The organism is Micromonospora sp. RV43, from assembly GCF_001029515.1.
In the GTDB taxonomy this organism is placed as follows: Bacteria; Actinomycetota; Actinomycetes; order Mycobacteriales; family Micromonosporaceae; genus Micromonospora; species Micromonospora aurantiaca.
Genome location: NZ_LEKG01000035.1, coordinates 1 through 57671, shown reverse-complemented (window position 1 = coordinate 57671; position 57671 = coordinate 1). Strand labels below are relative to the sequence as shown.

Below are 57671 nucleotides of genomic sequence, written 5' to 3'. Positions count from 1 at the left end.
TTAGCGGCCCGTACCCCAAACCGACACAGGTGGTCAGGTAGAGAATACCGAGGCGATCGGGCGAACTGTGGTTAAGGAACTCGGCAAATTGCCCCCGTAACTTAGGGAGAAGGGGGGCCGGAGACGTGAAGCCCCGCGCGGGTGGAGCGTTGTATGGCCGCAGAGAGCAGGGGGAAGCGACTGTTTACTAAAAACACAGGTCCATGCGAAGAAGTAATTCGATGTATATGGACTGACGCCTGCCCGGTGCTGGAACGTTAAGGGGACCTGTTAGCTCTCACGAGCGAAGCGGAGAACTTAAGCGCCAGTAAACGGCGGTGGTAACTATAACCATCCTAAGGTAGCGAAATTCCTTGTCGGGTAAGTTCCGACCTGCACGAATGGCGTAACGACTTCCCCACTGTCTCAACCACAGGCCCGGCGAAATTGCATTACGAGTAAAGATGCTCGTTACGCGCGGCAGGACGGAAAGACCCCGGGACCTTTACTATAGCTTGACATTGGTATCTGAATTAGCTTGTGTAGGATAGGTGGGAGCCGGTGAAGTCCATACGCCAGTATGGGTGGAGGCAATCTTGAAATACCACTCTGGTTGATTTGGGTATCTAACTTCGGACCGTTATCCGGTTCAGGGACAGTGTCTGGTGGGTAGTTTAACTGGGGCGGTTGCCTCCTAAAGGGTAACGGAGGCGCCCAAAGGTTCCCTCAGCCTGGTTGGCAATCAGGTGTTGAGTGCAAGTGCACAAGGGAGCTTGACTGTGAGACTGACAGGTCGAGCAGGGACGAAAGTCGGGACTAGTGATCCGGCACTGGCATGTGGAAGCGGTGTCGCTCAACGGATAAAAGGTACCCCGGGGATAACAGGCTGATCTTCCCCAAGAGTCCATATCGACGGGATGGTTTGGCACCTCGATGTCGGCTCGTCGCATCCTGGGGCTGTAGCAGGTCCCAAGGGTTGGGCTGTTCGCCCATTAAAGCGGTACGCGAGCTGGGTTTAGAACGTCGTGAGACAGTTCGGTCCCTATCCGCCGTGCGCGTAGGATACTTGAGAAGGGCTGTCCCTAGTACGAGAGGACCGGGACGGACGAACCTCTGGTGTGCCAGTTGTCCCGCCAGGGGCACGGCTGGTTAGCTACGTTCGGAAGGGATAACCGCTGAAAGCATCTAAGCGGGAAGCTCGCTTCAAGATGAGGTATCCCACCCACATTTGTGGGGTAAGGCCCCCAGCTAGACGACTGGGTTGATAGGCCGGAAATGTAAGCCCGGTAACGGGTTCAGTTGACCGGTACTAATAGGCCGAGGACTTGACTACTAAGCTGCTACGCGTCCACTGTGCAACTCTGAACAAACCACCACCCATGTTGTTGGGTTGGTTGACATGTTCATAGAGTTACGGCGGTCATGGCGGAGGGGAAACGCCCGGTCACATTCCGAACCCGGAAGCTAAGCCCTCCAGCGCCGATGGTACTGCACTCGGGAGGGTGTGGGAGAGTAGGACACCGCCGGACAATCTTCCAATTCAGGGCCACCCCATGCGGGGTGGCCCTGAATTGCGTTGCCCCCCGGAAAACACCACGACGGACCGCCTCGGTCTCGTACCGTCGAGCCGGGACCGTCGACGCACGATCGCCCGCCGGCTCGGCGGCGCGAAACGTGACGTGTCGTACGCCGGGACCGTGATCGGGTCCGACCGCACGGGGTACAGGAGTGGGCATGGAGATCGGAATCATCGGGTCGGGGCACATCGGGGGCACCCTCACCCGTCGTCTGCGTTCACTCGGTCACGACGTCGCGGTGGCCAACTCCCGCGGGCCGCAGAGCCTGACCGACCTCGCCGCCGAGACCGGCGCCCGGGCGGTGTCGGTGGAGGAGGCCGTGCAGGGCGCCGAACTGGTGGTCATCGCGATCCCGCTGAAGGCGGTGCCGCAGCTCCCCGCGGCGCTGTTCGACGGCAAGCTTGTGGTCGACGCCGACAACTACTACCCCCAGCGGGACGGGGACATCCCCGAGCTGCTGGACCGCAGTCTCAGCTCCAGCCGCTGGACCGCCGATCACCTCAAGGGCGCCCGGGTGGTGAAGGTCTTCAACAACATCCAGGCCGCGCACCTGATGGACGAGGGCAAGCCGGCGGGTACGGCGGGCCGGATCGCGTTGCCGGTGGCCGGTGACGACGCGGACGCCAAGCGGATCGTGATGGAGCTGGTGGACGAGCTGGGCTTCGACCCGGTCGACGCGGGCACCCTGGACGAGAGCTGGCGGCAGCAGCCGGACACGCCCGTCTACGGCACCGACCGGGACGCCGACGGCGTACGCGAAGGGCTGGCCGCGGCACGGCCGTGAGAATCATGGGAAAGGCCCCGCCGGATACGTCCGGCGGGGCCTTTCTGCGTCTCATGGATCAGTCGTCGCCCGGCTTCGGGGCGCAAATGAAGCGCGGCTCGGCGTCGTAGCGCCAGCTGAACTTCTCCCGCTTGAACACCTTGCCGTCCTTCTTGATGACCCGGAACGCGTCCTGGGCGAACCCGACAGCGCCGGCGGCGGCGATGCAGGTCGGACCCGGCGTCAGGTAGACCGTCTTCGGCTGGGTGATGTTGCGGCGCGGACCGTACTCGGTCTTCACGCTGTCGTAGATCTTGGTGCTCCAGATCGAGACAGTGATCGAGCTGGACGTGTACGACGTGTCGATCAGGACGCCGTACGGCGTGTTGTTGCGGAACTTGAAGTCGAGCTGAGGCCAGTAGATGGTCGACTCGATCACCGCCGGGTATCGGCTGAAGTAGAACGAGTGCGGCTTGTGCTCGACGTCCTCCAGCCCGGCGTAGTAGGTGGCGTTGAACAGCGTGGTGGTGAACTGGGAGACACCACCGCCGACGCCCGGCACCAGCTTTCCGCCGACGATCGTCGGCGCGTCCTTGTATCCCTGGTCGTAGCCGCGTTCGCCGGTGTGCCCGTTGAGCGAGAACGTCTCGCCCGGCTTCACCAGCGCGCCGTCCACGTCCTTCGCCGCGCGGACGATGTTCTGGCTGCGCGGCGACGAGAGGCCGCCGGTGAATTGGGTGGTGAACGTCGACACCCGCTCCTTGATGCCGAGCTTCGCCAGCTCCGCCTCGGTCAGCTCGGGGGCGGCCGGCTTCAGCTCGGCGGTCACCGTACGGCCCTCGGTCTTCGGCAGCACCGCGAGCAGCGCCGGGCCGAGCGCGGCGGCGTCGACCTGGCGTCCGGGCTTGCTGGGCAGCACCTTCGGCTTGCCGCCGCTGATGGTCAGTCCGGCGTCCCGCGGCTCGACCTCGAGCTTCGTGAGCCGGTCCCCCAGTGCGGTACGCAGCCGCTTGACGTCGACCTTCGGGGTGAGCGTGCCGGCGTCGTCGGCGGAGAAGCGCAGCGACCGGGCGATGGCGGCGGGCGGGACGGTGACCGAGCCGCCGTCGGTGGTGAGCGTGACCGGTGCGGCCACCGCGGGCCGGGCCAGCTCGGCGACGAGCCGGTCCACCTCCTCGCGGGTGGTGGCCGGCCACTTCTCGACGAGCGGCACGGTGACCGGCTCGGCGGCCAGCCAGCCGGCCTTCACCACCGAGGTGGCGCCATCGGTGTCGATCGTCAGCGCCGGCTTCGGGTAGACCGGCTTCGGTGTGGTCCCGGTCCAGATGATCGCCGGCATGGTCATCTCACGCCCCTGCGCGCCCATCACCTTGCGCAGGGCCGCCCCAAGCTTGGCCTGGTCGACGGTCACCACCGGCTCGACCGCCCGGGAGCCGACGAGCCGGCTCACCGCGTGCGCGTCGGCCTCGGCAGCCGCCGCCACCGTCGCGTCCACGTCGATGGCGAGCCCCACCTCGGACGGCTTCAGCTCGGCCTTGTTCTCACCGACTGCGACCGCGAGCGGGGCGTCCAACTTGTCGGCCCGGCGTTCCAGCTCGGCGCGGAGCGCCTGGGCCGCCTCCGCGCGGCTCCGCCCGCCCAGCTCGGTGCCGAGCACCGTGGTGCCGCGGGGCACGTCACCGGCGTACGCGTAGGCGCCCAGGCCGACACCGCCGGCGAGCACGGCCGCGACGATCCCTCCGGCCAGCAGCAGCCGGGCCCGTCGCGAGCGTGTCGGCTTGGCCGCGCCGCCCCCGGGTGGTGTGGCGACCGGCTCCATCTCGACGCCGGGCCAGCTCACCGCCGCCACCTTGATGGTGGGACGGTCGTCGGCAGCCGGCATCTTCTCGCCGTACATCGTCACTGCAACCTCGATCGGAAGTACACGCGGGGACCGCTTCCCCCGCGGGAGACACCTACGGTAACCAACGCTCGGGCCCGCCGGGAGTGTCCGGTCCGGCGGTCGTGTCGGTTGACCGCCGGTGTCGCACCGATCACCCGTTTCGGGGCGGTGCCGCGGTGCGGATCGTGGCACGGTGAGCTGGTGCGGACACAGGATCGGGTGCCGGCGTACGGCGGCGGATGGCTGGACCGGGCGGCGGCGCGGCGCGCCGCCGCGGACTGGCTGGCCGAGCGGCTGACCGACCCGGCGAGCGTCGTGCTGCCGCTGTGGCGGGACCGCTGCCTGGTCGACGGGGACGGCCCGGTCCGGCTCACCGGCGAGCGGGCGTCGACCGTCCGGGCCGCGGCGGGCGAGACCGTCTTCCTCGGGGTCGACGGGGACGCCGCGGTGTTCGCCGTCGACCTCTCCGCGCTGGGCGAGCGGGCCGCCGTGGAGGCGGCCGCCGCGACACGGGCGGCCGACCTGCGGGCGCTGGCCGGCCGGCTCGACCCGGCCGGGGCGGCCGTCCAGGCGTACGCCAGGGGGTTGCTGCTGTGGCACCGGCAGCAGCGATACTGCGGCGCGTGCGGCGCGGCGGCGGTGGCCGGTGGCGGCGGACACGTCCGGACCTGCGCGGACGCGGAGTGCGGGCGGCTGCTGTTCCCCCGGATCGAGCCGGCTGTCATCGTGCTCGTCGAGGCGCCCGGCCCGCCGGGGCGCTGCCTGCTGGCACGGCACGCGGGCGCGGCCGAGGGGGCGTATTCGACGCTCGCCGGCTTCGTCGAGGTCGGTGAGAGCCTGGAGGACGCGGTCCGCCGGGAGCTGGCGGAGGAGGCGGGGGTGACAGTCACCGACGTGACCTACCAGGGGTCGCAGGCGTGGCCGTTCCCGGCCGGCCTGATGGTGGGTTTCCGGGCCGTCGCCACCTCCGAGCAGGTCCGCGTCGACGGGGTGGAGCTGCTGGAGGCGCGCTGGTTCACCCGGGCGGAGCTGCGGGAGCGGATCGCGTCCGGTCGGTCGCTGGGCCGGGTGGACTCGATCGATCACCTGTTGCTGGGTGACTGGCTGGGCGCCGAGTCGCCGGCACGGCCATCAGCAGTGTCGTGACCACGGCCGTGGCGAGGGCCGCGACGACGAGACCGCCGACGGTACGCGGACGCACGATCGCGGCAACGGTCACCAGCGCGCCGGTGCCCAGCCACAGCGGTGCGGCCGGCCACCTGACGCCTCCGGCGAGACGGTCGTTGAGCAGAACGAACGTCACCGCGTAGAGCGCGCCGACGGCGGCGAACAGCGGCGCGTACCGGCCGAGCGCCGTGTAGTCGGGTCCGCCGACGAGCCGGAAGGCCAGCCCGCCGGCAACCGCCGACGCGCCCACCAGGACCAGGCCGCAGGCACCCGTCACCGCGAGCGCGACCGTGCGGCTGCGGCGGTCCCCGCGGGCCAGGCGTGGCAGGGCGAGGACGGCGGCGACCTGCGGCGCCCAGAGCGCGCCCTTGGTCAGGACGGTCCCCACCGAGTACGCCCCGGAACCCGACGGCGGCAGCAGTTGCCGGGCCAGGAGCAGATCGGCGTAGGAGACGACGAGCATCGCCAGCGTCGCCCCGCACCCGGCGGTCACCTGGGCGACGGTCAGGCGCGGGGCGGCCGAGGGACGCCGGGGCGTACCGGTGAGCCAGGCCAGCGCCGGTGGCGCCAGCGCGGCGGTGAGCGCACCGATCGCGAGCGCGCCGGTCAGGCCCGCACCGAGCAGCAGCCCCACGATCACCCCGCCGTAGCGCGCGGCGGCCAGCAGCGCCATCGCGGCGGCGAGCCGCAGGAAGCGCTGACCGCCCTGCAACTCGCCGAGCGAACGCGACGAGAGCACCACCGAGGCGGTGGTGACCGCCAGCAGCGCGGGTACCACCGCCGGCAGGTCCAGCGCGGCGACGAGCACAGGCGTCGCCACCAGCAGTGCCCCCGCGCAGAGGGCGGCGGTCAGCACGGTGAGCCGCCGGGTGTCGGACGGGCCGTGCCGGGCGTGGTGCACGGCGACCGCGAGTTGCAGGCCGAGCCCCGGCACACCGGCCATGGCCACGAGGCCGAGGGCGGTGGCGAGCGCGCCGAGGTCGTCCGCGTCGAGCTTTCGGGCGGCGAGCACCGGCACCAGGTAGGCCAGGCCGTTGACCAGCACACCGGCGAGCGTGACGGCGACGCCCGCCGCTCCCAGCCCGGTCCTCCGGCCGTCCGCCGGCTGCGGGCCCGGCCGGCCCTCGCTCACGTGATCTCCGAGACGCGGGACGCCGGGCCGTCCTCCGGCCCCGGCGCGACGTCCGGTCCCGGCCGCCCGTCCGAGTCGGGCTCGGCGCGACCGTCCAGGTTCGTATCCGGCTCGGCCTCGCCGTCCGGCCCTCGGCCCGCGTCCCGGTCCGTGGCCGGCTCGACGTCGAGGTCCGGCCCCAGGCTCGGGCCCGGCTCGGTATCGCGGTCCGCGTCTCGGTCCGGACCCGGCTCGACGTCGAGGTCCGGCCATCGGCTCGGACCCGTGCCTGGACCGGCGAGGGCGGCGGGAGCGGCGACGGCCGCGGCGGCGAGGGCGGGGACGGGCGTCGGCTGCGCGGCCGGCTCCGGCGTCCGGAGGGCCGGCACGGCCGGGGCCGCCGCCGAGGCGGGCCTGATCCGGCGTACGGGCCGTCGGCGGGCGGTCGTGGAGAGCCAGAGCGCGCCCAGGGCAGCGACCGTCAGGAGTTGCGGCAGCACGTCGGTGTGCCGGTCGCCCGATTCCAGATAGACCCACCCGGCCAGCGCCACGAGCGCGCCGGGGAGCCACGTCTCGGCCGCCCGGGCGATCCTCCTGACCCGCCGGGGGTCACTGGTCCACGGCAGGCGACGCGGCCCGGGTACGGCGAGCATGAAGCCCGCCGCGACCAGCAGGGCGCCGAGCAGACCGCTGTGGAGCACGAGCGCGGCGGCGCCGACTGCGAGCAGCGGCAGCGAGCGGGTGAGCCGTCGCCGGGCCGCCGGTGCGACGGCGACCGCGCGATCCCCGGCGGGCCGGCGGTCCGGCAGCACCGCGAGCAGAACCACCACCGCCAGCAGGACGCCGCCGAGCAGCAGGCCCATCCGGTACGGGGTGTCCGGCGTGAAGCGCAGCACCACGTCCCCGGAGACACCGGCGGGCAGGATCCAGCCCTGCTGCCAGCCGTCCACCACGAGCGGGGTGAGCGTCGTGCCGCCGACGGTCGCCTGCCAGCCGGTGTTGGTGTTCTCCCGCACCGCGAGCACCCGGTCGACGGAGTGCTCGGACACCCGTACCCGCCGCTCGGTGGCCGACCAGGAACCCACCTCGATGTCGCCGGCGGTGGCCTCCGCGGCGGGCGTCGCGGTCCGTGGCGTCAGCGCGACGCGGGTGGCGGTGGCGAGCGTGCTCGCGGTGGTGACGAGGCGGTGCTCCCCGCTGCCCAGGTCGAGCTGCTTGGGCGTGGTACGGCCGCAGGCGGTGACCGGCATCTCGCGCAGCTCCAGCAGGTCGCGGACGGTGCCGGTGAGCGTGGTGGTGATCCGGGACGAGCCGACCTGGAGCGTCGGGCCGGACCCGCAGGCCAGCTTCAGCGGCGTCTCCGGGCGGGGTGCGACAGTGGTGCCGAGGGGCAGCACCGTCACCTCGCCGACAGCGATGGGCAGCGGCTCGGGCAGCCGCAGGCCGTACGGGTCGGTGCTGGTGGCGGACGGCTTGTCGAGGAACTGGATGGTGATCGAGTCGGTCCGCATCGGCGGGTCGAGCGTGAGCACGCCGTCGTTGGTGAGCAGGTTGCTGCGGAACCCGTCGTTGCCGACCACCCGGACGCTGCCGATCCGGGTGGCGGCGGTCCCCTCCTCGACGGTGAACCGGATCCGGCTGATGACCTGCGGTTCGAGCCAGGTGAGGCGCAGGATCGGCGCCTCGTCGTTCAGCGCCGGTGACCAGCTCGTGGCCGGGTCGCCGTCGAGGACCGCGCCGGGCCGGCCGGCCGGGTCGGGCACCGCCGTCGAGGACGCGGTGACCTGCGGCGCGAGGCGCAACGGCTGGGCGTCGGCGACCAGCTTGTCCAGAGCGGCGTTCAGCTCCGGGCCGGGGGTCGGCCGCGCCCACAGCTTCGCGTCGTACGTCCCGGCCACCGGCAGCGTGAAGGTGCGGTCGATGGTGGAGGCGTCCTCCGAGCCGCGGATCGCGTCGGTGGAGCAGCGGGGGCGGCCGTCGACGGTGAAGCAGGCGGGCGTGGACGGGGCCGCCGACACGACCACGCCTGCGGGCTGGTCGGTGGCGGGGGCGGCGGGCATCTGGAGGGTCCGGCCGGTCTGGACACCTGGGATCTTGATCTCGGTGATGCCGACCGTCTTGTCGCCGAACGGGCGCAGGTCGAACGCGGCGTCCACTGATACCTCGACCTTGCGGGTGGCGTGCACGCCGGGCAGCTCGAAGACCATGTGGTCACCGAACTGCTCGACGGTGCGGCTCTCGTACCCGGCGGTCACGGTGACTGTGGTGGGCAGGGCGTCGGCCTTCAGGTCGAACCAGACCTCCACCCGGGTGACCCGGGTCGGGTTCGCCAGGTTCACCTCGATCCACTGCCTGTCGCTGCGCGAGTGCGGCGCCGACCGCCAGGACGTGGCGGTGTTCCCGTCCATCGCCGCGTACGGCTGGTATTCGGGCCGGGTGCCGCCGGTCGCGTCGATCTGGGAGCGGGCGGTGGAGGCGCGGATCCCGCTGATGCCCTCGAAGCGGGCGACTGTCGACCACTCCGGCCCCCAGTCGGGCAGGTAGTCGTGCGCGGGCGCGGACACCGCGAAGGTGTCGTCGGCGGTGAGCGTCTGGGAGGAGTTGTCGCGCAGCCGGCCGAACGAGACGTCGCGCCTCCGCAGCCCGTCGGTCATCACGACCCGCCCGGTGGTCTCACCGGCCTTCGCATCGCCGGCCAGGATCGTGGGCGCGGCGCCGAGCTGGCCCGAGGCGGCCAGGTCGAGCAGCGACTCGGGACCGCCGACGACGGTGGTCACGTCGTCACGGTCGTACGCGACCACCGGCTGGACGGCGCGGTCCACCCGGTACACCTCAAGCGCCCGCCCGGGCACGTCCAGGCCCTGGTCGCGGAACTCGTCAGGGGCGTCGGAGCCGCCGCGCACCGGGCCGAAGGACACCACGCGGGTCAGGCCGGGCGAGCGTTCCAGCGCCTGCCGGACGACCGCGGGGCGGGCCGTGTCCGAGCGGCCGTGGTCGAGGTCGGCGCGGAACAGGACGTGGCTGATCCCGGAGCGGGCGAGCAGGTCGGCCAGGCCCGCCGAACCGGCGCCGGTGGCGAGCGTCGACTCGATCGCGTCCAGCAGCCGGATCGTGGCGGGCGGGGTGAACGGGATGGCGTTGCGGACCGCCCACCGGCTGTCCAGCAGCGGCTGGGCGATCTCGTCGGTGGTGCTGCCCCAGTCGTACGCGGGGAAGCGCGCGCCGGGGACGACGAGGACCCGCCCGCGTCCGGTGTTCGCGTCCAGCCAGTCGGTGGCCTCGTGCCAGTAGCCCGGCACGTCCTTCACCGCGCCCGGCGTGGCCAGGCCACCGGCGAGCGCCGGTGAGGCGACGCCTGCGACCGCGACCATCGCGGTGCCGGCGGTGAGCCAGGCCCGGGCCGTGGCGCGGCCACGGCGCTGCTCGGGCGCGGTCCGGGACGCGCGTACGGCGAGGCTGACCAGGTGCGCCAGGCCGAGCGCCAGCGGCAGGCGCAGCAGCACGTCGAACTTGTGGACGTTGCGCAGCGGGGCGCCGATGCCGTCGAGGAACTGCTGCTGCGGCCCGGCGAGGATGTTCGGCAGGTCGCCGGTGTGCCCGAGACCGACGAGCGCGACGCCGAGCAGCAGACCGGTGATGAGGAACCGGCGGTGCGGCATCCCGCGCCGGGACAGGCCGAGCACCCCGAGCGCGGCCACCGCCAGGGTGGCCGCCACGAGCAGCGTGTCGTTGGCCAGCCGGGCGCCGGCCGGGATGTTCGCGCCGAACGGGGACGCCAGGTACGCGACCCAGTAGGAGGCGCCGCGCAGCGTCGTCACCGCGTCGGTGACGCTGGTGGTGTTGCGGGCGGTCTCGATGTAGTCCAGGAACGGCGGGCTGTACCGGCCGAGGACCAGCAGCGGGATCAGCCACCACGCGGTGGCCAGGGCGACCGCGCCGCACCAGGCCGCGAGGGCGGTGACGCGGCGGCGCAACGGCCGGAGCGTGGCGAGCCAGAGCAGGGCGAGCGGCACCACGGCGGCGACGGCTGTGGCGTTGACGCCGCCCGCGCAGGCGACGGCGACCGCCGACCCGGCGACCGCGCGGCGCAGCCGGGCGCCCCGGGCGAGTCCCACGAGCGGGATGAGCACCCACGGCGCGACGGCGCTGGGCCAGGACTCCACCGACGACCAGCCGAGCTGGGTCAGGATGCGCGGGGACAGCGCGAACGCGACACCGGCGATCATCCGGCCGGCGGGGCTGCCGNGTGTGGTGCGGCTGCCGATGCCGAGCCGGCCCGCCAGCCGCACCACACCGAGGTACGCGACGCAGAACAGCAGCGCCCACCAGAGCCGCTGGACGATCCACGGCGCGATGCCCAGTTCCGTCCCGAGCAGGAAGAACGGGCCCATCGGCCAGAGATATCCGTACGCCTGGTTCTGGAGCTGGCCGAACGTGCCGGTGGGATCCCACAGGTGCAGCGAGCGCAGCAGCCACCCCGCCGGATTGACGTTCAGGTCGACCTTCGTGTCCGGTACGACCTGCCCGGGCGCCTGCTGGAAGGCGAGGGCGGTGAGCGCGAGGCAGATCGTCAGGTGCCGGAACCGCCGCGCCGTCTGCCGGGCACGGCCGGTCTCCCGGGCGGGGGTGTCCGTCCCCGTCGGCGACGTTGTCGTCCCGTCCGCACGCATTTTCGGCTCCCGTCTCCGCCGGCCGTACGCGCACCTGCAACATGACGCGTGTCGCGCGACGTTATCCGGACCGGACGCGCAGTGGCGACCTGGGGGCGCGGCAGGGCGTTATCAGGAGAACGGCCGTCCCCACGGCGTGTAAGCGTGTGGCAGGCTGCCGACCATGTCAATGCCACAAGCAGCGGCCGAGACGCATCCGGCAGCCGTCGGCGCGGAGGACGACGGACCCGGACCGATCGGTCGCTGGATTGCCGCCGACCGCGTCCGCGCGGTCGCGATCGCCCTCATCGTCGTGTCCGTCGCGTCGCGCGCCGGGCTGGCCGCCCGTGGCTGGTTCTCGCAGGACGAGTTCGTCATCGCCGCGCAGGTGCTCGACACCCGGCTGGACCCGGACTACCTGCTGGGCACGTTCAACAACCACCTCATGCCGGCCGGGCTGGCGGTCGCGTGGCTGATGGTCCGGGCGGCCGGTTTCGCCGGCTGGCCGTGGATCCTGCTGCTGGCGGCCGGGCAGGCGGCGGTGGGGATCGCCCTCTACCGGCTGCTCCGTGACCTGCTGCGGCCCGGCTGGGGGCTGCTGGTCCCGCTGAGCCTGTTCCTGTTCAGCCCGCTGACGCTCGAGGTGTCGTCGCTGTGGCTGGTCGGGCTGCTCGTCCTGCCGCCGCAGCTCGCCCTGGTCCTCGCGGTGGCGGCCCAGGTCCGGTACGTGCGCACCGGCCGTAGGCGGCACCTCGTCCTGGTCGCGTTCTGGCTGGTGTTCGGCCTGCTCTTCGACACCAAGGCACTGCTCATCGTGCCGCTGCTGTTCCTGCTGACCGCGTTCCTGTTCACCAAGGGCCGCGCGTGGCGCAGCCTGGTGAGCACCGTCGTGCGGTTCTGGCCGGCGTGGCTGATGCTCACCGTGCTGTCCGGGGCGTACCTGGCGTACTACCTGACCCGCCCGGCCCGGGGGCTGGACGAGCCCACCTCGGTCGGGCAGGTCTTCTCCTTCCTCGGCGACCTGATCGGCGACACGGTGGTGCCGGGCCTGCTGGGCGGGCCGTGGCGCTGGACGTACGCCGGTGACGGGCCGCCGCTGTCCGACCCGTACGACATCGCGAAGTGGCTGTCCTGGGCGGTGCTCGCGGCGCTGATCGTGGTCACGGTGCGGCGGCGGCCGTCCGCCGGGCGGGCCTGGCTGCTGCTCGCCTGCTACCTCGGCCTGGTCGCGGCGCTGTTCGCGGTGACCCGGCTCGGCGGGCCGCTCGGGCCGCTGGTCGGCGTCGTCCCCCGGTACGTCGCGGACGTGGTGCTGGTGGCCGCGATCTGCGTCGGGGTGGCGCTGCTCGGGATGAAGGACAACGACGAGGACGACGTGTCCGCGTGGCCGCTGCCGACTGTGCTGCGGGAGCCGGGCGCCTTCGCCGTCGGCCTGGTCTCGATGGTGGTGCTGCTGGCGACCATCGGCGTGGGCACGCTGTGGAGCACCGCGCGGTTCGGCGACAACTGGAGCACCAAGCACGGGCGGGACTACCTGGCCACCACGCAGGCCGAGCTGGCCGCCGCACCGCCGGGGACCGTCTTCTTCGACACGATCGTGCCGGACCGGGTCGTGGCCGGGTACTTCTGGCCGGACAACCTCCAGTCCCACTTCTTCCGTCCGGCGGAGCGCCGGCCGACGTTCGTGACGATGAGCGAGAAGCCGTCGACGTTCGACGAGAACGGCCGGATCCGTCCGGTGGTGGTCGAGGGACGCAAGGTCGCGCCCGGCACCGTGGAGGGCTGCGGGCACCTGGCCGAGGGTGGCCGGACCACCCGGATCCCGATGGACGGCTACCTGGTCGAGTGGCCGTACGTGGTGCACTTCGGCTACGTCAGCTCCGGTGACTCGACGGCGGTGTTCAAGCTCGGCGACGCCACCCGCGAGATCACGCTCAAGAGCGGGCTGAACGACGTGTTCTTCATGGTGGAGGGCGCCGGGTCCGCCGTCGAGCTGACCGTGAACACGCCCGGAGTCAGGTTGTGCACCAACCTGATCACCATCGGCCGGGCGGTGCCGAAGCCGTAATGACCGGACGTCCCGCCGAGGGCGGCGGCCCCGCGGTCCGGCGGTGGCGGGAGGCGCTGCCGCTGTACCTCGTGGCGGTCGTCGTCACCGCGTTGATCCTGGCCCCGCTCGCGGCGCCGGGCTACGCGCTGCGGTACGACATGGTGTTCGTCCCCCGGCAGCCGCTGAGCTGGGATCTGGTGGCCCCGGCGCAGAGCCTGCCCCGGGCGGTGCCGATGGACGCGCTGGTCTCGCTGGTGACCCAGCTCGTGCCGGGCTGGGTGGTGCAGCGGGTGGCGCTGGCCGGGGCGGTCCTGTTCGCCGCCGTGGGCGCCGGACGGCTGGTGCCGACCGAACGGCGTGCGGTGCAACTCGTCGCCGCCGTGGCGTACGCGTGGACGCCGTACCTGGCCGAGCGGCTGCTGATCGGGCAGTGGGGGCTGCTGCTGGCGTACGCCGCACTGCCCTGGCTGGTGCGGGCGGCGCTGGACCTGCGGGCGGGCCGCGACGGCGCGCTCGCCCGGGTGGTGCTGCTCGCCGCGCCCGCCGCGATCACCCCGACCGGCGGCCTGATCGCCCTGGCGACGGTGCTGGTGCTGGCGGCGGACCGGGCCCGGCTGCGGCTGTCCGCGGTCGCGGTGGGCGGCGTCGCGCTGCTCAACGCCCCGTGGATCGTGGCGGCCCTGGTGACCGGCGCGGGCGGCACGTCCGACCCGGCCGGCGTGGCGGCGTTCGCGGCGCGTGCCGAGAACTGGGCCGGCCCGCTCGTCGCGCTCGCGGGCACCGGCGGCATCTGGAACGTGCAGGCCACCCCGTCCAGCCGGTCCGGCACGCCGGCCCCGCTGGCGACCCTGGTGCTCGTGGTCCTGGCCGTGGTCGGCGCCGGCCTGCTGCGGCGCCGGCTGCCGGCGGGCGCGGTGGTACGGCTGGGCGTGCTGGCCGGCGGCGCGTACCTGCTGGCCGCCCTCGCCGTGCTGCCCGGCGGGAACACGGCGCTGAGCTGGGCGGTGGCGCACGTGCCGGGCGCGGGACTGCTCCGCGACGGGCAGAAGTTCCTCGCGCCGTACGCCCTCGTGCTGGTGGTGTGCGCGGCGCTCGGCGCCGAGCGGCTGGTGGCCCGGATCGACCGGGAGGTCGGCGGGATCGTGCTGGCCGGGCTGCTGCTCCTGCCGTTGGCGGCGATGCCGGACCTGGCGTTCGGCGGGGCCGGCCGGATCAGCCCGGTGCGCTACCCGGCGGACTGGCAGGCGGTCGCCGAGCGCCTGCCCGACGACCCGGGTGAGATCCTCGCCCTGCCGCTGACCACCTACCGGGCCTATCCGTGGAACCCGGGCCGGGTGGTGCTGGACCCGGCGCCCCGCTACCTGCCGGGAACCGTGCTCACCGACGACACGCTAGTGGTCGACGACGTCGCGGTGGCGGGCGAGAATCCGCGCCTGCGCGAGGTACGCCGGGTGCTCGCCGAGGGACGGCCGGTCTCGGCCACCGGCGTGCGCTGGGTGGTGGTGCAGCACGGTACGCCGAGCACAGTGGACCCGGCCGTCCTGGCCGGTCTCGACCTCCGGTACGAGGGGGAGTCGCTGAGCCTCTACCGGAACCCGGCCGCGTCGGGCTCGCCGCAGCGGGCCGGATCCGGTCGCTGGCTTGTCGTGCTCGCGTGCGGAACTGCCGTTCTGGTGGTCATGGCTGCCGCCTTTTCGACCCTACGCCGGCGAGCTACTGCGTGGTAACGTCCGCTCGCACGTCTCACCACTGGAGGAATGGCATGCGTAGAGCTCTAACCCTTGTCGTGTCCGGCCTGGTGGCGGCGTTGCTCGGGGTCCTGGCCCTCGGCGGGCTCTCCGCCGCCGCGACCGCCACGGCGGAGGAGGCCGCAACCGAGGCGCGTAACGCCTCGGAGGCGGCCAAGCGGGCCGGTAAGCAGGACCCGTACGCCCCCGAGGTCTACGGCAACAGGTAGGACGGGTCGCCCCGCCGCTGCACCCGGCGGGGCGAGTCCGCGGTCTCCAGCAGGGTCGCGAAGCGTTCCCCCGCCACCGGCCAGGTGAAGTTCGCCGCGTGCCGCCGGGCCTGAGCGCCCATCTCCTGACGCATCTCGTCGTCGTGCAGCAGCGCGCGCACCTTCGCCAGGTAGTCGTCGATGTCGTCGGCCAGCAGGCCGGTGCGCCCGTCGACCACCGCCTCCGCGACGCCGCCCGCCTCCCGGAACGCCACTGTCGGCGTGCCCGCCGCGCCGGCCTCCACGATCGTCAGCCCCCAGCCCTCCTTGAGCGACGGCGTCAGGGCGACCCAGGCCGAGGCCAGCAGCGCGGCCTTCTCCTCCTCCGTCACGAAGCCCCGGAAGTCGACCCGGTCGGTGATGTCCAGCTCGTCGGCGACCTCGCGCAGGTGCGACTCCCACCAGCCCTGACCGGCCACCACCAGCCGGAGCTGGGGCAGCTCGTCGGCGAGCGCCGCGACCGCCCGCAGCGCCACCTCCACCCGCTTGTGCGGCACCAGCCGGTTCAGCGTCACGAGCAGCGGGAACGGTGCGCGCCCGGCGTCGGTGCGGGGCAGCTCCGGCGTGCCGTTGTAGACCACCGAGACCTGCTCCGGCGGTACGCCGAGGGTGGCGAGTTCGCGCCGGGTCGCCTCGGACACGGTGACGTACCGGCAGCGCCGGTAGACACGTACCGCCAGCGACGACTCGACCCACCAGCCGAACCGGGCGGCCCACTGCGGCAGGACCACCGGCCACTGCTCGCGGTGCACGTGGTGGATCAGCTTGACCACCGGACGCCGGGCCCAGAGCGGGGAGAGGAACGGCAGGCCGTTGCAGACGTCAACGAGGATGTCCGGCCGGCCGCCCCGGCGCGCGGCGAGCGGGCCGAGGCCGAACGCCCCGGCCAGGTAGCAGAGCGCGGCCCAGAGGTAGACGGTGTGCCGGCCGCCGCGACGGACGAACCGGATCCCCTCGTCGTTGACCTCGTCGGCGGGAGCCTCACGGTGCGCGGCACAGAACAGGGTGGCGCGGAATCCGCGCGCCACCAGCTCGGCGGCGATCCGTTCCACGTACACCTCGGAACCGCCGCCCTCGGGGTTGCGAGTGTCTCGCCAGTTGAGGAACAGCACGTGTCCGGGCATGCCGAAGCGACGCTCCACGCGAACCCTACTCTCAAGTAATTTAGCGGTGCGCGTCACATTAAGGGCTGGGCCTGCGCCCGGCAATGCCCCGAGCGGCGGCGTTGAGCCGCCGGGCGTCGTCGAATGACGCTCGGTGTTCGGCTGGTGACCGCTAGGCGGGTGCCGCGACGTCCGGCGTGGTGGCCGGGGCGCCCGGCGTGGTGGCCGGGACGGCCGGTGCCCCCGCCGCCGGTCCGCGCCCGGTCGGCCGGCGGCGGCTCTGCGTGCCGAGCGTCTGGAGAGGGCGCTCGACGCCGTAGTAGCTGGCCGCGGCGTACATCAGTCCGAAGACCATGGTTAGGGCGAAGACGTTGACGAACTCGCCGGTGAACAGCGGCCGGTCCTCGAGCAGGTAGATCAGCTCGATGACCAGCGGGTGCCACAGGAACAGCCCGTACGACACGTGGCCCATCCACCGCGCCGACCCGGTGCTGAAGACCTCCTTCGCCCGGGTCGGGCCGCCGAACGCCACCGGGATCGTGATCAGGACGGCGATCAGGAGGTAGAGCGCCATCTTGGTGCCGAACTCGACGGCGGTCGGGCTGGTCAGGTCGCGCGGGCCGGCGATCGGCGTCGTCGCGATCGCCATCACCGCGACCGCGGCACCCCAGCAGGCGAGCGGCGCCGAGGCGAGGTCGTCGAGCACGCGGAAGGCGGCCGGCGCGGTGCCGGTTCGCAGGGCCACGTGCGCCGCGGCCAGCGCCATGCCACCGCCGAACCAGGCGCCGTACGAGGGGAACCACATGGTGTGCAGCGCGCCGTCGAGCCAGCCGGCGCCCATCATGGCGATCCACGCGACGGTCAGCAGCGCGCCGGAGGAGGCGAGCAGGACGGTGCGGACGGGACGCCAGGTCCGGCCCACGGCGAGCACCGCGAGCAGCGGCAGGAGCAGGTAGAAGACGACCTCGGTGGCGAGGCTCCAGGTCTGGCTGAGCCCGTGGCGGAGCTGGCCCGGGCCGTAGATCTGGGTGAGCGTGAGGTGGCGCAGCCAGTCACCGGCCGACACCGGGTGGTTGCCGGGCAGGACGACGAAACAGACCACCACCGCCAGCCAGTACGCGGGCAGGATCCGCAGCGCCCGGCGCCAGAAGTACCGCTTGGCGCGGGGCCGTGGGCGCCCGGTGGCGACGGTGAGCGCCCACGGGCGGAACAGCAGGAAGCCGGAGAGCACGAAGAAGATCGCCACGCCCACGTCCAGGCGCGCCAACCAGCCGCCCCACGTGGTGTTCATGGTGACGGCGGTCTGGAAGCCGACGTGGTGACCGACGACCGCCACCGCGCCTATCGCTCGCAGCGCGTCGAGGGCGGGAAGACGGCCCGTTACCGGTGGCTCCGGGATTGTTGGCGTGGTGGCTGTGGACATCTGGACATCCAGGGGGTCGCTTTTGCAGGTGACTGGGGAGTAACCTCCCGCCAATGCTAAGGATCGGGTGCCCCGGACGACAGACCGTAGGGCGGCAGGTTACAGGAGGATGAGTGAAGCTTCGCGTGGGCGCCGCGCTCTTCGGGCTAGGTGTCTTGTTGCTGGTCTTCGCGGCCGGGCTGCCGTTCTACGTGGCCCCCGCCGTGACCAAGCTGCCCTATGACCTGGAACCAACGACGTCCGTCGCGGAGGCGAAGGGCGCGAAGTTCCTACAGATCAAGTCCGAAGCCGGCGGCGTGAGCATCGACGTGCCGCAGGCCGACCTCGTGTCCAGCGTCGAGGTCATCCCGCAGCCGGAGGACACGAAGGACCGCTTGCCCAAGGAGCTGAAGGGCGACGCGGTCATCTGGAACGTCTTCCAGACGGTCAAGCGCGGCGACAACCAGGACGTGATCAGCCAGTACAGCACCGAGCTGGCGCTGTACCGGATCTCCGGCGCGGCGGCGCCGTGGGACGAGCAGTGGCTCAACGAGTCCGGCGCGCAGCAGACCCCGGTCGGCAACGTGCGCTACTCCGGCCAGATCTACAAGTTCCCGTTCGGCACCGGCAAGCGTGACTACCAGGTGTTCGACCGTGACCTGAAGAAGACGGCCCCGGCGCGGTTCACCGGCACGGAGAAGATCAAGGGCGTCGAGACGTACCGCTTCGAGCAGCGGATCGAGAACGAGCCGCTGAACACCCCGGAGGACAGCGTCAAGACGCTGCTGGGCAAGTTCGCGCCCGGCGCGACCAGCGGCCAGGTCGTCTACAGCAACACCCGTACGCTCTGGGTCGACCCGGTGACCGGCGCCTATGTCAAGGTCCGCGAGCAGCAGTACAAGGAGCTGCGCCCGGACACCGGCGCCCCGACCGTGCTGCTGGACGCGGACTTCAACTACAACGACGCCACGATCAGCCGCAGCGTCGAGACGGTGAAGGACAACCGTTTCAAGATCGGCCTGATCAGTGTCTGGGGTCCGATCATCGCCGGCGTGCTCGGCCTGATCGCCCTGATCGCGGGCGTGTGGCTGGTGACCCGGCCCAAGGGTGACGGCAGCGCCCGGCACCGCGCGGACGCGCCGACCTCCGACCCGACGCCCACCCGCGTGGACCAGGAGCCCGTGGGTGGCCCGCTCGACGACGAGATCCCGCCGGCGTCGACGAACTGGCGGTCCGACGATCCGTCGGTGCCGGCCCAGCGTTCGGGCGCCGGTGAGGTGGAGCGCCGCTGACCGGTACGCCGGAAGCACGACGGAGGGGTGGGCCGCGATGCGGCCCACCCCTCCGTCGTCAACATCTCCCATGCGGGCGAACCTACTTTACATTCGTTACTCGATTGTAACGGCGAGATGTCCGGTGACTTTCCGTCGCGCTCACCGTCATCTATGCCCGGTTTGCCGCGACATTTCGCCCTCCACGCCCTGCCTGGGCAGGGATTTCGTGACGCCTGGTCACCTCTCTGTCTCACCCCGGTGTTACCGCCGGGTAATCAGGGGGTTGTGAGCTGCACCGCATCGGGTGCACGATCAGGCTCGATCGTTACCCGTCGGTAACAGAGGACGGGCCCGGCGCGGGCCACCGGTTCCCCACCGGCCGCCGCGCACATTCGTTCGAGGAGGAACCCCGTGCAGAATCGGCTCGACAACCAGGGTCGTACCCGGTGGCGGCGGTTCGCCGCCATGATCGTGCCCACCACGGCCGCCGCCGGTGCCATCCTGTTCGGCATGTCGACCGGCGCCATCGCCTCCGACATCACCGTGTCCGGGCAGACGTTCAAGATCGGCGCCGACCGCCTGGAGGGTGAGGGCTTCAAGCAGTACGGCGGCATCGTCCGCGAGAAGGGCGAGGACGGGAAGGCCGGCGCGACCCGCCCGGTCGCGATGGCCGAGATCAGCAGCGCCGAGCTGTACAAGCTCTGCCAGTCCGTCCGCGCCGACCTGCCCGGCCTGCCGGTGGTGCTCACCATCAACGCCGGTGAGGGCAAGGACCCCGCCCGGGCCAAGGACCTCGTGATCGCGATGGACTCGCTCGAGGGCAACGCGACCTTCACCAACATCAAGATCGGACGCGACGCCAGCGACCTCAACCCGACGGCGCAGCGCGGCTCGTTCGGCCAGAACTCCGACCGGGTGACCATCCGTGACCTGAAGCAGGTGTCCCGCTACACCACTTCCTCGACGTTCAACCTGGTCGGGCTGCGGCTCAAGGTCAACGTGGGCGACGACGCCAAGGGCAAGGAGTGCTTCTGAGCTGAGCACGGCCCGCGGTGGCCGACCACCGCGGGCCCGCCGGACCGTCCCCGTCCCCGCTCCGCCAGGAGGAGTACGTGACAACCGTCGACCCGTCCCACGCCCGGCTCGGCACCGCGGCCCGGGCATGGCGTACCTTCCGCCGCTGGCAGCGGAGCCGGCCGTTCTGGGGCGGCCTGTTCATCATCCTGGCCGGGGTGGAGATGCTCGCCTCCACCCGGTTGACCCTCAACGGCCTGAGCTTCAGCAGCGGCGCCACCGGTCTGCTCTCGCTGCTGATCCCGGGCATCCTCGTGACCTGCGGGGTGCTGCTCTGGCTCAGCCCGCCGCAGCGGCTGTTCTACTCGATCGTCGCGGCGATCACGACCGTCTACTCCCTGATCGGGCTCAACCTCGGCGGCTTCTTCGTCGGCCTGCTGCTCGGCATCGTGGGCAGCGCGCTCGCGTTCGCCTGGGTGCCGACCCCTCCGGCCGGTCCCGCCGGTCCGGCCGCCGACGAGCGCGACGCCGCTGCGGACGCCGAACCCGGCACCGCTGCGGACGCCGAGCCCGGCACCGCCGCGGACGCACAGCCCGCGGACACGCAGCCCGAGGACGCACAGCCCGCGGACGAGCGGCCTACCGTCGAGGTGCCGGCCGGCGTACGGCCGGCCGTCGAGCAGCCGACTGCCGAGCGGCCGGGCGGGGAGCGGCCGGTCCCTCGGCAGTCGGTGAACGGGCAGGCGGCCGGATCCGACGGCGGGCCGCCGGAGTGGGCGGGCCGTTCGGCGGACCCGCGCGCCTTCGGCATCGTCCTCGTGGTGCTCGGCCTCGCCACCGCCGGCCTCGCCGTGCAGCCCCGAGCGGTGCAGGCCGCCGCCCCGAGCAAGCCCGCCGCCAGCGCCTGCCCGTCGAAGCCCGCCACGCCGACGCCCGGCGCGAGCGCGCCCACGGCGACGCCCACCCCGTCGCCGAGCGCGAGCCCGACGCGGGAGGGCAACATCATCACCGACTTCTTCGAGGGGATCGGTGACCTGTTCAAGGGCAGCAGCAAGAAGAGCGAGACGCCGTCGCCCACGCCGACCGCGAGCGGGTCGACGGCCCCGACGAGCAAGCCGGCGACCCGGCCCGGATCGACCGAGTGCCCGGCGCCGGGCAAGCCCGGCAAGGTGGACCCGGCGAAGCCCGGCAAAGTGGAACCCGGCAAGCCCCTGCCGCGTATCGCCGCCGACCCGAGCCTGCCGAAGGTGGGCCAGACGCCGTCGAAGCTCACCGGCTCCAAGGTGACCATGACCGGGCTGCGGTTCGAGGGGATCACCGACCTCCAGACCGAGCAGGGTGCGCTCAAGGTGCTGAAGTTCAGCATGAAGGAGGCGGTGACCGACGACTTCCTGCTGGTCGCCGACGGTCCCAGGGGCCGTACCCAGCGGTACGCGACCGACCGCCTCACGGTCCGCGACGACGTCGCGTTCTACTGCACCCGGTTCGTCGGCAAGCTCGCCGGTATCAAGCTGACGCTGACGCCGGACCTGCCGTTCCCGGACGGCCTGCCGGTCACGCTCCCCATCCCGGTGACGTTCACCGACCCGGTCATCGACCTGGCGTACGTCACCAGCAACACGCTCACCGGCCGGCCGACGTTGCGGCTGACGCTCGGCGCCTGACCCGGCGGGTGCCGGCGGGACTCCCCGTCGGCACCCGGCACCGGCTCAGAGCCGGGCCAGCGCCTTGCGCAGCGGGTCCAGCCCCAGCGAGCCCAGGTCGAGCGCCTGGCGGTGGAACTCCTTGAGGTCGAAGTCGGCGCCCTTGCGGGCCTTCGCGTCCTCGCGGGCCTGCAACCAGATCCGCTCGCCCACCTTGTACGACGGGGCCTGCCCGGGCCAGCCCAGGTAGCGGTTCAGCTCGAAGCGCAGGTTTTCGTCCGGCACCCGGCAGTGCGCCCGCATGAACTCCCAGCCCAGCTCCGGCGTCCACCGCTCGCCCGGGTGGAAGCCGAACGGGTTGTCCTTCGGGATCTCCAGCTCCAGGTGCATGCCGATGTCCACGATGACCCGGGCCGCGCGCAGCGCCTGCCCGTCGAGCATGCCGAGCCGGTCACCCGGGTCGTCGAGGTAGCCCAGCTCGTCCATCAGCCGCTCGGAGTAGAGCGCCCAGCCCTCACCGTGCCCGGAGACCCAGCACAGCAGCCGCTGCCAGCGGTTGAGCAGGTCGGCCCGGACGGCGGTCTGGGCGACCTGGAGGTGGTGACCCGGCACGCCCTCGTGGTAGACGGTGGTCACCTCCCGCCAGGTGGAGAAGTCGGTGATGCCCTGCGGCACCGCCCACCACATCCGTCCCGGCCGGGAGAAGTCCTCGCTCGGGCCGGTGTAGTAGATGGCTCCGTCGCTCGTCGGCGCGAGGCAGCACTCGATCCGGCGCACCTGCTCGGGGATGTCGAAGTGGGTGCCGTTCAGCTCGATGATCGCCCTGTCGGCGAGCGCCTGCATCCAGTCCCGGAACGCCTCCTTGCCGCGTACCGTCCGCGCCGGGTCGGCGTCGAGCGCGCGTACCGCGTCGTCGACCGAGGCGCCGCGCCCGGCGATCCGCGCGGCCACCGCGCGCATCTCGGCCTCCAGCCGGGCCAGCTCGGCGAAACCCCAGGCGTACGTCTCGTCCAGATCGACCTTCGCGCCGAGGAAGTACTGCGAGGCCAGCTCGTAGCGCTCCCGCCCGGCGGCCTGCTTCTCCCGGCCCACCGGTGCCAGCTCGGTGCGCAGGAACTGCCCGAACTCGGCGGTGGCGGCGGTCGCTGCGGCGGCGCCCTTGCGCAGCTCCGCGCCGAGCGCGCCGTCCGCGTCGATCCGCTCGACCAGCCCGTGGAAGAAGTTGTCGCCCTCCGGGTCGACCCAGACGTCGCACTGCTTGGCGACCTCGACGAGCTGCACCCGCGAGCTGACCCGTCCCGCCGCGGCGGCCTCGCGCAGCGTCCGCTTGTAGCCGTCCAGCGCGGACGCGAAGCGGTTGAGCCGTGCGGCCACGTTCGCCCGGGCCTGTTCGCCGTCGGTCGGCATGAGGTCGAAGACCATCCGGATCTCGTGCAGCCCGCTCGCGATCACGTTGACCTCGCTGCCGGTCTCGCCCGCGTCGTAGCGGGCCAGCTCCAGGCCGAGGCGCTCCTGCATGGCCTCCTGGGCGGTCCGCTCCGCCTCGGTCTCCGCCTCGATCACGTCGAGTTCGCCGAGCGTGCGGCGGGCCAGGTCGGCGCGCGCCGCGTAACCCTCGGGCGACAGGTCGTCGAGCTGGTCGTCGTAGCCGGCGATGCCGACGTAGGTGGCGCCGGTCGGGCTCAGCGGGGCCCACTCGGCCACGTACCGGTTGGCGAGGTCATCGATTCGTCCCACGAGGCGACCCTACGTGACCCCGCATCCGGAATACCGCGCGACTTCGTCGTACCTCTGCGGCAGAGTGTCAGGGGTGAACGTCGAGATCACTCCTGACCGCGCGCCGGTGCGGAGCTGGCTGCCCGGGTTCGTCGCGCTCGCCGCCATCTGGGGTTCCAGCTTCCTGTTCATCAAGGTCGGTGTCACCGAGCTGCACCCCGTGCACCTCACCCTCTACCGGGTGGCCACCGGTGCGCTGACGCTGCTCGTGGTGCTTGCCGTGCTGCGCGACCGGCTGCCCCGCGACCCCCGGGTCTGGGCGCACATGCTCGTGGTGGCCGCGTTCGGCGTCGCGGTGCCGTTCACGCTGTTCGGCTACGGCGAGCAGCGGGTCGAGTCGATGCTCGCGGGCATCTGGAACGCCACCACGCCGCTGATCGTGCTGCCGCTGGCGGTCCTGGTGTTCCGCACCGAGCGGCTGACCGTCCGGCGTGCGGTCGGGCTGGGGCTGGGCTTCGCCGGCGTGCTCGTGGTGCTCGGCGTCTGGGAGGGCGTGGGCGGCGCCCACTTCGTCGGCCAGCTCATGTGCTTCGGCGCGGCGGCCTGCTACGGGCTGGCGATCCCGTACCAGAAGAAGTTCGTCGCGGGCAGCGCGTACTCCGGGCTGTCGCTGTCGGCCGCCCAGCTGCTGGTGGCGACCGCGCAGCTCGCGCTCGTCGCGCCGTTCGTCGGCACGCCGCCGTCGCCGACCGGCCTCTCCCCGCGCGTGATCGCGAGCGTGCTGGCGCTCGGCGCGCTCGGCACCGGGCTCGCCTTCGTGATCAACATGCGCAACATCCGGCTGGCCGGGGCGAGCACGGCGTCCACCGTGACGTACCTGATCCCGGTGTTCGCGGTGCTCGTCGGCGCGGTGGTGCTCGGCGAGCGGATGAACTGGCACCAGCCGGTCGGCGCGTTCGTGGTGCTCGTCGGTGTGGCGGTCGCCCAGGGCCTGTTCGGGCGGCGTCGCCCACGCCCGGAGGCGGTGGCGCCCGCAGTCCGCGCCGCCGAGCCGGCCACCCGGGGCTGACGTTCAGCTACGGCCGGCCGTCCACTTCACCAGGCGGTCGGCCGTCCAGGTGTTCACCACCCGCTTCGCCGGTACGCCGCACAGCGCGGCACGCTCGCAGCCGAAGCGCTGCCAGTCGAGCTGGCCCGGCGCGTGCGCGTCGGTGTCGATGGCGAACCGGCACCCGGCCTCCAGCGCGAGGCGGATCAGCCGCTTCGGCGGGTCCTGCCGCTCCGGCCGGGAGTTGATCTCGACGGCCACGTCGTGCTCGGCACAGGCGGCGAAGACGGCGTCCGCGTCGAACTCGCTCTCCTTGCGGGTACGCGCCCGGTGCCCCCGGTCGCCCGGCCCGGTCACCCCGGCGGGCCGGGAGGAGACCATCCGGCCGGTGCAGTGGCCGAGGATGTCCAGGTGCGGGTTCGCGATCGCGGTCAGCATCCGGCGGGTCATCTTCGCCCGGTCGTCGTTGAGGCCGCTGTGCACCGAACCGACCACCACGTCGAGGCGGGCCAGCAGCTTCTCGTCCTGGTCGAGCGAGCCGTCGGCGAGGATGTCCACCTCGATGCCGGTGAGGATCCGGAAGCCCTTCGGCAGCGCCTCGTTGACGGCGGCGACGTGGTCGAGCTGCTTGCGCAGCCGCTCCGCGGTCAGGCCCCGGGCCACAGTCAGCCGCGGCGAGTGGTCGGTGAGCACCATGTACTCGTGGCCCAGCTCGACCGCCGCCAGCGCCATCTCCTCGATCGGTGAGCCGCCGTCGGACCAGTCCGAGTGGGTGTGGCAGTCACCGCGCAGCGCGTCCCGCAGCTTCGCCGCCGCCTCGTCCAGGTCGGTGCCCTCCGTCGCCAGCAACCGGCGCAGGTAGACCGGCTCCTCGCCGGCCAGCGACTCGGCCACGCAGCGGGCGGTGACGTCACCGACGCCGGACAGCTCGGTCAGCTTGCCGGTGCGGGCCCGCTCGGCCACCTCGGCGGCGGGCAGCGCGCCGAGCGTCTTCGCCGCCGACCGGAATGCCCGGACCCGGTACGTGGCCTCGTTCGCCCGTTCCAGCAGGAACGCGATCTGGCGCAGGTCGGCGAGGGGATCCCGGGCACTCATGTCCTGGAACCTACGCGCATACGCCGTCCGCCGCGTGGCCCCGCAACCGCGAGTCGGTCAGCCGCTGCGGGTGGACCGGCCGGGCGAGGCCGGGCAGCCGTGCTTGCGCTGCCAGGCGGTGACCTCGGCGACCGGCGAGCGGTTGCCGCCCTTGCGCCACGAGTTCAGGTACGGCGCCGGCCAGACCACGCCCCGGCGGATCCACCAGTCGTCCGCGCCCGTGCATTTCGGGGAGAGCCCGAAGTGCAGGTGGCAGACGTTGTTGGCGTTGCCCGTACGGCCCACCTTGCCGAGCTGCTGCCCGGCACGCACCCGTACCCCGGCGTCGACACCCGCGGTGATCGCGCTCAGGTGCGAGCCGTAGTAGCGCACCCCGTCGTCGCCGAGCAGCGAGACGGAGAGCCCACCGTTGTCCGGGCCCAGCGGCCCGCGCTTGTCGAACCGGTCGACGCGGCTCACCTCCAGCACGACGCCGTCGGTCACCGCCACCACCGGTTCCCCGCAGTCGGCGAACACGTCGGTGCCCGGGTAGCCGCCGTGCGTCGGGTGGTAGTCGACGTTGCCGGCCCGTACCGGGAAGACCCGCTTCACGTCGGTGCGCGCCGGCGGCGGCGTGGCGGACGAGGAGGCGACCGGCGGGGCCGGGTCGGCGGGCTGCGCCGCCGTCGCGATCGGACTCGGTTCCTGCCACCTGTCGGCGCGCCCGGTAGGGGCGCCGCACCCGGCGGCGAGCGCCGCGACGAGCAGCAGGACCGGGTACGCCGGCCGCGTGCGGCGTCCGATCGATGGCGAGCGCATCCGGTCATCCTGACAGACCACTACCGTAGGGACGAAAGCTGAAGCGGGACGGACGGTCCGGGAAAGGGGGCGGCGGTGACGCACGGGTGGCACGGCGGACCCGAGGGGACCGGTCCGGGGGCGTTCCCGCCACCGCGTACGCCCTCGGGGCTGTTCCCGTCGAGCACGTCGATGCGGCCCAGCTACCGCGAGCCGTACCCGATCACCGGCGCCGGCGTCGCTGTCGGTGCGCTGGTCGCGTTCGCCTGGTTGCTGTTGTTCGGGCTGGTCGGCGGCGGCGTCGCCGGTTACGCCTGGTGGACGCTGCTGGCCGGCGGCCTGGCCTGGCTGGCCGCCGCGGTGCTGGTCCGCCACGGCGACCGGGGGGTGGCGACGGGCGTGGCGATCGTCACCGCGGGTGGCTGGAGCATCGCCGCAGCGATAGTCGCGATGCGGTGGGCGCAGACCGGGGACTGGCCGCTCTGGTGACCTTCGGTGCCGGTTTCGCTGCGTAGCGAAGGCCACCTTGACGTACGCCTGAGGACGGTCCACGCTCGCGGTATGGCCTGGACCACACCGCCGCGGCTCGACCCCGATCGGAGCCGCCGACGCCTGCAACTCCTCGCCGAGTTGGCCGGTGCCCGTGCGGTACAGCAGCGCCAGCGGCCGCAGCGGGCCCGCACCGAGCGGCTGCGCCAACTCATCGCCACCCGCCGGCGCGTCGTCGGCTGACCGGCTTTCTCTTCAGGAACGGCCGGCCCATACGGGGCGTTGACCGCTCGCCTGCCGACCCGACCGGTTAACGTGCATCGCGTGACGTGTCGGCGTGCTGCCGAGGCTGATTTGGGGGGACCGTGTCGTACTTCGCTGCTGCCGTGGCGCGCGTCGACGGCGGCTGGACCGCCGGTGAGGTGAGCCTGCGGGGCGTCACCGACATCGAGGAGGTCGCCGACCGGCTGCGCGACGTCGAGCCGGACGCCGACCTCTCGCTGCTGTTCGTCGAGGCCGACGACACGTACCTGGTCATCCTGCGCCTGGACGAGGGGGAGGACCTGCGGGTCTTCGGCTCGGACTCGGCGTACGCGGAGGAGTCCCGGCTGGGCGCGCTGCTCGTCGGCGACCTGAAGACCTCGGTGACCGGGCTGGAGGAGGTCGACGAGCCGCGCGCCTCCGGCGACGACGACACCGAGCAACCCGCTGTCGACCCGGAGGCCGACCCGGTCGGTGACGCCGACCTCCTCGCCGACCTGGGCATCCCGGCGCAGAAGCTGCTGGCGCTCTGCGCGCACGAGGGCTCCATGCCGGCCGACGTGACAGCCGAGATCTGCCAGGTGCTCGGCTGCGCGGACGAGGTCGAGGAGCTGCGTGAGGTCTGAGCCCGGGGAGTCCCTGACGCCCGGCGCCGCCGAACCGGCCGACGCGACAGATCCGGCGCTGGAGACCGTACGCCCGGGGCAGCCCACCCCCGGCCGGGCCGGGCGCGTCGGTCCGGGCGCCGACGAGGCGCTCGCCGACCCGGGCGCGATCGGCCGCCGGCAGCGGCACGAGCTGTGGATGCGCCGGGCCCTGGAGGTCGCGGTGACCGGCCCGGACGATGCGACCCCCGACGCCGACGACGTGCCGGTCGGCGCGGTGCTCTACGGACCCGACGGCGCCGAGCTGGCGATCGGACGCAACGAGCGGGAGCTGACCGGCGACCCGACCGCGCACGCCGAGGTGCTGGCGTTGCGCCGGGCCGCGCAGCGGCTGGGCCGCTGGCGGCTGGACGACTGCACGCTCGTGGTGACGCTGGAACCGTGCACCATGTGCGCCGGGGCGATCGCGCTGGCCCGCGTCTCGACAGTGGTGTTCGGCGCCTGGGAACCCAAGACGGGCGCGGTCGGGTCGCTCTGGGACGTGCTGCGCGACCGCCGCGTCACGCACCGCCCCGAGGTGTACGGCGGCGTACTGGAACGCGAGAGCGCGACGTTGCTGCGCGCCTTCTTCCGCTGAGGATTTCCGGTCTCAGGCGTCGGCCGGGGCGGGGCGCAGCAGCGTCGCGGCGACCGCTCGGCCGACCTCGGTCCAGGCGGTCGGGCGCAGCGTGGCCGGGTCCAGCCGGACGATCGACCGGGTGCCGGTGGCGTGCACGGTCGCGCCGTCCACCGAGCGGAACTCGAAGGCGTAGCGGGCGCTGCTGGTGCCGAAGTGTTCGAGCCAGAAGTGCACAGCCACCGTGCCGACGCCGACGACCGGCGCCTGGTAGGTGATGGTGAACTCACGGACCGCGTGGAACACGTCGGGGGTGGCGTGCACGTCGCCCCGGAAGGCGACGCCACGCTCGGCCCAGTAGGGCGTCAGGGCGCGTTCCAGCAGCACGGCGTAGCGGGCGTTGTGCAGGATGCCCATGGCGTCGAGGTCGTCGAAGTGCACCGGCACGTGCTCGACGTGCCCGAACTCGGCGACCTGCCGGTCAGCGGTGGCGTGGCTCATGACTGGCCTTCCGGTAGCAGGGTCGGATCCGGGCAGAGCGCCCGCAGCCGGGTCAGCAGGCCCTGGCGGGCGTGCCGGTAGGTGGCGTCCGGGTCGAGCAGCCGGGACCGCATCACCGCGCTGATCCCCAGCGCATCGATCTCGTACGCGAGCAGCGGCACGTCCAGGTCGGCGGGAAGCTCGCCGAGGTCGACCGCCTCCTGCACGAGGCGCTCCAGCAGTGCGGTCCACCTGGCGAACGCCTCGGCGAGCCGGTCCCGGACCGGGCCGGGACGGGCGTTGTACTCGAACTCGGTGTTGGCGAAGAAGCAGCCGCCGGGCAGCACCCGGGCGGCGTAGAAGTCGATCCGGGCCTCGTGCAGCGCGCGCAGCCGGCGTACGCCTCGTGGCGCGCTCAGAGCGGGGGCGACGATCCGTTCCTGCCACTGCGCCACGGCCCGGTCGACTGTGGCGAGTTGCAGTGCCTCCTTGGAGCGCCAGTGCGCGAAGAGGCCGGACTTGCTCACCTCCAGCCGGTCGGCGAGCTGGGCCAGGGACAGGCCGTGCAGGCCGACCTCGGTCGCCAGCGCCACTGCGGTGTCCAGCACCGCGGTGCGGGTGCGGTCGCCGCGGGCGACGCGGCCGTCGGAGGTCATGCGATCAGCCTAGGGGAAACAAGCACGACCGGTCGTATTTATTTTTGTGACCCGGGTAACGCGCAACCGCCCCGCCACCGAGCGGTGACGGGGCGGCCCTGGAGCGATCAGGTCAGGCGATGATGGTGTCCAGCGCGATCTCGACCATCTGGCCGAAGGTCTGCTCACGCTCCTGCGACGTGGTCTTCTCGCCGGTCTTGATGTGGTCGCTGACGGTCAGGATGGTCAGCGCGCGGGCCTTGAAGCGCGCCGCGATCGTGTAGAGCGCCGCCGACTCCATCTCCACCGCCAGCACGCCGTAGTCGGCCAGCCTGTCGTACAGGTCGGGCCGGTCCGTGTAGAAGGCGTCCGCCGCCAGGATCGGCCCCACCCGCATGCTGATGCCGCGCCGCTCGGCCACCTCGACCGAGGTACGCAGCAGCCCGAAGTCGGCCACCGGGGCGTAGTCGATCAGCCCGTCGAAGCGCATCCGGTTCATGTTCGAGTCGGTGGACGAGCCGATCGCCGCCACCACGTCCCGCAGTTGCAGATCCTCGGTCAGGGCGCCACAGGAGCCGACCCGGATCAGCGACTTCACGCCGTACTCGTTTACCAGCTCGTGGGCGTAGATCGAGGCGGACGGCATGCCCATGCCGGAGCCCTGGACGGACACGTCGACACCGTTCCACTTCCCGGTGAAGCCCAGCATGCCGCGCACCGTCGTGTAGCAGCGGGCCCCCTCCAGGTAGGTCTCCGCGATCCACTTGGCCCGCAGCGGGTCGCCCGGCATCAGGACCCGCTCGGCGATCTCTCCCGGCTCAGCGCCGATGTGCGTACTCATGGCAAAGATCCTGCCAGGCCGGGCCGAGGGATACCGGTTCGGCGTCCAAGCCGGCGGTCCTGTACCCTCGTCGGCGGTGGCGTGTCCGAGTGGCCTAAGGAGCACGCCTCGAAAGCGTGTGAGGGTTTACGCCCTCCGCGGGTTCAAATCCCGCCGCCACCGCTCGTGAACAGCGAGAACGCCCGGTCGATCCGCGAGGATCGCACCGGGCGTTCTCGCATCCCGTCACGAAGGAGCCGTCGGTGCGGCCAGCGTCGCCGCGCCTGTCACCGCACGCCGGGCCCGAAGCCTGTCGCGCTCATGGCGCGTATCACCGCAGGCGAGTCGAGCAGCCGTACCGCTGACTCGACGCAGAGTCCGCGAATGCACACCTCGAGCGGGTTGGCCGCCGGGAACAGCAGTTGGCCGTCCCGTTGTCGCCAGGCCTTCACCAGATCCGACGACCTGACGAACTCGAGCTGGGAATAACTGTGACTGCGGCCGCGCAGCGCATCGGCACCGAAGTCGCAGATTGCCAGGACGGTGAGCATCAGAGTGTCTTCGATGCTCCCGTCCTGGCCGGTCGGGTCGTCGACGTCGCTTCGCATCGCCAGCCGGAAGGCGCATCGTCCGGATGTGTAGCCGGTGTCGAGGAGGGAGCCGTCGAGGACCTTCTTCGAGAGGAGGGCTTCGACGGCGTAGCCGGCTGCTGTCGACGTCGACCGCGTCCTGCCGAAGGTGCCCTCCGCTCCTTCGAGTTGCCTCGTCTCGCCGCTCCTGATGACTCCGGTCTCCTGGATCGCCCACTCTGCCGGCACGCGCATGGTGGGGATGCTCACGACTCCTGGATGGCGGACGTTCCCCTCACTGCTCCGAATGCCGACCAGTACCAGCTCCGGGTCGTCGGCGGGCACCATGACGAGACCGATCACTGCTTGGGGAAGATCATTCGGTGCCCGGCGTCGAATCGTCGACGCCTCATCTCGAAGCCACATCGGTCCTCGCTCGAAGAATATCGATCTAATTCGTTGGCTTGTGTTTTCGGATAGGTCGGCGTGGTCAGTGACTGGCGGCAATTGGGCGAGCCAGAATGGTGGTGCGGAACCATCCCTCGCGCTGCGTCAACAGACGATTCAAACGATCAGTATACGCCTCGGTGTACAGGTCGGACTGGCTGACCACGAGGAGGTTCTCCTCCCGGTCCCAGTCCTCGGCTGCGACGAGTTCGTCGAATGGCTCATGCCGGTTGAGCACCAACTCGAACACGGCGAAGCCGAGTTGTGAGCCGTCCGCCGTGGAAACGACCTGGTATCCGTGGAACTGGAATCGGCTCTCCGGGGCATCGAGGCCGCAGCAGATGAACAACTCCCGCTGCGCTGCGCGTATGAACGCCTTCACCGGGACCCCGAGCGGGCCATCGGTTCTGGTTGCCTGCCACATCGCGTCGGTGGCGGCATCCACGTGCCGGTCGGCGAATACCGGAACTCCCAGTGCGGTAGCCAGGTCCTCCTCAAGGAGCCTGCTGGTGATGAGCGAATATTTTCCGAAGGAGTCGGTGTCCGAGAACTCGTTGCGCTGCCTGAGCATGACGACCGGGCCGCGGTTGGTGTTCGCGCGGATCATCACGGCCGCCACTGGCATGCAGGCGGGACGGGCCTGCCCGCCGGTCCCGTACGGCTCGAGGCCGTGTACGACGAGGTAAGGCGTCTTCTCGTCGTGCCGGCCTCCCGGCGGTGGGGGGCCGTTCACATCGCTCGCTTCGATCAGGTCACAGCGCACCTGCCGGATCGCCAGCTCTTCGCAGCCTTCGATCAATCGGCTGTGCATGTCATTTAGAATGGGATAGTTGTCGTCCGTCTCCTCGACCACCAGAAGGGGAAGGTCGTTGCTCTGATGGCCGGCCCCTATTGTCAACCAGAACTCTTTACGGCCTGTACTGCGGACGGTGACGTGCATCAGCATTTCCAAGAAATAGTGACGCATCCCCAGCAACTGCAATGCTTTGCTCCGCCTGGCAGCGGCGGCGGGGACCGCCCGCGCCTGCTGACGAGCGCAGTTTCGGATCGTGTCCACGGCCGCCTGCCAGTCCCGTACGACCGGCCCGAGCCCGACTCCGCTGCGCCCGGTGAGAATCATTGACGGCGTCGGTGTGACGTAATGCAGGCTGTCCCACGGGAAGTCCTTTTCGCTCTTGCGTACCTCCGCGGCAACTGTTGACATCGCCAGTACTACGCTCCGGCTGGCGATTCCGCATATCGAGATCTTCGAGCCCTCGCGTAACGTACGTTCCAGCTCGGAGCGCCGGTTCGCCTCCGGCGGCCCCACCAGATACTGGCTCCGTCGCAAAGCGTTCGACGACTTGGACGTGGCGGGGCCGGTTTTCCCCATCAATTCCTCGGTGAGCCGAAGATCCTCGTTGCCCCTGCCCCCATGATTTGCCATGTCGCTGTCCTCAAAGATGTGAACGATAGACGCGGGAGACCTCTCGGATCATGACCGTCCATTGCCGCAGGATGTCTTCCTCGTCGGCGTCTGATCTCGCCACCGCATTGGCGAGGCTGAGGCATGCCTCGCGAGCTGCCTGGTCCTTCAATCGCGCGGCCGACAGCACCAACCGACGACGTACCGCCGATTCCGATTCGGTCAAGGCGCGATAGACGCTGATGTCCTCGAACAGTCCCAGTATCTCGTCACATCTCGCACGTTGGTCCTCCCTTCTCCGCCGTCGACTCTCTCCCGACCCCGCAATCATCGGCGCGACAAGACCCGCGATCAGCCCTACGAGTGCCATGACTGCGGGAATGAGGGCTGGAACGACGGGCTGGTCCATGGCCTCCCCAGATCACGGTGCGCGACACGTAGGCGGACATCGAGATGGCCCCGTCATGGGCACCAATGCGGCCATTATCACATGAAAATGAAGCGCAGAGAATCGTCCAATCAGGCCGTACCGGCGTCAGAGCTCAGGGCTTCGCTATTCGATAAGCGGCAGACCTGATAAATCGTCCCATTGGTCGAGCGTGGGTCGTTGAGCCGAGGCGCCGGAAGCGGCCGGGTGGAGGGCTGTGCCCGGCGGTCGCTGCCGAGCGTCAGCAGGGGCCGTAGCCCTCGTCGAAGAGGCGGCGGGCCCAGTCCGCGTACCCGGCGATGATCTCGCGGACGGTGACGCCGTCGTGCAGGAACAGGTACGCGCGGTCGCCCTCGCGGGCGAGCAGCCCGGCGAAGCGGTGACTGCCGGGCGGTGCCGGCAGGTCGACGGCGCCGGGATACGCGGCGCGGGCCTCGCCCACCGGTGAGCCGGCGCTGATGCCCTCGGGCGTGCTCATCGGGTCGTCGAGCCACAGCAGGACGAGCCGGTCGTCGACGAAGATCGGGCTGACCGAGCCGTGCCCCACAAGCGCGGGCCCGCATGCCTCCTCGTCGGCGCGCAGCACGCCGCGCCGGGTCAGGGCCGCCTCGGTGTCGCCGAACTCCGCGTTGCGCAGGCCCTCCAGACTCACCACCTGGGCGGCGCCGACCGGGCGGGTGGGCCACTGTGGATGAACGCCGCTGCCGGCTGCGGACGCGGCAGCAAGCATCGCGGCAATAAAGCCGAATTGTCGTAGTTTCATGCAATCCCCCAGTCACCAACGGGACCGGGGCGATGAGGTTGCTGCTGCGGGTCGGATTGGCGAAGTTCCCACTCTTCTGCCAGTTCGTCCCAGTAGTCGGCGGACAGTCCGCGGCGGCCGTGCGCCAGCCAGCCGTCCGTGTCGCGTTCCAGGTGCAGGCCCAGCTCGGCGAACGGGTCGATCCACGCGCCCGGCTCCGCGCCCAGCCGGGCCAGCGCCGTGTTGATCGGCCACTCGGTACGCGGCCGGTCCAGCGCGGCGTCGTACCGCGGGCCCCAGCTCACCTCGCCGCCCAGCCAGACCACCGCCGACTGGTGGCCCAGGCCGCCCGCGAACTCCGCCTCCAGGTACGCCACCGGGCCGCTCCTCGACCAGCGGGCCAGCACCTCCGCGAGGGGCGGCGACAGCACCAGCCGGAACGGGCGCTCGGCGCGCGGCTCGTCGGTGGCGTAGTCCGGCAGGCCGCCGGTCAGTTCCTGCACCAGTTGCGGGGTGACCGGCAGTAGCGCGAAGTCCTGGCGGAGCGCGGCGAGCACCGCGTGGTCCAGGTCGGCGGTCTGCTCGCGAAGCAGCTCGACGTCGGCGACCACGGCGCTGAGCTGGTAACTCATCCGGTCCTCTCGGCGTCCACAGGCTGTGGATGGAACATGTGTACGAGGGTCTCAGACGGTTCCGTTGGTCAGGTACCTCGGGCGTCCGTCGCTCAGCGCGGCCACCGCGTGACGCAGCCGATGCCAAACGTACGGGCGAAGCAGCGCCTGCGCATCATCGAGCGCAACGAATCGGGCGTCGGCCAGCTCGCCGTCAGCCGGTTTCAACGGCTCGGCGGGAGGCAGTGCGCCGCCGTCGAAGATGAACATCAAGCTGTCGTCCCACGGGCCGTGCGGTGCCACCCAGTCCACGACCAGCAACGGTCCGACGCGCAGTTCGAGACCCAACTCCTCGCGTAGCTCCCGCTCGGCGGCCAGGTGCGGCGGCTCATTCGCCTCGGCCATGCCGCCCGGCAGGTCCCAGTCGGGCTTGTAGCGCGGATCTACCAACAGGATGTCGCCGTCACCGTTGCGCAGCAGTACGTCGGCTCCCACCCGCTTCCGGGGCTGCCGCGCGTTGCCCTCGGCGAGGTGGACCTGCCAGGCTGCCGGATCTCGCTCGTACAGGGGACGCTCGTCGGCCATACCGACGATTGTCGGCCGTCCTCACGCCGTCGGCAGCGGCAGCGCCACCCATCTCCGCTCCCGGATGGCGTCGCGAAGCCGGTCCAGAAGCTGTGGCACGTCCGGGCACCGGACGGCATGCGACCGCAGCAGCAGTGCGAGATGTCTTAGCTGGTCGAGGACAACGGCCGACCCCAGCCCGTGGGTGAGTTCGACGGTCTGGTGCGTCAGGTCGCACGCCTCCTCGATCCGGGCCTGCCCGACGAGCGCGGTGGCCAGGAGCATCCGGGCGAGCGCCTGACTCCGCACCCGGCCGCCCGGCCGCTCGGCGACGTTGCCGTTGAGGATACGAAGAGCGGCCGTGACGTCACCGAGGCGAAGTCCCGAACCAGCCAGCGACAGTGGTTTGGGGCAGCGGCTGTCGCCCGTGATAGGGATGGTGACGGTAGGCGCGGACAACGCGACCGAGGTGCCGATCCGCAAGCGCATGGCGAAGCGGTTCATGGGACCAGAAGCTGGGTGGAACGTCGGGAGCAACGACGATGCGGTCCCGCTCCGCTCGTTGACAGGGAGCGCACCGTCCCGAGCCGTTGTCGGCAGCCAGGTTGGCGCCGCAACGCGCACACCTGCTTGGCCTTGATGCCGCGATCACTCACTTATTCAATCTGCTCAGTGACTGTCGGTTATGCACGCAACGCATAACCGGGCCATGACTACGACGAGAGCTTTGACGTGCCACGTACGAGAATTGCGTGATCGACCTCGTCAGGGCTGTCGGATCGGGGTGGCGGCGTTCGTAGCCGGGGTGACGGCGGCCCGGCCCGCGGCCGGCGAGAGTGAAAGAGGAACCGATGGCGCAGTACCTGATCTCCGTACTCGACGACACGACCGGCTCGGCCACCGACGCGGAGATGGCCGCGATCGGTGAGTTCAACGAGCGGTTGCGAGCCGACGGCCACTGGGTCTTCGCCGGTGGGCTCGCGGCGCCGGAGACGGCCACGGTCGTGGACGCGCGAGGCGGGAGTCCGCTGCTCACCGACGGGCCCTACCTGGAGACGAAGGAGTACGTCGGCGGGTTCTGGATCATCGAGGCGCCGGACTTCGACGTGGCGCTGCCGCTCGCCGCGCTGGCGTCGCAGCGGTGCAACAGGCGGGTCGAGCTGCGGCCGTTCCTGGGCGCGTGACCGACGTCGGCGAGGCGCTCACCCGGGTCCACCGCGAGGAGTGGGCCCGGGTCGTAGCCACGCTCGCCCGGCGCATCGGCGATCTCGACGTCGCAGAGGAGATGACAGCCGAGGCGTTCGCCGCCGCCGTCGAGCGGTGGTCAGCCGACGGCGTACCGCCGAACCCCGGCGCGTGGCTCACCACCACCGCGTACCGCAGGGCCGTCGACCGGATCCGGCGCGAGAGCCGGCGGGAGGACAAGCACCGGGAGGCGCTGATGCTGGCCGACGTGCCGGAACCGCTCGGTGTCATCGACGACGACCGGCTCCGTCTGATCTTCACCTGCTGCCATCCGGCGCTGGCCATGGAGGCGCGGGTGGCGCTGACGCTGCGCCTGGTCGGCGGGCTCACCGTGCCCGAGATCGCGCGGGCCTACCTGGTTCAGGAGGCCGCCATGAGCAGGCGGATCACCCGGGCCAAGACGAAGATCAAGGCGGCCGCGATCCCGTACCGGGTGCCGTCCCGCGAGGACCTCCCGGCCCGGGTCACCGGCGTGCTCGCCGTTCTCTACCTGATCTTCAACGAGGGCTACCTCGCCTCCGACCCGGGCAAGGAGGCGGTCCGCGCCGACCTGACCGCCGAGGCGATCCGGCTCACCCGGCTGGTCCGCACGCTGATGCCCGACGACCACGAGGCCACCGGGCTTCTGGCGCTGATGCTGCTCACCGAGGCGCGCCGGCCCGCCCGGGTCTCCGCGACGGGCGAACTCGTCGTCCTCGCCGAGCAGGACCGCAGCGCCTGGGACCGCGAACTCATCGCCGAGGGGCACGCCCTGGTCCGCGCGTGCATCGCCGCCGGACGGCCGCCGGGCCGCTATCAGATCCTCGCCGCCATAAACGCCGTCCACACCGATGCGCGCGACGCGCGGGACACCGACTGGGCGCAGGTCGCCGCGCTCTACGACCATCTGGTACGCGTCGACCCGTCGCCGATCGTGCGGCTCAACCGGGCGGTGGCGGTCGCCGAGCTGGACGGGCCGCAGGTGGCGCTGGCGGAGGTGGACGGGTTGCCGCTGGAGGGTTACCACGCGCACCACGCGACGCGGGCCGAGTTGTTGCGCCGGATGGGACGGGGCGGGGAGGCGCGGGCGGCGTACGACCGGGCGATCGAGCTGGCTGGGAACAGCGCGGAGACGGCTTATCTGAAGCGGCGGCGGGACCAGTTGGGCGGCCGATGAACGCCCGCGCGAACCGGTCAACCGGTGCGGACGAAGCGGAGGGCACCGATGACGCGGCGCAGCCCGCGCTGCTACTGGCCGAGCTCTCTCGCACACGGTGAGCCGTGCACGCCCCACCATGCGTCGATGCTCACCCCGTGCCCGAGGCTGGCATCCACGGCGTGGTGCAGGCCGAGGTCGACGATGCGATCGTCGTACGGGCTGAACGGAAGCGCGGGGTCCGCCCCCAGTACCGGACCGAAGGAGTCGAGCAACGGCTTCCAGAGGTTGGTCCACGTGCGACCAGGGCCGGTCGTGAGACTTACCTGCATCCATACCGGGCCGGGGTCAGCCGGAACGAGATGCGCCGCCAGCAATCGATCCCGCAGCTCCTCTTTCCATGCCTTGTGTTCGTATGACCCGACCATGTGAGTGGTGAACTGCGGGACCGGGGCGCCCGCCTGCGGCACCGCGGGCCCCACGGCCAGCGACGACCGAGCCGCGTGAACCTTTCGGCCGAACACCGCAGCGAGTCGGCCCGCGCCTATTCGTTGTGCCACCGGGCAGAGAAAGTTGTCCAGGTCACGTCCACCCGCGATGAGCGTCACGTTCTCCGGGAGGCCGACAACCATCTCGATCGCCAGCGGGCCGTCGACGCCCGCTCCCACCGGCTCGGCCAGCGTTGCGACATGATCCAGGAACCGGGACAACCTCACCTGGCTCGGATGCCCCGCGCGCTCCCAGCTCGCCAGTTCAGGCTTTATTTGCAGCGTCATCGGCTGGCTCGGACGCTGGTACAGCCGCCCCACTTACGAGATTCTCCGACCACTCTGCCGGGGCCGCAAGGCTGTCGTGTGACCCCGTGGCCGCCGATCTCGTTCAACCCTCGCCGGGTGTCCGCACGGTGAAGAGCTTGGCTTGAATTCGATCCTTGAGGATGTCGAAGGGCCCGACGGACTCTTGGACGTCGAGAGCGATGTTCTCGTCCGAGTGCCGGTAGTCGTCGTAGTAATCCGAGTAACGCTTCCCTGGAGGGCCCGCAACGACAGGGTCGGCGTAGGCGAGGACGATGTACTTGGACAGCCCTGGGACCGACTTGCGATCGTGGAGTTGCTGAACGCACCTCTGGAACTCGTGCAGGTTCTGAGGGCTGGGGCCACCCTTGAAGCCGGACGAGACTCCTGTATAGGGATCAAACCGCTGCGGGTGCACGTAGAACTTGAACTCGACGAACGCCTTCTCCTCGCCGCGATGCACGACGAGGTCGATCCGCTCGCACTCCACGAACGGCTGCACGCCCTCGTCGACGCCAGGCAGATGCCGGCAGAAGAAATAGCGAAAGACCGACTCGTTCCAACTGGCCAGCGACGCCCGTCGGAGCTCGCCGGGCATGAACTCGATGGTGCGGAGGAAGGTTGATCGGACAACCCCGTCCAGGCTCTGCCCCACCGACGGAACGTATCAGCCCGGCGGCTGAACAACGTTGAGGACAGAACGGCGAACCGGTGACCTTGGAGACGACGAAGGGCCGGTCCCGATGGGGCCGACCCTCGCGTTCGTGCTGCTCAAGAGAGCGGAGGATACGAGATTCGAACTCGTGAGGGTGTGAACCCAACACGCTTTCCAAGCGTGCGCCCTAGGCCTCTAGGCGAATCCTCCGCGAGCCAGGATACAGGTCCCGCAACGGCGGGCCACCCCACCCTCCCGGAAGATCCACAACCCTTCGGGTAGGCTTGGCGTCACCTCCCGTGCGGCGGTACCTCGTGAACCTCCCCAGGGCCGGAAGGCAGCAAGGATAAGCGAGCTCTGCCGGGTGCACGGGAGGCCTTTCTGTCTCCCGGGCCGGGTAACGTCGCTGCGGGTCGGGTCACGGGGTGGTGGGTGGTCACCCGGGGCCGACCGGCGCAGAATGGCTCGGTCGAGAGGAGGCGGGACGGGTGGCACTGGCCCTTTACCGCAAGTACCGGCCGCGGACGTTCGCCGAGATGATCGGCCAGGAGCAGGTCACCGAGCCGCTGTCGCAGGCGCTGCGCAGCGGGCGGCTCAACCACGCCTACCTCTTCTCCGGTCCGCGGGGCTGCGGCAAGACCTCCAGCGCCCGGATCCTGGCCCGCTCCCTCAACTGCGAGCAGGGCCCCACCCCCGAGCCGTGCGGGCAGTGTGACTCGTGCCGCGGGCTGGCTCCCGACGGCGGCGGCTCGATCGACGTCATCGAGATCGACGCGGCCAGCCACGGTGGTGTCGACGACGCCCGTGAGCTGCGCGAGAAGGCGTTCTTCGCCCCGGCCCGCAGCCGCTTCAAGATCTACATCATCGACGAGGCGCACATGGTCTCGTCGGCCGGCTTCAACGCGCTGCTCAAGCTGGTCGAGGAGCCCCCTGAGTACGTCAAGTTCATCTTCGCCACCACCGAACCGGAGAAGGTCCTCGGCACGATCAAGTCGCGGACCCACCACTACCCGTTCCGGCTGTTCCCGCCGAAGGTGGTCCGCCCCTACCTCGAACAGCTCTGCGAGGCGGAGGGCGTCAAGGTCGAGCCGGCGGTCTTCCCGCTGGTGGTGCGTGCCGGCGGGGGCAGCATGCGCGACAGCCTCTCCGTGCTCGACCAGCTCATCGCGGGCGCCGGCCCGGAGGGCGTCGGCTACGCCCGGGCCGCCGCGCTGCTCGGTGTCACCGACGCCGCGCTGATCGACGAGATGTGCGACGCGCTCGCCGCCGGTGACGGTGCCGCCGCGTACGCCACCGTCGACCGGGTCGCCGAGGCCGGGCACGACTCACGCCGCTTCGCCTCCGACCTGCTGGAACGCCTCCGCGACCTGATCGTCCTGCAGCAGGTGCCTGATGCCGCGGCCAGGGGCCTCATCGACGGCCCGGCCGACCAGATCGAGCGGATGGCCGCCCAGGCCCAGCGCCTCGGCCCGGCCACGCTGTCGCGCTGCGCCGACATCGTGCACAACGGCCTGGTCGAGATGCGCGGCACCACCGCGCCCCGGCTGCTGCTGGAACTGATCTGCGCGCGCATGCTCCTGCCCGGCGCGGACGACTCGTCCGGCGGCCTGCTCCAGCGCCTGGAGCGGATGGAGCGCCGGCTGACGCTCGGGGGCGCCGAGCTGCCGCCGGCCGCCGCCGACCCCGCGCACCCCACCCAGACCCAGGGGGTACGCCCGGCGGCTCCCGCCCCGGGCGCGGCTGCCGCCGCGGTCCACGCGGATTCCGCCGGCACGCCGGCGGCTGCCGGCGCCCCGACCGGCGCCGCCGCCGCACGTGCCGCTGCCGCCGCTGCGGTGGGTGCCCGGAACGCCGCACCCGGTTCCCGTCCGGCTCCCGCCGGGACGGAGCCGGCAGGCGACCCGGAGGCTGCTTTCCGCGCTCCGGCCGCTCCCGAGCGAGCCGCCGTCGATCCGGCCGCTTCCGGCTCGCCCGCTGCCGCCTCTGATGCTCCCGCCGCTGCCCGACGTCCGGTACCGCCGTCCGCTGTGATGCCCGACCCGGCCACTCCCGAGCCGCCCCGCCCCGGCGCGGCGAATCCCGGCGCCCTCGACGCGGTCGCGGTGCGCCGCGTGTGGCCCGAGGTGGTCGGCAAGGTCAACCGCAGCAACAAGCGAATCGCCGCGCTGATGCGGGACGCGGTGGTACGCGACCTGGACGGCGACACGCTCGTGCTGACCGTGAAGTCGACGGTGCTGGCGAAGATGATGGCCGACCACGCCGCAGTGCTGACCGACGCGCTCTACGAGGAACTGGGCGGTCGCTGGCAGATCCGCTGCGAGGTGGCGGGCGAGCGTGGCGCGTCCTCGCTCGGCGGCCCCTCTCGCCCGTCCGGAGCGAGCCGTCCGCAGGCCGACGCCGCACCGGCCCGCAGCGCGTCCGACAGCGCTCCGGCCCGTCCGCAGGCCGACGCCGCACCGGGCCGCAACGCGCCCGAGAGCGCCCCGGCCCGCCCGGCGGCCGCCCCGTCCGGCCCGGCGTCCGACACCGGGTCCGGTCGCCCGGATTCCGGGGCGGTAGGTACTGCTCAGGGCCGTCCGGACGCCGACGCGGCCGATGCGGGACCGAGCCGTCCGGGCTACGACTCCGGACTCAACCGTCCCGGCTCCGACGCGGGACCGGGCCGCCCGGGTTCGGCCCACGCCGGGCCAGGCCGTCCTGACTCCGGTGTCGCCGGACGTCCGGCAACCGACGCCGTCGGCGGCGCCCCGGGACAGCCGGTGTCCGGCTCGGGCAGCGCCACGGGCAGCCGAGCCACTGGCAACCCGGCCACTGGTAGCCAGGCCGGGGGACCGGCGGGCCGGGCAGGCGCGGGTTCGCCCGACGCCTCGCACCGTTCGACGGCGACCCCTGCGGCAGACCAGACCGAGGAGGACTGGCCGGAGCCGGCCCGACCCGGTGGCACGGCCTCGGCCACCGGCACCGCCTCGGCCGCGAGCGGCGGCGACGGGGAGGACTGGCCGGCTGCGGCCCGTCCGGGCGGGGGCACGGCTACCGCTACCGCGCCTGTCGTCGTACCCAAGCCTGCGGCACCCGCGGCGGCGCCGGCGCCTGCCGCTGCGGCGAGGCCGGCGGGGGCGAAGAACAGCGCGATCGCGGCGGCGCGTGCGGCCGCGGCGGCTGCTGCTGCGGGCGGTGGTCCCGGCAAGGGGCCGCGCGCGGCGCAGCCGGCGCGGAAGACGGCCGATGCCGAGTGGGCGGGCGAGCCGCCCTACGACCCGGACTTCGACGGCCCGGTGCGAGGTGGGGGCGCGCCTGCGGCGGCACCCGCCTACGAGGGATTCGACCCGGGCGACGAGCCGCTGGACGACGTGATCGACGAGCGGACCGCCCGGCAGTCGAGCGAGGAGCAGGCGGTGCAGTTGCTGCGCGAGACGTTCGGCGCGGAGAAGATCGACGAGGTGGACGCGCGCTGAGCGCGCGCCGACCGCGATTCAGCGGTGCCGTGGCCCGACTAGGCTGGGCGCGGCCGAGCAGACGAGTGGAAGAAGGAGCGGTCCGTGCGCCCAGGTGGACAGCCGAACATGCAGCAGATGCTGAAGCAGGCGCAGAAGATGCAGCAGCAGATCGCCAAGGCCCAGGCCGAGCTGGCCGAGGCGGAGCTGACCGGCACCGCCGGCGGGGGTCTGGTCACCGCGACGGTCGCCGGTACCGGTGAGCTGAAGGCGATCAAGATCGACCCGAAGGCGGTCGACCCGGAGGACGTCGAGACGCTGGAGGACCTGGTGGTCGCGGCCGTGCACAACGCCGCCGAGGCGGCCCGCGAGCTGACCGAGAAGAAGATGGGCCCGGTCGCGGGCGGCATGGGCGGCCTCGGCCTGTCCGGGTTCTGAGCCGGCAGATGTACGAGGGTGCCATCCAGGATCTGATCGACGAGCTGGGCCGGTTGCCGGGCGTGGGCCCGAAGAGCGCCCAGCGGATCGCGTTCCACGTGCTGTCGGCGGATCCGGCCGACGTCAACCGGCTGGCCGGCGCGCTACGCAAGGTCAAGGACCTGGTCCGGTTCTGCACGACCTGCTACAACGTGGCCGAGTCGGAGCAGTGCCGGATCTGCCGCGACCCACGGCGTACCGACGAGGTGCTCTGTGTGGTCGAGGAGCCGAAGGACGTGGTGGCGATCGAGCGGACCGGCGAGTTCCGCGGGCGCTACCACGTGCTCGGCGGCGCGATCAATCCGCTGGAGGGCATCGGCCCGGACAACCTGCGGATCCGTGAGCTGATGACCCGCCTCGGCGGCGGCGAGGTCCGCGAGCTGATCCTCGCCACCGACCCGAACACCGAGGGCGAGGCGACAGCCACCTATCTGGCGCTGATGGTCAAGCCGATGGGGATCGCGGTGACCCGGCTCGCGAGTGGACTGCCGGTCGGGGGCGACCTGGAGTACGCCGACGAGATCACGCTGGGCCGGGCCTTCGAGGGCCGACGGGCCGTCTGAATCCAGTCGTGCCGCCTCCGGCGGGTGCCCTGCGGGGTGCCCGCCGGACGTGTCTCCGGGCCGGAACGGGATGCTCGTCGATCTAACAGGAACGTGCGTCCGGGACCGGATCGACGTAATAAATTCGGCCTTCTAGCCGACGAAACCTCGGCGATGGATGGGATTCTCCTTCGATTCGTATGCCTCGTTGCGGAACAGACACGATTCGATACCAACCCGCCCCCCGCCCGTTTCCGCGCCGTCCACCCGAGGGCTAAGGTCTGCGCACATCGGTGACCCTGTCACCACGTTGTCCGTACCCCCAAGGACGAGGTGAAGCACCATGCGTGCATCCAGGCCGAAGGTCGCAATCGCGGCCATCGCGGTCGCGGCCCTCGCGGTTGCAGGCTGCGCCGAGAGCGACCGTGAGAGTGGCTCCGGAGATAGCAAGAAGGACACCCTCGTCTTCGGCGTCGCCGGAGACCCGAAGGTGCTCGACCCCAGCTTCGCCAGCGACGGTGAGTCGCTGCGCGTGGCGCGCCAGGTCTTCGAGACCCTGGTCCGTCCGGAGGAGGGCGGCACCAAGGTGACGCCGGGCCTCGCCGAGTCCTGGACGCCGGATGCGGCGGGCACGACCTGGACGTTCAAGCTCCGCTCGGGCGTCAAGTTCCACGACGGCACCGACTTCAACGCCGAGGCCGTCTGCGCCAACTTCAACCGCTGGTACAACGCCAAGGGCCTCATGCAGAGCCCGGACGTGACCGCGTACTGGCAGGACGTCATGGGCGGGTTCGCCAAGAACGAGAACCCGGACCTGCCGCCGAGCCTCTTCAAGTCCTGCACCGCCAAGGACGCCACCACTGTGGACCTGGCGTTCACCCGGGTCTCCAGCAAGATCCCGGCCGCGCTCATGCTGCCGTCGTTCTCGATCCAGAGCCCCAAGGCGATGGAGCAGTACGACGCCAGCAACGTGACCGGCACCGCCGAGGACATCAAGTACCCCGCGTACGCGATGGAGCACCCGACCGGCACCGGCCCGTTCAAGTTCAAGGCGTGGGACATCGCGAACAAGTCGCTCACCATCGAGCGCAACGACGACTACTACGGCGACAAGGCCAAGCTGAAGACCATCATCTTCAAGACGATCTCGGACGAGAACGCCCGCAAGCAGGCGCTCCGCTCGGGTGACATCCAGGGCTACGACCTGGTCGGCCCGGCGGACGTGGAGCCGCTGAAGAAGGAGGGCTTCAACGTCCTCACCCGGCCCGCCTTCAACATCCTCTACCTGGCGATCAACCAGAAGGGGAACCCGAAGCTGGCCGACCTGAAGGTCCGGCAGGCCATCGCGCACGCGCTGAACCGGCAGGCCCTGGTCGACTCGAAGCTGCCCCCGGGCGCCAAGGTCGCGATGAACTTCTTCCCGGACACCGTCGAGGGCTGGAACGGCGACGTCACCAAGTACGACTACAACCCGGAGAAGGCCAAGCAGCTGCTGGCCGAGGCCGGCGCGTCGAACCTGACGCTGAAGTTCCACTACCCGACCGAGGTCACCCGGCCGTACATGCCGAACCCGAAGGACATCTTCGAGCTGCTCTCGGCGGACCTCAAGGCGGTCGGCATCAACGTCCAGGCCATTCCGCTGAAGTGGAGCCCGGACTACCTCAACGCCACCACCTCCGGCAACAAGCACGACCTGCACTTCCTCGGCTGGACCGGTGACTACGGCGACGCGTACAACTTCATCGGCACCTTCTTCGACCGCCCGAAGGACGAGTGGGGCTTCAACAACCCCCAGCTCTTCGCGCAGTTCAAGGACGCCGACACCACCGCCGACGCGGCGGCCCGTACGGAGAAGTACAAGGCACTGAACAAGACGATCATGGACTTCCTGCCGGGCGTGCCGATCTCGCACTCCCCGCCGGCGATCGTGTTCGGCAAGGACGTGACCGGGATCAAGGCGAGCCCGCTCACCGACGAGCGGTACGCGACCGCAGAGTTCAAGTGATCTGAAGGCACCGTACGCGGGCGGGCGCTGTGACCACAGCGCCCGCCCGCACCCCTCCGCACACCCTCCGAGGCGCCCGTGTTCCGGTTCATCATCAGACGCCTGCTACAGCTGATACCCACGCTGTTCGGGCTCTCCGTCCTGCTGTTCATCTGGCTCCACCGACTTCCCGGCGGGCCCGAGACCGCGATCCTCGGAGAACGGGGCACGCCCGAGACGCGCGCCGCCATCCGGCGCAACCTCGGCCTCGACGAGCCGATCCTGGTCCAGTACGCCCGCTTCCTGCGGCGGATGATCCGGCTCGACCTGGGCACCTCGACCGGTACGAAGCGGGCCGTCACCACGGAGTTCGTGGAGCGGTTCCCCGGCACCGTCGAGCTGACCGTGATGGCCATGATCCTCGCGGTCGGCATCGGCATCCCGCTCGGCTACCTGGCCGCCCGCCGCCGGGGCCGGTTCCTCGACCACGCCTCGGTCGGCGGATCGCTCATCGGCATCTGCATCCCGGTCTTCTTCCTGGCCTACGTGCTCAAGGCGATCTTCGCGGAGAACCTGGGCTGGTTCCCCTCCAGCGGCCGGCAGGACCCGACCATCGGGGCGACCCGGGTCACCAACTTCTTCGTCCTCGACGGGCTCATGACCCGCGAGTGGGACGCCGCCGCCGACGCGCTCTGGCACCTCGTGCTGCCGGGCATCGCGCTCGCCAGCATCCCGCTCGCGATCATCGTCCGGATCACCCGGGCCAGCGTGCTGGAGGTGCTCAACGAGGACTTCGTCCGGACCGCCGAGGCCAAGGGCCTGACCGAGCGGACCGTACGCCGCCGGCACGTGCTGCGTAACGCCATGCTCCCGGTGGCCACCTCGATCGGTCTCCAGACCGGTCTCCTGCTCTCCGGCGCGGTGCTCACCGAGACCGTGTTCGCGTTCAGCGGCATCGGCGCGTTCGTCGCCGAGTCGATCAGCCAACGCGACTACCCGGTGCTGATGGGCTTCATCATGATCATTGCGGTGGTGTACGTGCTGGTGAATCTCCTGGTCGACCTCTCCTACAGCGTGATCGACCCGAGGGTGAGGGTGCGATGACCATCACCACTGGCAAGAAGCGCGAGAAGATCGACCGGCTCGCCGAGCTGGCCGCCCGCGACGACGAGCAGGGGGTGAGCCTCTGGAAGGAGGCGTTCCGCCGGCTGCGGCGCAACCCGGCGGCCGTCATCGGCGTCATCATCCTGGCGGTCTTCGTCCTGGTCGCCGTCATCGGGCCGTTCCTCGTCCCGTACAGCCCGACGGACTCCATCGGCATCCGCGAAGGACTGGTCAAGTCCGGCCAGGGCATCATCCCGGGCGTCTCCGCCGACCACTGGCTCGGCTTCGACCACCAGGGCCGGGACGAGTTCAGCCGGCTCATCGTCGGCGCCCGGCAGACGCTGCTCGTCGGCGTGGTCTCAACCCTGATCGGCCTCGCGGTCGGCGCGCTGATCGGCGGCGTCGCCGGTGCCGCGGCCGGGCTCGGCGGGCGCTGGGGCCGCTGGATCGACACCACCCTGATGCGCTTCATCGACATGCTGCTGGCCATGCCGAGCCTGCTGCTCGCGGTGAGCATCGCGGCGCTGCTCGGCGCCAGCCTCACCACCGTGATGATCGCCGTCGGTGTGGTGTCCGTGCCGATCTTCGCCCGGCTGCTGCGCGGCTCGATGATCGCGCAGGCCAACAGCGACTACGTGCTGGCCGCGACGTCGCTCGGCGTGAAGCGCTCCAGGATCGCCCTCACCCACGTGGTGCCGAACTCGATCGCCCCGGTCATCGTGCAGGCCACGCTGACGCTGGCCACCGCGATCATCGAGGCGGCCGCGCTGTCCTTCCTCGGTCTCGGCAACCCCGACTCGGCCATCCCGGAGTGGGGCGTCATGCTCGCCGACGCGCAGCCGTACCTGGGCATCCGGCCCGGCCTGGCGATCTATCCGGCGCTCGGCATCATCATCACCGCGCTCGGGTTCACCCTGCTCGGTGAGGCGATGCGCGAGGCCCTCGATCCAAAGCTGCGGAAGTAGGTCAGTCAGTCATGGCACTGCTCGAAGTGGACGACCTCTCCGTCACGTTCGCCCGTCGTGGGCAGCGCACCGTGCACGCGGTGGACGGGGTGTCCTTCTCGGTCGACGCCGGCGAGGTGGTCGGCCTGGTCGGCGAGTCCGGCTGCGGCAAGAGCGTCACGTCGCTGGCCATCATGGGCCTGCTGCCCAAGCAGCCGGGCCTGCGCGTGGGCGGCAAGGCGGTCTTCGACGGCACCGACCTGCTCCAGCTCGACGACCGGTCCCGCCGCGACATCCGCGGCCGGGACGTGGCGATGATCTTCCAGGACCCGCTGTCCTCGCTGAACCCGGTCATCCCGATCGGGCTCCAGGTGACCGAGGTGCTGGCCCGGCACCGGGGCATGAAGGGCGAGGCGGCCACCAAGGAGGCGGCCGCCCTGCTCGACCGGGTGGGCATCCCGGACCCGCGGCGGCGGCTCAAGGAGTACCCGCACCAGCTCTCCGGCGGCATGCGGCAGCGGGCGCTGATCGCCATGGCGGTCGCCTGCCAGCCCCGGCTGCTGATCGCCGACGAGCCGACCACCGCGCTCGACGTCACCATCCAGGCGCAGATCCTGGAGCTGCTCAAGGACCTGGTCCGGGACTCCGGCACCGCACTGGTGATGATCACTCACGACCTCGGCGTGGTGGCCGGCATGTGCGACACCATCAACGTGCTCTACGCCGGCCGGGTGGTGGAGACGGCCACCCGTCGTCCGCTGTTCCGCCAGCCCCGGCACCCGTACACCGAGGGGTTGCTCGGTTCGGTGCCGCGCCTGGACGCCGGCCGCGGCGAACGGCTGAACCCCATCCCCGGCTCGGTGCGCGACGTGCTGCCCTGGCCGGACGGCTGCGCGTTCGCCCCGCGCTGCGCCCGCCGCGTCGACGCGTGTGTGGGCGAGCCGCCGGAGCTGGTGCTGACCCACGACGCGCGCAGCTACCGCTGCGTCAACCCGGTGCCGGTCCCCGGCCTGACCCCGGAGGCGGACGCCCGCACGACCGCGCCGACGACCGCCGAACCGGGTTCGGTGCCGGCCCAGGCCGAGCCGGCCGACCCGCCCGCCGTGCCCGGCTTCGGACCGGCTCCGCGCGAGGAGGAGACCCCATGAGCGACGACGACATCCTCGTCGAGGTCCGCGATCTGAAGGTGCACTTCCCGATCCGCCGGGGCGTGATCTTCGACCGCACGGTCGGGCACGTCAAGGCGGTCGACGGGGTCGACCTGAGCATCCCGCGCGGCAAGACGTACGGGCTGGTGGGCGAGTCGGGCTGCGGCAAGTCCACGCTCGGCCGGGCGCTGCTCCAGCTCAACCCGCCGACCAGCGGCGAGGTGAAGTTCGACGGCGTCGAGCTGACCACGCTCCCCGCCGGCAAACTGCGCGCGATGCGCCGCCGGATGCAGATGATCTTCCAGGACCCGATGTCCAGCCTGGACCCCCGGCAGAACGTCGAGTCGATCCTGACCGAGGGCCTCCAGACCCACGGCATCGGCGCGAACCGGGACGACCGGCGGCGGATCATCGGCGAGACGCTCGACGCGGTCGGCCTGCCGAAGTGGGCGCTGTCCCGCTACCCGCACGAGTTCTCCGGCGGCCAGCGCCAGCGCATCGGCATCGCCCGCGCGCTGGTCCTCGGCCCGGAGCTGATCGTCGCCGACGAGCCCGTCTCCGCGCTGGACGTCTCGATCCAGGCGCAGGTGGTGAACCTGCTCGACGAACTCCAGGACAGCCTCGGCCTGACCTACCTGGTCATCGCGCACGACCTGGCCGTGGTGCGGCACATCTCCGACATCGTCGGCGTGATGTACCTGGGCGCGCTGGTGGAGGAGGCGCCGAGCGACCGGCTCTACACCGAGCCGCTGCACCCGTACACCCGGGCGCTGATGTCGGCGGTGCCGGTGCCGGACCCGGACGTGGAGGACCGGCGCGAGCGCATCCTCCTCGCCGGCGACCTGCCGTCGCCGGCCAACCCGCCGTCGGGCTGCCGGTTCCACACCCGCTGCCCGTGGGCGCAGCCGACCCGCTGCGCCGACGAGCGGCCGGAGCTGCGCCAGATCGGCGCCAGCCGGGTGGCCTGCCACTGGGCCGAGAAGATCGCCGCCGGTGAGCTGCGCCCGCACGAGGTGACCGCAAAGATCACCCGGCCGGAGGGGGAGGGCGAGGAGCCGGGCGTGGTCTCCGCGCCCAGCGAGCCCGGATCGTACGTCTGACACGACGAAGCGCGCCCCCACCCGGGCCGGGTGGGGGCGCGCCTTGTCGTCGGTCAGCCCTCGGGGCGGTTGAGCAGGCCCACCGCGATCGTGTGCACGGCGTCGAGCGCGGCCGGGTCGGCCAGCGGCGCGGAACCGCCGGTGACCGCGTACCACTCGTCGGCGTCCTTGTACTGCACCCGCAGCGTCACCCGGCCGTCGGCGTGCTCGGTGCGCAGCGTCAACTCGCCGGTCACCACGCCCACCTCGTCGGTCATGACCCCGCCCGGACCTGCGGTGATGTCCGAGGTGCGGTCCGCCGGTCCGCCCGGTGCGCCCCCGGCCGGTGCGCCCGGCACCGCGTCGGCGGTCATGCCCGCCCCGGCGACGTCCGCGGACGCCGGCTGCCGGCCGTCCGCCGTCATCCCGGCCGAGGCCGGACCCGCCGGTGCGGACTCCGGGGCCGGTGCGGCGTCTGCCTCCGGCGCCGGTGTGGCGTCCGGCCCGGTCACGGTTTGCTCGCCCATGTGCAGCCCTCCAGCATGTCGGTGAGAGCGGCCTTCTCGGCACTTGTCACAGTCAGCCGCCAGTAGTGCTTGACCGTCACCCAGTCCGCCGCGTACTGACACCAGGACGACCGGTTCGGCGGCTTCCACTGGGACGGATCCTGGTCACCCTTTGCCCGGTTGGACCGCGCCGAAACCGCGATGAGCTGCGGCCGCGTCAGGTCGTTGGCGAAGTCGCCGCGCTTCGAGTCGTCCCACTCGTCCGCGCCCGAACGCCACGCGGCGGCCAGCGGAACGGTGTGGTCGATGTCCACGTCCGACGGATCGTTGAGCACCACACCGTCGTAGACGCTCTCCCACCGCCCGCCCACCACGTTGCAGCCGGACAGCTTGATGCCCTCGCCGTCGCGTTGCAGCACGCTGTCGCGGACGTCGCAGTTCTTGCCGGTGTCCCGCCAGTGCGGGAAGCGGGAGCGGCTGTAGCCCTTCATCGACCCGGCGGTGGCCACTGTCAGCTCACCGAGCTGCTTGTTGACGTTCCCGGTGGCACTGGGCGGCGCCTCCGGCTCGGTGACCGACACGTCGCAGCCGGCCACGCCGAGGGCGAGCACCGCGCTCAGCGCGGCCGCCAGCCCGGCTCGGGCTCCTGATCTCGTACGCACAGACGACACCTCTCCAGCTTGCGTGCTCCGGGCGAGTCCGCACAGTACCCGGCGGCGGTTTCCGCGATTCGTGGCGTCGACGGTGGGCGGCGGGCAGAGTGGTGAGACGTGACCGCACCCGCTCCCGCGCTGCGTACCGGCTCCGCCGCCGGACGCGGCACGCTGCTCGCCGCGATCCTCGCCTCCGGCATGGTGTTCCTGGACAGCACTGTCGTCAACGTCGCGCTGCCGCGGCTCGGCGCCGAACTGGACGCCACAGTCGCCGGTCTCCAGTGGACCGTGAACGGCTACCTGCTCATGCTCGCCGCGTTCGTGCTGCTCGGCGGCGCGCTCGGGGACCGGTTCGGCAGGCGGCGCGTCTTCCTGCTCGGCGTGGTCTGGTTCGCTGTGGCGTCGGTGCTCTGCGGGCTGGCCCAGGACACCGGCTGGCTCGTCGCCGCCCGGTTCCTCCAGGGCGCGGGCGGGGCGCTGCTCACCCCCGGGTCGCTGTCCGTGCTCCAGGCCAGCTTCCACCCGGACGACCGGGGCCGGGCCATCGGCACCTGGTCCGGGCTGTCCGGTGTGTCCACCGCGCTCGGTCCGCTGCTCGGCGGCTGGCTGATCGACACGCTCTCCTGGCGGTGGATCTTCTTCGTCAACCTGCCGCTGGCCGTCGGCGTGGTGCTCGCCGCGCTGCGCTGGGTGCCGGAGAGCCGGGACGAGGAGGTCTCGCGTACCGGGGGCGGGCGGCGGCGGTTCGACGTGGCGGGCGCGCTGCTCGGCGCGCTCGCGCTCGGCGGTGTCACGTACGCGCTCATCGACGCCCCGGCGCGCGGCCTGGACTCCCCGGCGGTGCTGGTCGCGGCGGTGCTCGGGGTGGTCGCCGTGGTGGTCTTCGTGCTGGTCGAGCGGCGGCGCGGCGACACCGCGATGCTGCCCACCGGGCTGTTCTCCAGCCGGCTGTTCTCCGTGCTGAACGTCTTCACAGTCGTCGTGTACGCGGCGCTCGGCGGGTTCACCTTCTTCCTCGCCGTCTACCTGCAGAACGTGGTCGGCTGGTCGGCGCTGCTCACCGGCCTGGCCACGGTGCCGATGACGGTGCTGCTGCTGGTCGGCTCGCCGCGCGCGGGCGCGCTGTCGGCCCGCATCGGCCCCCGGCTGCCGCTCACCGTCGGCCCGGTGATCGCCGCGGCGGGTCTGCTGCTGTTGCGCCGGGTCGGGCCGGGCGCGTCGTACTGGGTGGACGTGCTGCCGGGCGTGACGCTGTTCGGCGCCGGGCTCACGCTCGTGGTGGCGCCGCTGACCACGTCGGTGCTCGGCGCGGTCTCGGACCGCTTCGCCGGGGTGGCGAGCGGCTTCAACAACGCCGCCTCCCGGGCCGGCGGCCTGCTCGCGGTGGCCGCGCTGCCGCTGCTGGTCGGGCTCTCCGGCACCGGGTACGAGCAGAAGGGCGCACTGGCCGACGCGTACCGGGGGGCGTTGGCGTGGTGCGCCGGGCTGCTGCTCGCCGGTGCGGTGCTCGCCGCCGTGCTGATCCACCGCCCCCGGCGGGGGGAAGGAAGGGCCCCTTCTTAACGCCTCCGGTAGAGGAAGGGCCCCTTGTTAACACTCGGGCCATTCGGGCGCGGGCGTTAAGAAGGGCCCCCTCCTATGCAGAATGCGTTAAGAAGGGGCCCTTCCTTACACCTCAAGCACCTCAGGCGCGGGTGCGGTTCACCGCGCTCGTGACCGCCTTGATCGAGGCGGTGACGATGTTGGCGTCCACCCCGACGCCCCACACCGTACGGCCGTCCACCTCGCACTCCACGTACGCGGCGGCCTGCGCGTCCCCACCGGAGGACAGCGCGTGCTCGTGGTAGTCGAGCACGCGTACCGCCACGCCCAGGGACTGCAACGCGTTGACGTACGCGTCGATCGGGCCGTTGCCGACAGCGGTGAGCTGGCGGGTCTCGCCGCCGAAGCCGACGCGGGCGTCGATCTCGACCTTGCCGTCGACGGTGCCGATCGTGTACTCGGCCAGCTTCACGGCCGGGTCGACCTGGTGGTCGACCAGGTAGTTGCGGGCGAAGATCTCCCACATCGCGCCCGGCTCGACCTCGCCGCCGTCGTGGTCGGTGACCTGCTGCACCACGCCGGAGAACTCGATCTGGAGGCGGCGCGGCAGGTCGAGCTGGTGCTCGGTCTTCATGATGTACGCGACGCCGCCCTTGCCGGACTGCGAGTTGACCCGGATGACCGCCTCGTAGGTGCGGCCCAGGTCCTTCGGGTCGATCGGCAGGTAGGGCACCGCCCAGGTGAAGTCGTCCACGGGCACCCCGGCCGCCGCCGCGTCGGCGTTCAGCGCGGCGAAGCCCTTGTTGATCGCGTCCTGGTGCGAGCCGGAGAACGCGGTGTAGACCAGGTCGCCCGCGTACGGGTGGCGCTCGTGCACCGGCAGCTGGTTGCAGTACTCGACCGCGCGCTTGATCTCGTCGATGTTCGAGAAGTCGATCATCGGGTCGATACCCTGGGAGAACATGTTCAGGCCCAGCGTCACCAGGTCGACGTTGCCGGTGCGCTCGCCGTTGCCGAACAGGCAGCCCTCGATCCGGTCGGCACCGGCCAGCAGGCCCAGCTCGGCGGCGGCCACGCCGGTGCCCCGGTCGTTGTGCGGGTGCAGGCTCAGCACCAGGCTGTCCCGCCGGGGCAGGCGCCGGTGCATCCACTCGATCGAGTCGGCGTAGACGTTCGGCATCGCCATCTCGACGGTGGCCGGCAGGTTGATGATCAGCTTGCGGTCCGGCGTCGGGTCGATCACGTCGATCACCGCCGAGCAGACCTCCAGCGCGTACTCCAGCTCGGTGCCCGTGTAGGACTCCGGCGAGTACTCGTAGTGGATCTCGGTGTCCGGGGTGTGGATCTCCGCGTACTTCTGGCACAGCCGCGCGCCCTGGGTGGCGATGTCGGTGATGCCGTCGCGGTCCAGGCCGAAGACCACCCGGCGCTGCAGCGTCGAGGTGGAGTTGTAGAAGTGCACGATGGCCCTGTGCGCGCCGCGCAGCGACTCGAAGGTCCGCTCGATCAGGTGCTCCCGGCACTGGGTCAGCACCTGGATGGTGACGTCCTCGGGGATCAGGTCCTGCTCGATCAGCTGCCGTACGAAGTCGTAGTCGGTCTGGCTCGCCGACGGGAAGCCGACCTCGATCTCCTTGTAGCCCATCTGCACCAGGAGCTGGAACATCCGCCGCTTACGCTCGGGCGACATCGGGTCGATCAGGGCCTGGTTGCCGTCGCGGAGGTCGACTGCGCACCAGCGGGGCGCGGCCTCGACGCGGCGGGTGGGCCAGGCGCGGTCCGGCAGGTCGATGCCGAACTCGCTGTCGTACGGAACGTAGCGGTGGACCGGCATCCGGCTGGGGCGCTGGCGGGCGAACGGATCGGTTTCGGTGACAGGTTGAGCCATCTCGGAGTGCTCCCTGGAACATGTGGCGTCAGCAGATCGGAAAGGTGTCGGCGGGCTGCCGGGCGACGGTGCGCGGCGGTGCCGAGAAGAAGATCGGATGTGCTGGACGGCGCGTAGCGACTCCGCGACGAGGTGCCGGCCGGTCAGGCCTCGTCGCGGCAGCCAAGGAGAAGGTACGCGCGCCACATGACACGGTCACCCTACGTGGTGGGACGTGCAGTGGGAAGGCTCGTCCGGACTATGGGATCAGAGTCACCGGATCGGGGCCGGCTACGGGGTCCCCGGACTCGGGGCGTCCCGTTCCACCGGCTCGCCGTCGGTCACCGCACCGGCCAGCTCGACGGTGCCCGGCGCGGCGCCGGGCTCGCCGGTCAGCGTCAGGGTGCCGAATCCGGCCCGTACCGCCGCCGGTGTGCCGTCCTGCCGGAAGCAGTAGATGCCCACGTCCAGCGGGGCGTTGAGCGATGCCGAGGTGCTGTCGACCGTGTAGCAGGGGCCGGTGGCGCCGGGCAGCGGCTCGGCGGGGGACACCGCGAGCGGCGCGCGCCGGTCGGTGAGCACCTCCAGCCAGTCGGTGAACGGGTGCTGCACGCGGGGGTCGAGCCGGCGCGGCACCGCGTCGTCGGCGTCGCCGAGGCGGACGCAGGTCGCCGCCTGCGCCCAGCCGGCCGAGGGCAGCGCGCACTGGAACAGCCCGTCGGACGTGCCGGCGAGCGAGACGTCCACCGTGCCGGCGTGCCCCCAGCCGGGGACGTCGACCCGCCAGCTGCCGTCGTTGGCGCTGGTGAAGGCCACCGTGCGGGGCGTGCCCTCGGCGGGCGCGAACGCGTACGTGGCGGTGAGGTGCCGGTCCTGCGCCGCGGCGGCCAGTCCGGCCAGTTCCTCGCGGGCGGCGTCGACCTGCACCGGGACCGGGTCGGCGGTGCCGGTGGGCGCCGCCTCGGGGTGGCCGCCGTCGCAGGCGGCCAGCAGTACCGGCAGGGTGAGCGCGAGCACGCCGGTCAGCCGGCGGGCCGCACGTCGATGAGCGTGCACCGGCTCATTCTGCGTCGTGGGGAGGGTCCAGGTCAGCCCACCGTACGGCTGTACCGCTTGGCGTGTCGCGTACTTCCGGGCTGGTGAGCCGCCCCACGGCGGGGCCGGATGGTGGGATCACCCGACCCGGCCTCGCGGCCCGCCCGATAGGCTGAGGCGGTCTGACACGCGCCGCCGGACCGAGAGACCCGGCGGCGTCGGCACGCTCAGGGTCGTCGCTGGGAGGGAGTGCACCGTCGTGGCACTCGTGGTGCAGAAGTACGGCGGGTCCTCCGTCGCCAACGCCGAGCGGATCAAGCGGGTGGCCGAGCGCATCGTGGCCGCGCGCAAGGCCGGCGACGACGTGGTGGTGGTGGTGTCCGCCATGGGCGACACCACCGACGAGCTGCTCGACCTGGCCAACCAGGTCAGCCCGCTGCCGCCGGGCCGTGAGCTGGACATGCTGCTCACCGCCGGGGAGCGGATCTCCATGGCGCTGCTGGCCATGGCCATCCACAACCTGGGGTACGAGGCACGCTCGTTCACCGGTTCGCAGGCCGGCGTGATCACCACCTCGGTGCACGGCCGGGCCCGGATCATCGACGTGACCCCGGGGCGGCTCAAGGGCGCGCTGGACGAGGGCGCGGTGGTCATCGTCGCCGGTTTCCAGGGCGTCTCGCAGGACACCAAGGACGTCACCACGCTCGGGCGGGGCGGTTCGGACACCACTGCCGTGGCGCTCGCCGCCGCGCTGGAGGCGGACGTCTGCGAGATCTACACCGACGTGGACGGCATCTTCACCGCCGACCCGCGCATCGTGCCGAACGCCCGGCACATCAAGCAGATCACGTACGAGGAGATGCTGGAACTGGCCGCCTGCGGCGCGAAGGTGCTGCACCTGCGCAGCGTCGAGTACGCGCGGCGCGCGGGCTTGCCGATCCACGTCCGTTCGTCATACTCGACCAACACCGGCACGATGGTCACCGGATCGATGGAGGACCTTCCTGTGGAACAGGCACTGATCACCGGGGTCGCCCACGACCGCAGCGAAGCGAAGATCACGATCGTCGGCGTGCCCGACGAGCCGGGCGCCGCCGCGTCGATCTTCGACACCGTGGCCGGCGCGGAGATCAACATCGACATGATCGTGCAGAACGTGTCCACCGAGGGCACCGGCCGCACGGACATCTCGTTCACGCTGCCCAAGGCCGACGGCCCGACCGCGATGACCGCGCTCAGCAAGATCCAGGAGTCGGTCAAGTTCAAGGGCCTGCTGTACGACGACCACGTCGGCAAGGTCTCCCTCATCGGCGCGGGCATGCGCTCGCACCCGGGCGTGGCCGCCGGCTTCTTCGCCGCCCTCGGCGCGGCCGGCGTGAACATCGAGATGATCTCCACGTCGGAGATCCGGGTCTCCGTGGTCTGCCGCGACACCGACCTCGACAAGGCGGTCCGCGCCATCCACGACGCCTTCGAGCTGGGTGGTGACACCGAGGCCGTCGTCTACGCCGGCACCGGGCGGTAACGCGCCATGGCGTCGCTGCCCACCCTCGCCGTGGTCGGGGCGACAGGTGCCGTCGGTACGGTGATGTGCCAGATCCTCTCCTCCCGGCGCAACGTGTGGGGCGAGATCCGGCTGCTCGCCTCCGAGCGGTCGGCCGGTCGGCGCGTGCAGTGCCGGGGCGAGGAGCTGACCGTCCAGGCGCTCACCGCCGACGCGCTCGACGGCGTCGACGTGGCGATGTTCGACGTGCCGGACGACGTCTCCGCGGAGTGGGCCCCGGTCGCCGCCGCGCGCGGCGCGGTGGTGGTGGACAACTCCGGCGCGTTCCGGATGGACCGCGACGTCCCGCTGGTGGTCCCCGAGATCAACCCCGAGCAGGTACGCAACCGGCCCAAGGGCATCATCGCCAACGCCAACTGCACCACGCTGGCGATGATCGTGGCGGTCGCGCCGCTGCACCGCGAGTACGGGCTGCGCGAGCTGGTGCTCGCGTCGTACCAGGCGGTCTCCGGGGCGGGCCAGGCCGGCGTGGACGCGCTGCACCTCCAGCTCGGCAAGATCGCCGGCGACCGGGTGCTCGGTTCCCGCGCCGGTGACGTGCGACAGGCAGTCGGCGACGAGCTGGGTCCGTTCCCGGCCCCGCTGGCGCTGAACGTCGTACCGTGGGCGGGCTCGCTCGCCGACGGCGGCTGGTCCTCCGAGGAGATGAAGCTGCGCAACGAGTCGCGCAAGATCCTCGGGCTGCCCGACCTCAAGGTGTCCGCCACCTGCGTACGGGTGCCGGTGGTGACCGGCCACTCGGTCGCCGTGCACGCGGTCTTCGCCACCGAGGTGGACGCCGAGGGCGCCCGTGAGGTGCTGCGCAACGCGCCGGGCGTGATCCTGGTCGACGACCCGGCCGCAGGGGAGTTCCCGATGCCGATCGACGCCGTCGGCACCGACCCCTCGTGGGTGGGCCGGATCCGCCGCGCGGTGGACGACCCCCGCGCTCTGGACCTCTTCGTGACGGGCGACAACCTCCGCAAGGGCGCCGCCCTCAACACGGCCCAGATAGCCGAACTCCTGGCCAAGGACCTGACCCGCCCATAACGCGGCCCACCTCCCGC

General features: G+C 71.5%; 49 protein-coding genes, 2 tRNA genes, 2 rRNA genes, 1 other RNA gene and 2 pseudogenes (1 of these 56 running past the window's edge). 30 read left to right on the top strand and 26 right to left on the bottom strand.

The annotated features are described in order from the left end of the window. The 3 genes from ABD52_RS11740 to ABD52_RS11730 form a co-directional block, all read left to right on the top strand. Positions 1-1312 (top strand): 23S ribosomal RNA (locus ABD52_RS11740); it begins 1798 nt to the left of the window's first position. A gap of 79 nt (positions 1313-1391) precedes the next feature. Beyond that, positions 1392-1508, top strand: a 5S ribosomal RNA gene (rrf, locus tag ABD52_RS11735). A gap of 205 nt (positions 1509-1713) precedes the next feature. Then, positions 1714-2340 (top strand): NADPH-dependent F420 reductase, encoded by a 627-nt coding sequence (locus tag ABD52_RS11730; RefSeq protein WP_013474935.1) that lies wholly within the window; start codon positions 1714-1716, stop codon positions 2338-2340. A gap of 58 nt (positions 2341-2398) precedes the next feature. Here ABD52_RS11730 and ABD52_RS11725 read toward each other — a convergent pair whose 3' ends face one another. Further along, positions 2399-4216: a VanW family protein gene (locus tag ABD52_RS11725; RefSeq protein WP_200905182.1), complete on the bottom strand. Its 1818-nt coding sequence runs from the start codon at positions 4214-4216 to the stop codon at positions 2399-2401. A gap of 186 nt (positions 4217-4402) precedes the next feature. Here ABD52_RS11725 and nudC point away from each other — a divergent pair. Next, positions 4403-5308, top strand: a pseudogene (gene nudC / locus ABD52_RS38230) (NAD(+) diphosphatase); the annotation flags it as partial. Here nudC and ABD52_RS40735 read toward each other — a convergent pair. The 3 genes and pseudogenes from ABD52_RS40735 to ABD52_RS40730 all read right to left on the bottom strand — a co-directional run. Further along, positions 5217-6500 (bottom strand): lipopolysaccharide biosynthesis protein, encoded by a 1284-nt coding sequence (locus tag ABD52_RS40735; protein WP_047891814.1) that lies wholly within the window; start codon positions 6498-6500, stop codon positions 5217-5219. The pseudogene nudC and the gene ABD52_RS40735 sit on opposite strands and share 92 nt — an antisense overlap. Beyond that, positions 6497-10724 (bottom strand): annotated as a pseudogene (locus ABD52_RS11715) (alpha-(1->3)-arabinofuranosyltransferase family protein); the annotation flags it as partial. The gene ABD52_RS40735 and the pseudogene ABD52_RS11715, both read right to left, overlap by 4 nt. 1 nt (position 10725) lies before the next feature. Next, positions 10726-11149 (bottom strand): alpha-(1->3)-arabinofuranosyltransferase family protein (locus ABD52_RS40730; protein WP_235437442.1); only part of this gene is annotated, 424 nt, incomplete at its 3' end. A gap of 163 nt (positions 11150-11312) precedes the next feature. Between ABD52_RS40730 and ABD52_RS11710 the strand changes: the two genes are divergently transcribed. The 3 genes from ABD52_RS11710 to ABD52_RS11700 are packed head-to-tail and all read left to right on the top strand — an operon-like array spanning position 11313 to position 15135. Beyond that, positions 11313-13196 (top strand): hypothetical protein, encoded by a 1884-nt coding sequence (locus tag ABD52_RS11710; protein WP_013289078.1) that lies wholly within the window; start codon positions 11313-11315, stop codon positions 13194-13196. Further along, on the top strand, positions 13196-14905 hold the full coding sequence (locus ABD52_RS11705) for a hypothetical protein (RefSeq protein WP_047891812.1): 1710 nt from the start codon (positions 13196-13198) through the stop codon (positions 14903-14905). Before ABD52_RS11710 ends, ABD52_RS11705 begins: the two co-directional genes overlap by 1 nt. A gap of 35 nt (positions 14906-14940) precedes the next feature. Further along, entirely contained in the window at positions 14941-15135 is a 195-nt protein-coding gene (locus ABD52_RS11700) for a hypothetical protein (protein WP_013289076.1), read from the top strand. Here the strand turns inward: ABD52_RS11700 and ABD52_RS11695 are convergent. After that, positions 15120-16298, bottom strand: coding sequence for a glycosyltransferase family 4 protein (locus ABD52_RS11695; protein WP_085983664.1), 1179 nt, complete (start codon positions 16296-16298; stop codon positions 15120-15122). The genes ABD52_RS11700 and ABD52_RS11695 overlap by 16 nt on opposite strands. Positions 16299-16449: 151 nt before the next feature. Further along, positions 16450-17700, bottom strand: a complete 1251-nt coding sequence (locus tag ABD52_RS11690) for an acyltransferase (protein WP_013474941.1) — start codon at positions 17698-17700, stop codon at positions 16450-16452. 113 nt (positions 17701-17813) lie between these two features. Here ABD52_RS11690 and ABD52_RS11685 point away from each other — a divergent pair, with 113 nt between their 5' ends. The 3 genes from ABD52_RS11685 (at position 17814) to ABD52_RS11675 (ending at position 21631) form a co-directional block, all read left to right on the top strand. Continuing rightward, the gene (locus ABD52_RS11685) at positions 17814-18971 is read left to right on the top strand and encodes a DUF3068 domain-containing protein (RefSeq protein ID WP_013289073.1); all 1158 of its coding nucleotides are present in this window, start codon (positions 17814-17816) and stop codon (positions 18969-18971) included. 393 nt (positions 18972-19364) lie between these two features. Next, entirely contained in the window at positions 19365-19988 is a 624-nt protein-coding gene (locus ABD52_RS11680) for a DUF6230 family protein (protein ID WP_013289072.1), read from the top strand. Between the two features lie 77 nt (positions 19989-20065). After that, positions 20066-21631 (top strand): DUF6114 domain-containing protein, encoded by a 1566-nt coding sequence (locus ABD52_RS11675; protein WP_047891818.1) that lies wholly within the window; start codon positions 20066-20068, stop codon positions 21629-21631. A gap of 45 nt (positions 21632-21676) precedes the next feature. Here ABD52_RS11675 and ABD52_RS11670 read toward each other — a convergent pair whose 3' ends face one another. Next, a complete protein-coding gene (locus ABD52_RS11670; protein WP_047891811.1) occupies positions 21677-23347 on the bottom strand; it encodes a DUF885 domain-containing protein in 1671 nt (556 codons plus the stop codon). Between the two features lie 73 nt (positions 23348-23420). On the opposite strand from ABD52_RS11670, the gene ABD52_RS11665 reads away from it, so the two are divergent. Then, the gene (locus ABD52_RS11665) at positions 23421-24395 is read left to right on the top strand and encodes a DMT family transporter (RefSeq protein ID WP_200905181.1); all 975 of its coding nucleotides are present in this window, start codon (positions 23421-23423) and stop codon (positions 24393-24395) included. Between the two features lie 3 nt (positions 24396-24398). Here the strand turns inward: ABD52_RS11665 and ABD52_RS11660 are convergent, their stop codons facing one another. Together ABD52_RS11660 and ABD52_RS11655 are read right to left on the bottom strand one after the other, a co-directional pair. Continuing rightward, positions 24399-25469 (bottom strand): PHP domain-containing protein, encoded by a 1071-nt coding sequence (locus ABD52_RS11660; RefSeq protein ID WP_047891809.1) that lies wholly within the window; start codon positions 25467-25469, stop codon positions 24399-24401. A 57-nt stretch (positions 25470-25526) separates the two neighbouring features. Then, entirely contained in the window at positions 25527-26267 is a 741-nt protein-coding gene (locus tag ABD52_RS11655; RefSeq protein WP_047891808.1) for a M23 family metallopeptidase, read from the bottom strand. Between the two features lie 171 nt (positions 26268-26438). Here ABD52_RS11655 and ABD52_RS11650 point away from each other — a divergent pair, with 171 nt between their 5' ends. From ABD52_RS11650 to ABD52_RS11640, 4 genes are all read left to right on the top strand, one after another. Beyond that, positions 26439-26735, top strand: coding sequence for a hypothetical protein (locus ABD52_RS11650; protein ID WP_013289066.1), 297 nt, complete (start codon positions 26439-26441; stop codon positions 26733-26735). A 72-nt stretch (positions 26736-26807) separates the two neighbouring features. Then, the gene (locus ABD52_RS40170) at positions 26808-26978 is read left to right on the top strand and encodes a hypothetical protein (protein WP_018786529.1); all 171 of its coding nucleotides are present in this window, start codon (positions 26808-26810) and stop codon (positions 26976-26978) included. A gap of 122 nt (positions 26979-27100) precedes the next feature. Continuing rightward, on the top strand, positions 27101-27622 hold the full coding sequence (locus ABD52_RS11645) for a tRNA adenosine deaminase-associated protein (protein WP_047891807.1): 522 nt from the start codon (positions 27101-27103) through the stop codon (positions 27620-27622). Between the two features lie 148 nt (positions 27623-27770). Further along, positions 27771-28238 (top strand): nucleoside deaminase, encoded by a 468-nt coding sequence (locus tag ABD52_RS11640; RefSeq protein ID WP_030274955.1) that lies wholly within the window; start codon positions 27771-27773, stop codon positions 28236-28238. Positions 28239-28250: 12 nt separating this feature from the next. On the opposite strand, the gene ABD52_RS11635 is transcribed toward ABD52_RS11640, so the two are convergent. The 3 genes from ABD52_RS11635 to deoD form a co-directional block, all read right to left on the bottom strand. Beyond that, entirely contained in the window at positions 28251-28718 is a 468-nt protein-coding gene (locus tag ABD52_RS11635; protein ID WP_013289063.1) for a thioesterase family protein, read from the bottom strand. After that, positions 28715-29353: a TetR/AcrR family transcriptional regulator gene (locus tag ABD52_RS11630; protein ID WP_013289062.1), complete on the bottom strand. Its 639-nt coding sequence runs from the start codon at positions 29351-29353 to the stop codon at positions 28715-28717. The genes ABD52_RS11635 and ABD52_RS11630 overlap by 4 nt, the downstream gene beginning before the upstream one ends. Before the next feature lie 112 nt (positions 29354-29465). After that, positions 29466-30173 (bottom strand): purine-nucleoside phosphorylase, encoded by a 708-nt coding sequence (deoD, locus tag ABD52_RS11625; protein ID WP_047891806.1) that lies wholly within the window; start codon positions 30171-30173, stop codon positions 29466-29468. 75 nt (positions 30174-30248) lie between these two features. Here deoD and ABD52_RS11620 point away from each other — a divergent pair. Further along, positions 30249-30335 (top strand) — tRNA-Ser (locus ABD52_RS11620). A gap of 104 nt (positions 30336-30439) precedes the next feature. Here the strand turns inward: ABD52_RS11620 and ABD52_RS11615 are convergent. The 7 genes from ABD52_RS11615 to ABD52_RS11590 all read right to left on the bottom strand — a co-directional run bounded on the left by ABD52_RS11615 (position 30440) and on the right by ABD52_RS11590 (position 35421). Next, positions 30440-30991, bottom strand: coding sequence for a hypothetical protein (locus ABD52_RS11615; RefSeq protein WP_225319525.1), 552 nt, complete (start codon positions 30989-30991; stop codon positions 30440-30442). A 220-nt stretch (positions 30992-31211) separates the two neighbouring features. Further along, positions 31212-32594, bottom strand: a complete 1383-nt coding sequence (locus ABD52_RS11610; RefSeq protein WP_047891805.1) for a hypothetical protein — start codon at positions 32592-32594, stop codon at positions 31212-31214. A gap of 10 nt (positions 32595-32604) precedes the next feature. Next, positions 32605-32982, bottom strand: a complete 378-nt coding sequence (locus tag ABD52_RS39035; protein WP_041799133.1) for a hypothetical protein — start codon at positions 32980-32982, stop codon at positions 32605-32607. 259 nt (positions 32983-33241) lie between these two features. Next, positions 33242-33763 (bottom strand): hypothetical protein, encoded by a 522-nt coding sequence (locus ABD52_RS11605; RefSeq protein WP_047891804.1) that lies wholly within the window; start codon positions 33761-33763, stop codon positions 33242-33244. Next, positions 33760-34374 carry a hypothetical protein gene (locus tag ABD52_RS11600; protein WP_047891803.1) on the bottom strand — a complete coding sequence of 205 codons (615 nt, stop codon included), beginning with the start codon at positions 34372-34374 and terminating at the stop codon, positions 33760-33762. Before ABD52_RS11600 ends, ABD52_RS11605 begins: the two co-directional genes overlap by 4 nt. A 51-nt stretch (positions 34375-34425) precedes the next feature. Further along, positions 34426-34938 (bottom strand): NUDIX domain-containing protein, encoded by a 513-nt coding sequence (locus ABD52_RS11595; RefSeq protein WP_047891802.1) that lies wholly within the window; start codon positions 34936-34938, stop codon positions 34426-34428. Positions 34939-34959: 21 nt separating this feature from the next. After that, positions 34960-35421, bottom strand: a complete 462-nt coding sequence (locus ABD52_RS11590; RefSeq protein ID WP_235437441.1) for a hypothetical protein — start codon at positions 35419-35421, stop codon at positions 34960-34962. A gap of 347 nt (positions 35422-35768) precedes the next feature. On the opposite strand from ABD52_RS11590, the gene ABD52_RS11585 reads away from it, so the two are divergent. Beyond that, positions 35769-36101, top strand: a complete 333-nt coding sequence (locus tag ABD52_RS11585; protein WP_030273827.1) for a YciI family protein — start codon at positions 35769-35771, stop codon at positions 36099-36101. Further along, entirely contained in the window at positions 36098-37318 is a 1221-nt protein-coding gene (locus ABD52_RS11580; RefSeq protein ID WP_047891801.1) for an RNA polymerase sigma factor, read from the top strand. Before ABD52_RS11585 ends, ABD52_RS11580 begins: the two co-directional genes overlap by 4 nt. A gap of 71 nt (positions 37319-37389) precedes the next feature. Here the strand turns inward: ABD52_RS11580 and ABD52_RS11575 are convergent, their stop codons facing one another. The 3 genes from ABD52_RS11575 to ABD52_RS11565 form a co-directional block, all read right to left on the bottom strand. Then, positions 37390-38106 (bottom strand): hypothetical protein, encoded by a 717-nt coding sequence (locus ABD52_RS11575; RefSeq protein ID WP_053065365.1) that lies wholly within the window; start codon positions 38104-38106, stop codon positions 37390-37392. Positions 38107-38176: 70 nt separating this feature from the next. Beyond that, complete coding sequence (locus ABD52_RS11570; RefSeq protein ID WP_047891800.1) at positions 38177-38746, bottom strand: hypothetical protein; 570 nt, start codon at positions 38744-38746, stop codon at positions 38177-38179. Between the two features lie 125 nt (positions 38747-38871). Next, positions 38872-38956, bottom strand: a tRNA-Ser gene (locus ABD52_RS11565). 81 nt (positions 38957-39037) lie between these two features. Here ABD52_RS11565 and ffs point away from each other — a divergent pair. From ffs to ABD52_RS11525, 9 genes are all read left to right on the top strand, one after another. After that, an RNA gene (ffs, locus tag ABD52_RS37820) (signal recognition particle sRNA small type) lies at positions 39038-39127 on the top strand. A gap of 107 nt (positions 39128-39234) precedes the next feature. Next, a complete protein-coding gene (locus ABD52_RS11560) occupies positions 39235-42201 on the top strand; it encodes a DNA polymerase III subunit gamma and tau (RefSeq protein ID WP_047891799.1) in 2967 nt (988 codons plus the stop codon). 108 nt (positions 42202-42309) lie between these two features. Further along, the gene (locus ABD52_RS11555) at positions 42310-42618 is read left to right on the top strand and encodes a YbaB/EbfC family nucleoid-associated protein (protein WP_013289051.1); all 309 of its coding nucleotides are present in this window, start codon (positions 42310-42312) and stop codon (positions 42616-42618) included. 8 nt (positions 42619-42626) lie between these two features. After that, complete coding sequence (recR, locus tag ABD52_RS11550) at positions 42627-43220, top strand: recombination mediator RecR (protein WP_013289050.1); 594 nt, start codon at positions 42627-42629, stop codon at positions 43218-43220. A gap of 322 nt (positions 43221-43542) precedes the next feature. Beyond that, a complete protein-coding gene (locus ABD52_RS11545; RefSeq protein ID WP_013474955.1) occupies positions 43543-45204 on the top strand; it encodes an ABC transporter substrate-binding protein in 1662 nt (553 codons plus the stop codon). A gap of 78 nt (positions 45205-45282) precedes the next feature. Beyond that, positions 45283-46287 (top strand): ABC transporter permease, encoded by a 1005-nt coding sequence (locus ABD52_RS11540; protein WP_013289048.1) that lies wholly within the window; start codon positions 45283-45285, stop codon positions 46285-46287. Beyond that, entirely contained in the window at positions 46284-47252 is a 969-nt protein-coding gene (locus tag ABD52_RS11535; RefSeq protein ID WP_013289047.1) for an ABC transporter permease, read from the top strand. The genes ABD52_RS11540 and ABD52_RS11535 overlap by 4 nt, the downstream gene beginning before the upstream one ends. Positions 47253-47263: 11 nt before the next feature. After that, a complete protein-coding gene (locus ABD52_RS11530; RefSeq protein WP_013289046.1) occupies positions 47264-48379 on the top strand; it encodes an ABC transporter ATP-binding protein in 1116 nt (371 codons plus the stop codon). Next, the gene (locus tag ABD52_RS11525) at positions 48376-49479 is read left to right on the top strand and encodes an ABC transporter ATP-binding protein (RefSeq protein WP_047891798.1); all 1104 of its coding nucleotides are present in this window, start codon (positions 48376-48378) and stop codon (positions 49477-49479) included. Before ABD52_RS11530 ends, ABD52_RS11525 begins: the two co-directional genes overlap by 4 nt. A 53-nt stretch (positions 49480-49532) precedes the next feature. Here the strand turns inward: ABD52_RS11525 and ABD52_RS11520 are convergent, their stop codons facing one another. Then, positions 49533-49985 (bottom strand): hypothetical protein, encoded by a 453-nt coding sequence (locus ABD52_RS11520; protein ID WP_013289044.1) that lies wholly within the window; start codon positions 49983-49985, stop codon positions 49533-49535. After that, positions 49967-50626, bottom strand: coding sequence for an HNH endonuclease family protein (locus ABD52_RS11515; protein WP_013289043.1), 660 nt, complete (start codon positions 50624-50626; stop codon positions 49967-49969). Before ABD52_RS11515 ends, ABD52_RS11520 begins: the two co-directional genes overlap by 19 nt. 108 nt (positions 50627-50734) lie before the next feature. On the opposite strand from ABD52_RS11515, the gene ABD52_RS11510 reads away from it, so the two are divergent. Then, positions 50735-52180: an MFS transporter gene (locus tag ABD52_RS11510; protein ID WP_047891797.1), complete on the top strand. Its 1446-nt coding sequence runs from the start codon at positions 50735-50737 to the stop codon at positions 52178-52180. A gap of 121 nt (positions 52181-52301) precedes the next feature. Here ABD52_RS11510 and leuA read toward each other — a convergent pair whose 3' ends face one another. After that, positions 52302-54047: a 2-isopropylmalate synthase gene (gene leuA, locus ABD52_RS11505; protein WP_047891796.1), complete on the bottom strand. Its 1746-nt coding sequence runs from the start codon at positions 54045-54047 to the stop codon at positions 52302-52304. Between the two features lie 270 nt (positions 54048-54317). Continuing rightward, positions 54318-55082 (bottom strand): hypothetical protein, encoded by a 765-nt coding sequence (locus ABD52_RS11500; protein ID WP_235437440.1) that lies wholly within the window; start codon positions 55080-55082, stop codon positions 54318-54320. 238 nt (positions 55083-55320) lie between these two features. Between ABD52_RS11500 and ABD52_RS11495 the strand changes: the two genes are divergently transcribed. Both ABD52_RS11495 and ABD52_RS11490 read left to right on the top strand, forming a co-directional pair. Next, positions 55321-56586: an aspartate kinase gene (locus ABD52_RS11495; RefSeq protein WP_013289039.1), complete on the top strand. Its 1266-nt coding sequence runs from the start codon at positions 55321-55323 to the stop codon at positions 56584-56586. A gap of 6 nt (positions 56587-56592) precedes the next feature. Next, positions 56593-57654 carry an aspartate-semialdehyde dehydrogenase gene (locus ABD52_RS11490; RefSeq protein WP_013289038.1) on the top strand — a complete coding sequence of 354 codons (1062 nt, stop codon included), beginning with the start codon at positions 56593-56595 and terminating at the stop codon, positions 57652-57654. Positions 57655-57671: the final 17 nt, after the last annotated feature.

Excerpts from the sequence above, each read along its gene's own strand:
- recR (WP_013289050.1), top strand. The coding sequence starts at position 42,627 with ATGTACGAGGGTGCCATCCAGGATCTGATCGACGAGCTGGGCCGGTTG.
- ABD52_RS11610 (WP_047891805.1), bottom strand. The coding sequence starts at position 32,594 with ATGGCAAATCATGGGGGCAGGGGCAACGAGGATCTTCGGCTCACCGAG.
- ABD52_RS39035 (WP_041799133.1), bottom strand. The coding sequence starts at position 32,982 with ATGGACCAGCCCGTCGTTCCAGCCCTCATTCCCGCAGTCATGGCACTC.
- ABD52_RS11525 (WP_047891798.1), top strand. The coding sequence starts at position 48,376 with ATGAGCGACGACGACATCCTCGTCGAGGTCCGCGATCTGAAGGTGCAC.
- ABD52_RS11635 (WP_013289063.1), bottom strand. The coding sequence starts at position 28,718 with ATGAGCCACGCCACCGCTGACCGGCAGGTCGCCGAGTTCGGGCACGTC.
- deoD (WP_047891806.1), bottom strand. The coding sequence starts at position 30,173 with ATGAGTACGCACATCGGCGCTGAGCCGGGAGAGATCGCCGAGCGGGTC.
- ABD52_RS11655 (WP_047891808.1), bottom strand. The coding sequence starts at position 26,267 with ATGCGCTCGCCATCGATCGGACGCCGCACGCGGCCGGCGTACCCGGTC.
- ABD52_RS11660 (WP_047891809.1), bottom strand. The coding sequence starts at position 25,469 with ATGAGTGCCCGGGATCCCCTCGCCGACCTGCGCCAGATCGCGTTCCTG.
- ABD52_RS11535 (WP_013289047.1), top strand. The coding sequence starts at position 46,284 with ATGACCATCACCACTGGCAAGAAGCGCGAGAAGATCGACCGGCTCGCC.
- ABD52_RS11530 (WP_013289046.1), top strand. The coding sequence starts at position 47,264 with ATGGCACTGCTCGAAGTGGACGACCTCTCCGTCACGTTCGCCCGTCGT.
- ABD52_RS11585 (WP_030273827.1), top strand. The coding sequence starts at position 35,769 with ATGGCGCAGTACCTGATCTCCGTACTCGACGACACGACCGGCTCGGCC.
- ABD52_RS11730 (WP_013474935.1), top strand. The coding sequence starts at position 1,714 with ATGGAGATCGGAATCATCGGGTCGGGGCACATCGGGGGCACCCTCACC.
- ABD52_RS40170 (WP_018786529.1), top strand. The coding sequence starts at position 26,808 with ATGGCCTGGACCACACCGCCGCGGCTCGACCCCGATCGGAGCCGCCGA.
- ABD52_RS11690 (WP_013474941.1), bottom strand. The coding sequence starts at position 17,700 with ATGTCCACAGCCACCACGCCAACAATCCCGGAGCCACCGGTAACGGGC.
- ABD52_RS11520 (WP_013289044.1), bottom strand. The coding sequence starts at position 49,985 with ATGGGCGAGCAAACCGTGACCGGGCCGGACGCCACACCGGCGCCGGAG.
- ABD52_RS11700 (WP_013289076.1), top strand. The coding sequence starts at position 14,941 with ATGCGTAGAGCTCTAACCCTTGTCGTGTCCGGCCTGGTGGCGGCGTTG.
- ABD52_RS11650 (WP_013289066.1), top strand. The coding sequence starts at position 26,439 with ATGCGGCCCAGCTACCGCGAGCCGTACCCGATCACCGGCGCCGGCGTC.
- ABD52_RS11725 (WP_200905182.1), bottom strand. The coding sequence starts at position 4,216 with ATGTACGGCGAGAAGATGCCGGCTGCCGACGACCGTCCCACCATCAAG.
- ABD52_RS11630 (WP_013289062.1), bottom strand. The coding sequence starts at position 29,353 with ATGACCTCCGACGGCCGCGTCGCCCGCGGCGACCGCACCCGCACCGCG.
- ABD52_RS11605 (WP_047891804.1), bottom strand. The coding sequence starts at position 33,763 with ATGAAACTACGACAATTCGGCTTTATTGCCGCGATGCTTGCTGCCGCG.
- ABD52_RS11705 (WP_047891812.1), top strand. The coding sequence starts at position 13,196 with ATGACCGGACGTCCCGCCGAGGGCGGCGGCCCCGCGGTCCGGCGGTGG.
- ABD52_RS11555 (WP_013289051.1), top strand. The coding sequence starts at position 42,310 with ATGCAGCAGATGCTGAAGCAGGCGCAGAAGATGCAGCAGCAGATCGCC.
- leuA (WP_047891796.1), bottom strand. The coding sequence starts at position 54,047 with ATGGCTCAACCTGTCACCGAAACCGATCCGTTCGCCCGCCAGCGCCCC.
- ABD52_RS11595 (WP_047891802.1), bottom strand. The coding sequence starts at position 34,938 with ATGGCCGACGAGCGTCCCCTGTACGAGCGAGATCCGGCAGCCTGGCAG.
- ABD52_RS11600 (WP_047891803.1), bottom strand. The coding sequence starts at position 34,374 with ATGAGTTACCAGCTCAGCGCCGTGGTCGCCGACGTCGAGCTGCTTCGC.
- ABD52_RS11710 (WP_013289078.1), top strand. The coding sequence starts at position 11,313 with ATGTCAATGCCACAAGCAGCGGCCGAGACGCATCCGGCAGCCGTCGGC.
- ABD52_RS11490 (WP_013289038.1), top strand. The coding sequence starts at position 56,593 with ATGGCGTCGCTGCCCACCCTCGCCGTGGTCGGGGCGACAGGTGCCGTC.
- ABD52_RS11695 (WP_085983664.1), bottom strand. The coding sequence starts at position 16,298 with ATGCCCGGACACGTGCTGTTCCTCAACTGGCGAGACACTCGCAACCCC.
- ABD52_RS11545 (WP_013474955.1), top strand. The coding sequence starts at position 43,543 with ATGCGTGCATCCAGGCCGAAGGTCGCAATCGCGGCCATCGCGGTCGCG.
- ABD52_RS11590 (WP_235437441.1), bottom strand. The coding sequence starts at position 35,421 with ATGAACCGCTTCGCCATGCGCTTGCGGATCGGCACCTCGGTCGCGTTG.